The following is a 53,835-nucleotide window of genomic DNA, read 5'->3' as shown; positions in this document are numbered from 1 at the left end:
AGGCGATGGATTTCATCGATGAAGAGCACATCGCGCTCTTCGAGATTGGTGAGAAGCGCGGCAAGATCGCCGGCCTTGGCTATGACGGGACCGGAGGTCGAGCGGAAGTTGACGCCGAGTTCCTTGGCCATGATCTGCGCCAGCGTCGTCTTGCCGAGACCGGGCGGGCCGACGAACAGCACATGGTCCAGCGCCTCGCCACGTCCCTTGGCAGCTTCGATGAAGACCTTCAGATTGGCACGAGCCTCCGCCTGGCCGGTGAACTCATCCAGCGACTGCGGCCGGAGCGTCACATCCAGATCTTCGCCCCGCTTTTCCGGCGATATCAGGCGCGCGGCTTCACTCATGTCAGACGTTCCATTCCCGGTATGCGTTTCACGGTTTTGCTATCGAGGATCACGACGACGACGCCATGGTCTGCCCCTCCGTGATCATCGTTCTGCGGAAGAGCAGCACGAGTCGATCCCCTTACTTTGAGACAATAGTAAGGAATGGGAAAAGGTGCAAAGAATCACCGCGACAGTTCCTTCAAACCCAGACGGATCAGCTTGGCGCTATCGGCCTCGTCTCCGGCCACCTTCATCGCTGCCGCGATGGCATTCGCAGCCTGATCGCGGGAATAGCCGAGATTGGTGAGCGCCGAGACCGCATCGGATACTGGCGCCGGGGCAACGCCCTCGCCCAATTCCTGCTTGAAGCCGATGTTCGTCGCCTCGCCGGCAAAGGCGGGCACCTTGTTCTTGAGTTCGGTGACAATCCGCATCGCTACCTTCGGCCCGACGCCCGGTGCCCGCGATACGGCAGTGCGATCCTGCAGCGCGATAGCGTTGGCAAGTTCGGATGGCGTCAGCGTCGACAGCAAAGCCAGCGCCACCTTGGCGCCAACGCCCTGCACGGTCTGCAGAAGGTTGAACCATTCCCGCTCCAGCACCGCCATGAAGCCAAAAAGCCGGATTTGGTCCTCGCGGACATAGGTCTCGATGAAGAGAATACAGGCCTCGCCGACCGAGCCGAGCCTCGACAGGGTCCGCGCCGAGCAATAGGCGACGTAGCAGACACCATGCACATCCACGAGCGCATAGTCCTCGCCGATCTCTTCGATAGTGCCTTTCAGCTTGCCGATCATGAATGATGTCCGTCAGGGGTGGGTTTCGGGAGTGATGAGGTCAAGCGAAGGAAAGTATGAGCGATACCCCTTTGGGTCTCGCGTCAGTATGGAATAACCGCGCACCGCAGCATGCGCGCCGATCAAAAAATCAGGAAGAATGCGCTCTCGCCCGCCGCCAGCCTGACGGTAAACCCTAAAAGCCGCAGCCGCTGCAAAAGCTGCCGACCAAGGCAGGCTCTCCCGGCGAAATTCGCTCTGCGGCAACAGTTCGTCCACACGATCCATGCTGCTGTAACGCACCGAAAATTCCGCATAGATGATGGGATTGATAACGACCGGCCCCTGCTTGAAAGCGGAGAAAACCTGACCACTGGACCAACCATGCCAGGCTGAGCCGGGTATGGCCAAATCAACCAGCACATTCGTGTCGACGATCGTGACCATGATTACCGGTCACGCGTCAGCGACATCAGCGCTTCGGCGTCGATATCCTGATCGCCGGTGCCTTCCAGGCGTTTAAGAGTGGCCATGAACCGATCAAGCCGCTGCCGATCCTCGATCTCTCGCTTGCCGTTCTTCGGCGAAACAACCAGCTTTCCGTCCTCGACGGAAAATATGACTTCGCTGTTGAGCTCTATGCCAGCCAACTCGCGCAAATCGCGGGGGATGGTCACCTGCCCTTTGGATGTCACACGCATTCTTGTTCTCCAGATCTCCGCGGTAAGAATTATCATTACCACGAGAACAAGTCAAGAACAAACTATCCCGCCAATGCCGCCTGCCGCAGCCGGTTGGCACCGCGATTGTGGGCGTGACAGATAGCGATGGCGAGCGCGTCGGCGGCGTCATTGCCTTTGAACTCCGCTTTCGGCATCAGGATCTTCAGCATCATGTGGATCTGCTGCTTCTCGCCGTGGCCGACACCGATCACCGCCTTTTTGACGGCATTCGGCGCATATTCGGCGACCGGCAAGCCGGCGCGTGCCGGCACCAGCATGGCGATACCGCGCGCCTGGCCGAGCTTCAGCGTCGCCACCGCATCCTTGTTGACGAAGGTTTGCTCGACCGCCGCCTCGTCCGGCTTATAGCTATGGACGATATCAGCAAGCCCGTCGTGAAGCTGGCAGAGGCGGGAAGCGAGATCCATATCGCCATCCGAGGTCACCGTTCCCGAGGCAACGAAGCGCAGCGAATTGCCCAGCGTGTCGATCACGCCCCAGCCGGTGCGGCGCAGGCCCGGATCGATGCCGATGATGCGAATCGTGTTTTGCATGGGGTCAACCTATCTTTCGAGGTTGAGATGTGCCAGCAAAATGTGAACAAAACAAAAACATCCCACAGCCGAGTGCCCAATTCCGGCACTTTCAAAGCACAGCGAGAAAATCGGCAAGGCGGGGGTTTGGAATGACGTGTCCGCGCTCCTACATGGGAAGCATCAAACCTCCCTTTCACCACGCAGGTCTCTTGCCATGGTCCCCTTTTCCATTCTCGATCTTTCGCCCGTTGCCGAAGGCAGCACCGTCAGCCAATCCTTTGAAGGCTCCAAGAGGATGGCGCAGAAGGCGGAGGAGCTTGGCTATAACAGGTTCTGGCTGGCGGAGCATCACGGCATGCCGGGCGTTGCCAGCGCCGCCACGGCGGTCGTCATCGGCCATGTCGGGGCTGCGACCTCGCGCATCCGCATCGGCTCGGGCGGCGTCATGCTGCCCAACCATGCGCCGCTGGTGATCGCCGAGCAGTTCGGCACGCTGGAAGCCCTGTTTCCCGGCCGCGTCGATCTCGGCCTCGGCCGGGCTCCGGGCACAGATATGCGAACCGCCCAGGCGCTGCGCCGCAATCTCGACGCCGGCGCGCAAAGCTTCCCCAACGATATCATCGAGCTGCAACATCTGTTCAGCCCGGCCGACGAGAACCAGTCGATCCTCGCCGTACCCGGCAATGGCGCGAAGGTGCCGATCTGGCTGCTCGGCTCGAGCCACTACAGCGCCCATCTCGCCGCCATGCTCGGCCTGCCCTATGCCTTCGCCTCACATTTCGCTCCGGAAGCCCTGCTCGACGCTGTCGCCATCTACCGCGACCGCTTCCAGCCCTCGGCAACCCTCGACAAGCCCTATGTCATGGTCGGCGTCATGGGCTCAATGGCGGATACGGACGAAGAGGCGCAATATCAGTTTACGTCGGCTGAGCAGCAATTCGTCAACCTGCGCCGCAACGTCCGCGGCCCCTTCCCGCGTCCGCGCAAGGACATGGACGACTTCTGGACGCCGATGGAAAAGCTGAACGTCGAGCATACGCTGCGCTACGCCGTCGTCGGCTCGCCCGCGACGGCGGAGGCAAAACTCTCGCAGTTCATCAAGGATACGGAAGCCGACGAGGTCATCATTTCGATGCCGATCCACGACATCGGGGCACGGCTCAAATCGGTGGAGCTGTTCGCCACACTGCCGAGCTTCAAGAAGGCAACTTAACCACCGCCCCTTTGAGGGAAAGGTCGCGTGGAACGTGCGGGTGGGGGTAACGCTCGGTATCCGCAGAAATCACCCCACCCCGGACCTTTGGTCCGACCCTCCCCATCAAGGGGAGGGTAGGTCAAGCCGAAAGCTTGGCCATGACCTCTTCGGAAACTTCGAAGTTCGAATAGACGTTCTGCACATCGTCATCGTCTTCCAGGCTGCCGATGAGCTTCATCAGCGACTGTGCCTTTTCTTCGTCGACCGGCACGTTGTTCTGCGCACGCCAGATCGCCTTCACGGTCTCGGCTTCGCCGAGCGTTGCTTCCAGCGCCTTGGCGACTTCGTTCATCGCCTCGAAGCCGCAGATGATGGTGTGGCCGTCTTCGTCGCTCTCGACATCATCAGCGCCGGCTTCGATTGCCGCTTCCATCACCTTATCGGCATCACCGACTGTCGGCTTGTAGGTGATCTCACCGACATGGTCGAAGGAGAAGGAGACGGAACCGGTTTCGCCGAGTGCGCCACCAGCCTTTGTAAAGATCGAGCGGACGTTCGAGGCGGTGCGGTTGCGGTTGTCGGTCAGCGCTTCGACGATGATCGCGGTGCCGCCGGGACCATAGCCCTCATAGCGGACTGCATCATAGTTTTCCCCGTCACTGCCGGCCGCCTTCTTGATGGCGCGGTCAATATTGTCCTTCGGCATCGACTGTGCCTTGGCGTTCTGGATCGCCAGGCGCAGGCTCGCGTTCATGGTCGGGTCGGGCAGGCCCGCCTTGGCGGCGACGGTGATTTCACGCGCCAGCTTGGAGAACATTTTCGAACGCACCGAGTCCTGACGACCCTTGCGGTGCATGATGTTTTTAAACTGTGAATGGCCAGCCATGGCACCCCTGTTCACGTCTTTTGTTGGGAATGGGCCGCCTTATAAGAGCGAAGCCGCTTTCATTCAAGCAAAAAGCCCGTAAAGACGGCTCGCCCGGCTGTGATCCTCCGCAAGCATGAGCCATGCCAATCGGCTCAAAGCCCCTTCAGCACATAGATCAGCGGCTTTCGCGGCAGCGTTTTCAACGACACCGTGGTCGTCGCGCCTGGCGCATAGCCGATGTCAAATTCTGGACCGAAAAGCGCCAGAAACTGATCGACCGGCGGTCCCCAGCGATGCATCGGCAAGATCAGCGAGGAACGCAGCCGCTTCACCACGCGGCTCATGCTGTCCGCGCCCATGGTCAGCCCGCCGTCGACCGGAACCATGACCACATCGAGCCGACCGATTTCGGCATATTGCTTGTCGTTGAGCTCGAAGTGCAGGTGCCCCAGATGACCGATGCAGAGACCGGCCACTTCGAAGATGAAGATGGAATTGCCGTTGGGCTCAATGCCACCGGACCACGAGCGGATGTCGGTCACCACGTTGCGGATCAGCGTATCGCCGACGGTCAGATGAACCTTCGCCGGCTCACCGGGCACCTCGCTCCAACCATGCAGCACGTATTTGATCGCCGGATCCGGCGTCAGCGTGTAGTGCGTCGGATGCGCCTTGTTCATGGTGACGGCGGTTGGCGTATAGGGCGGCGGATAAGTGCCGCTGAAATCCGTCGCGATCGAGACGCCGCCAGGTGTTTCGATGAAGAAGGTGGCGTGGCCGAGGAAGGTGATCTTCACATCACCGTTGACGGGATCCTTTGCAAGTGTCGGGCCGGGAGGCGAGAAGCTCGCAAAGGTCGCCTTTGGCAAAGACTGCGCAATCGCCTGGCATTGGCTGGGCTGCGGGCGAGAAGATTTCTCCTGCGCATCCGCGACACTCCAGCCCGCCAGAGCCAGCAGGAAGAACACGGCGAAGACCGGAAATCGCACCATCATGCCACCCCCTCAAGCCTTACGGAAGCGGGGAGGATGCGGCACGGTTGGAGGCAGGTCCAGCGGCAATCCGATGAGGATTGCTCACAATCGCGTCATTGCCACTGGGCGATGAATGATTGGGCAGCCGCTACCGCCAGAACTCCGGAATGGTCTCGGCCAGACGCGGCCCGAGTCGCAGCGGCGCGATCTTTTCCGCAAGCCCGGTCGCATCCGAAATCTCCACGCCGACACCGCAGATGGTGGCCGGGCCGGAGGCCGCCTCGAAACGGCCCTTCGGCATTTTCGAGATGAAGCGGTTAAGCGGCTCTTCCTTCTCCATGCCGAGCGAGGAATCGTAGTCGCCGCACATGCCGGCATCCGACATATAGGCGGTGCCGCCGTTCAGGATCTGCGCGTCGGCGGTCGGCACATGCGTATGCGTACCGACGACCAAGCTGGCGCGGCCATCGACGAAATGGCCGAAGCACTGCTTTTCGCTGGTCGCCTCCGCGTGGAAATCGAAGATGATGGCGTCCGCCTGTTCCTTCAGCGGGCAGGCATCGAGGATCGCTTCCGCCGCCTTGAAAGGATCGTCCAACTCCGGATGCATGAAGACGCGGCCCATGATGTTGGCGACGAGGACGCGGGCGCCGTTGCGGGCATAGTAGATGCTCGAACCACGGCCGGGCGTCCCGGCGGGATAATTGGCGGGGCGTAGGAACTGGTCGTGGCGCTCGCAGAACACCACCGCTTCCTTCTGGTCCCAGACGTGATTGCCCGTGGTCACCACATCGGCACCGGCATTGATGGTTTCGAGAAAGATATCCTCGGTGATGCCAAAGCCGCCGGCGGCGTTCTCGCCGTTGACGATGACGAAGTCGAGCTTCAGATCGGAAACCAAGCCCGGCAAGCGATCCCATACCGCAACCCGTCCGGTCTTTCCGACCATGTCACCCAGAAAAAGCAGCCGCATTCCCTATCCAATCTCCACGGAAACAAAATTGAGCCCGCTCTCGGTCAAAATAGCGTCCAGACGGACATCATGCGGCTCAGCCGGTACTGATGGCACTTCCTGGCAGTCGAATGCAATGCCGATCAGCCGCGGATTCAAGCCTTTTTGATGCAAACGATCGATGGCGCGGTCGTAATGGCCGGCGCCGTAGCCGATGCGATGGCCGGTGCTGTCGAAAGCCGAAAGCGGCACCAGCATGACCTCGGGGTCCAGAACGGCGGCATCAGGCCCGGGCCCCGCCGTGCCGAAACCGCTGGGGACCAACGGCGCACCGGGCACGAGTTCGCGAAAGACGATGGTGAGCTTGTCGAGAATGACCGGCACGCAGAGCCGCGCCCCTCGCTCCCGCAACCGCGCCATCAACGGCCGAATGTCCGCTTCCGACCGGATCGGCAGGAAGCCGGACACGATCGTCCCCGGCTCAACCTCGATCGCATCGCCAGCATGGGCAAGCATCGCCAGCCCCTTTTCGATGCGCTCATCGGGCGCAATCGCGTCGCGTGCCGCCAGACGCTCGTTGCGATATTGGGCTTTCAGCTCTTTGGGGGTCATCAGGCTTTCATACATTGGGACAATATCAGGAAAGCATAATGAGCCGGCGGCCTAATGCAATGCATGAAAGCGACATGATGGATCGCATGATGGTCGACGGGTGTCAGCCAGCCTTGCGGACCACCGAAAGGTGGCCGTCCCCATCGATATGCGCCCGAACATTCTCATAGTTGGGCAGCGTCGGATGACTGGTCTCGAGCAGATGGGAATGCGTCGCCGTGATCACCACGACGTCGGCACCGGCCGCCTCGCCCGCCTTGATCCCAGCCATCACATCCTCGAAAACCAGGCAATCGGAAGGCCGCAGTCCGAGGCGTTCGGCACCGAGAATATAGCATTGCGGATCGGGCTTGCCGACCTTGACGTCTTCGGCCGTGACGATAAAGCGCGGAACCGGAATGCCGGCTGCGGCAAGGCGCGCATGGGCAAGCCGGAGCGGCGAGGAGGTGACGATCGCCCAGCGCTCCGGCGGCAGCGAGGCCAGGAATTCGATGGCGCCCGGCAGCGGCACGACGCCTTCCAAATCGGTAATTTCCGCCTCCATGATCAGTGCCGATTCCGCGACCGGATCGACGCCGGGCAGGTTGAGCTTGCCGATCGTGTCGATGCCGCGCGCGCCATGCATGGTCGGCATGAACTTCTCGACATCAAGCCCTTTGCTTCGTGCCCAATCGCCCCAGACACGCTCGGCGGCGGCGATCGAGTTGATGATCGTGCCATCCATGTCGAACAGGAATCCGGAATAGCTTTTATCGAAGATGGAAGACGATATGGCGGACAAGGTTCAGTCCCCTCTCGGGTTGGCGGAATCGGGTGGGCGAGCCGGGATCGACTCGTGCCGTCTTTCTTCCGACTACCGGGAGCCACGCCAAGAAGCAAACGAATGCTGGGCGGCGGACATGGAAAACAGCGGAGCGTATGGCTGAATAGCTGTTGGAATGCGCGGCGGAACAAGCCGCCGCGCGATCAGTGCGTCACTCGCCGAGCCTGCTCTTCAGGCCGTTAATGATGTGATTGGCCAGAGCCTGGTAATCGTCGTCGAAATGATGGCCGCCATCCATGGCGATGACTTCGGCGCCCGTACCGGTCAAGACCGGGCAGGCGACATCCTCGTCATCATCCTTGCCGTAGATGCATTGCACCATCTTCGGATTGATCGACTTGAGGTCATTGGTGGGATCGCCACCCTTGCCTGCGCTTGTGGCGCCCAGCCAACCCATGACCGAGATCACATAGTCGACCTTGCGCGACAGCGACAGCAGAGAGATCTGCACGATCTTGTCCTTGTCGGCCTGTTTCAGACGATTATAGCTCGCCGGCAGCACGTCGGCGCCGAAGGAATAGCCGATCAGCACCACATGCTTCACCTTGAAGCGCTTGGTGTAGTATTGGATCATGCGACCGAGATCGTCGGCGGTCTGCTGTGGGTCGCGCTCCGTCCAGAAGTAATGCAGCGTATCGACGCCGACGACGGGGATGCCCTGGTCCTGCAGATAGCTGCCGACTTCCTTGTCGATATCGCGCCAGCCGCCGTCGCCGGAATAGACGATCGCCAGCGTGTCTTCCGTGGGCTTGGTGTCCATGACATCGACAGGCAGACCAAGCGGCGATTTTTCGCTGTCGATCGTCTTCATCAGGTCGGCTAGCCCGGTGCTGAGGGTGGTATAGGTGTCGTCATCATCGGAATCGGTAACCTGAACATCAGGGTGATCCTTCTGAATCTCCTCGACATGGTCGCGTCCGTCCTTGGGAGCGTTCGACGTGAATGTCGCGACGATCGGGTTCGGCAGAGCACCTTCCTGAAGACCGAAGGACACCATGTCGCCATCGCTCTTCTTCTCGGCGGGCGTGCAAAGCTCCTGCTTCAGCGCAATACCGGAGGTCGGATCGACGGCAAGCGTGCCGGCAACGGTGGCATCCGGGGTCTGCGCGGCAATCGTCAGCGCCATAGCGCCGCCCGCGCCGACACCGGCGATGATCGGCAGCTGATAGGTGCTGTCGGCAAAGGAGCGCTGCACCTGCTGGCTGAGCGATTCCAAGTCCGAGACCATGTAGATGCAGCCGTCATTCTGGCTGACGTCGTATTTGTTGAGCGACGCCAGGAAGGACGGATAATCGATGCCGATGACCAGCGTGCCGTTGGCGACGAGCTTGTCGGCGACGCCCTTCTCCTTGTCGCCCCAGCCGGCGACGTCGGAGATCAGGATGACCTCGCTGGTCACCTTGCCTTGCGGACGCAGGATATGCGGCGGCGAAATCATGCCAAGATCGTATTTGGTATCGTCCTCGTCCGCCCGCGCCGCGCCTGATACCAGCAGGCCCGCTGTCAGCAGCAATGCGGAAGCCAAGGATGTTGCGTATTTCAAGATCATTTCCTCACGACCCCCTTAAGTCCGCCCCCGATGAGGAATGTGGCATCCATCAACGCGATCATTGGACTGACACCTCCCGAAACGGCCAGATAGCGTGGCTGCCAATCGGGATGAAATTTGGATTTGAAGGCACGAAGCCCTTTGAAATTGTAATAGCGTTCGCCGTGTTCGAACACGGTTCCCCCGACCCTGTCCCAAACCGGCGCCGATTCCCGCCTCGACATGCCCGACAGCGGCGCCATGCCCAGATTGAAGCGCTGGAAACCCTGCTCCTTCAGATATTCGAGGATCTGCACGAACAGAAAATCCATCGATCCCTTCGGGGCATCCGGTGAAAAGCGCATCAGATCGACAGAGCCCTCCTCCTTGGTCTCCGTCATCAGGATATTAGCGAAAGCGACGATCTTACCATCCTTTTTCAGCACGCCAACCGATTGCGAGGCAACATAGTCGGGATCGAAGGCCCCCAGCGAGAAGCCTTTTTCCTTGGCGTTATGATCGGCAAGCCACGATTCCGAAACCTCGGCCAGCTGATCCATGATATCAGGCACATGCTGCGGCGCGATAACGGCAAATTCTAGTCCGTCGCGCACTGCGCGGCTCGCGGTCTGGCGAAGATTGGCCCATTTGCCGCCCTTCAGCTCGAAATTGGTGAGGTTGACCACCGCCAGCTCGCCGAGCTTGAAAGCGCGCAAACCGGCATCGGCGCAATAGGACAGAAGCGCCGGCGATATCTGATAGAAGACCGAGCGGCAGCCCGCCGCACGAGCGGTTTCGACAAAGCGCCAGACAAGCTCAGGCAGGGCGTGCTTGGGCCCGATCGGATCGAACAGCGCGATCCACGAGCGGCCCTGCTTGCCGTACATGATGAAGGCATCGCCCTTTTCCGAGAACATGATGCTCTTGTCGCCCATCCGCACCAGATTGGCGTCGGCGACGCCCTGGTTGCGGACGATCTCGACAGCCCGCTCCACGGCATCTTCGGAAACCGGGTCCAGTCGCGGCGTCGCCGGCCGCAACAGGCTGAAGATCGCGATCGCCGACGAGACGATGGAAATACCGAGCACGGCGCGCAGCCCACGCGGCGCCTCACCGGTAAATTCGAACTCCCACCAGAGCTGGTTGCTGTATTCGACGTCACGATAGACAAAGAACAGAATGACGATGGCGCCGATGCAGATCACCGCGATCGCCGTCAGCCAGCCGCCTGTCAGGGCCTGGTTCAGCAGCGATGCCGGCCGGGTGAAGAGCTGACGGCTGACGACGAGGCCGAAGATGAGGAAGCCGAGCAATCCGGCCTCGACAATGGCGATGGCCTTCAGCAGCGACAGCAGCAGCGCGAGGACCGCCGAGAAGATCGAGACCCACCAGGCGCCGTCGAGGCGCTGGCCAAGGCCGCGGGCGGCAACGATCATCGCAAGCCCAAGAAGGCTGGACAGGAAATGTGCTCCTTCGACGATCGGCAATGCCAGGTAGTCGCGGAGAAATTCGAGATTTTGGTCCGGTGTCGGCGTTACGCTCGAAAAGACCAGCATCATGCCGAGCAGCAGCGCGAAGGTCGACAGCAACTGCGGCATGAGGCGGCCGCCGATGCGGCGCATGCTGGAGGCGGCCGGATGATCGACGAAGCGACGCAGTTCGGCCACGGAGACGGCGAGGATCGCGATCGCCAGCGGAATGACGTTGTAGATGACGCGATAGAGAACCAGCGAGCCGAGGACCGCGTCGGCATTCACCGAGCTGCCGAGCCAGGCGATGATGATCGTCTCGAACACGCCGAAGCCGGCCGGAACGTGGCTCAGCACGCCGAGGCCGACGGCGATGGCATAGATGGCGAAGAAGCCCGGCCAGCCGATGGCCGTATCCGGCAGCAGCACATAGAGCACCGAGGCCGAGGCGGCGATATCGAAGGCCGTCACCAGGAATTGCCGCGACCAGGTGCGCGAATCCGGCAGGCGAACGGCGATCGGCCCGATCTGCACCTCGCGGCCGTTGCGGCCGATGACGATCACCACGGCGAGCGCGGCGAGAATGGCGCCGGCGATCAGGCGCAGCCACAGGCCATTAACATTGATCAGCGGGCCGATCTCGTCGGCGATGACCAGCAGCGCGATGGCACCGACGGCGGCAAGGCCAAGGCCGAAGGCCAGCGTGACGAAGGCAATGACGCGGGTGATGTCATCGGGCGACAGGCCCATCCTCGTATAGGCACGATAGCGGATGGCGCCGGCGCTGAGCGCACCGAAACCAGCCGTGTTGCCGACCGCATAGGCGCTGAAGGAGGTGAGTGCCACATGCGGAAACGGCAGGCGCTTGCCGATATAGTCCAGCGCGTTCTGGTCGTAGAAGATCAGCGAGGCGAAGCTGAGGCCGGTAAAGAACAGGGCCAGCAGGATGGACGAGAGCTTGGTCGTCTCGAGCGCGTGCACGACATCGTCATAGCGGACTTCGTTCGTCAGATCGAAGATCGCATAGGCGGCGATACCGAAGACGGCGACGGTAAGGACGGCAACGATCAGCGTGCGGTTGCTGTTCAGGAACCCGCTTATCCCACCGCGTTCCTTCAGTTCCTCATCGGCTTTTTCCAGATCGATTGGGGTCGACATGCTCTACCTGTTTGAATTGGCTTTCGCCGGTCCCGTTTGCTAGGATGTGCAGTAACGCTAATATTGCATCTTTATGGTGTCGCCTGCACTTCTGTCCACGGGCTCTTTTTCCCGAGCGCTCCCATGTTTCTGAATTTGGGCAATTTTGGCGCAGGCCGCGTTCCTCTAACAAGGAATCCGTTATTATTAAAAGGAATTTGTCATTCACCAGGAATTTGAGCTTATCCACACAGAAAAGTGAACCGCGTCGCCCGCAAGCCACACAGTTCACTATCAGGACATTCCGACGGGATCATATTCTCTCGGCAAGTGCCTGCGGACGTATATCCTCGCCCGACCTTCTCAGCGATCCGGCGCCTCGGCGGGCACGCCGCGCATTTCGCTCAGAAAGAACCCTTCCCGCAGATTGATGCCATATTCGACGAAGGCCTTCATGCAGCAGAGCATCTGAGTCCAGCCTTCGCAATTGAGATAGGTGCTGCGACGGCCGGCCGTATCCTCACGCCAACCGGATTCCGCGATCGTCACCAGGGTACCACCGTCGTCGAGCGCTTCGAACGTCATCTCGACCTTGGTCCTGTAGCGCGCGCCCTCCTCATCGGCGCCGCCATCCCAATGAAAGACGATGCGGCGACCGGGCTCGATCTCACTGACCTCGACCGGCGCCTTCTCCCACCAGATGACCGTTGTCCCGGCCACCAGCGGCGCGCTGGCGCCGCCGACGGTGGTGAAATAGCTCGAAAGCTTCTGCGGATTGACGACAGCATCGAAGACCTCTTCCACCTTGCGGCCGATGCGGCCCGAAACACGGATATCCAGCGTCATGGCTTCTCCTCCTCTTTCCGATTGCAGCATTCTCTCCATTGCGATCGGTAGCATTATGTTATAAAAATATAACATGTCAAGCGAATCGGATAGCGACCTGATTTTCAAGGCCCTGGCGCATCGCCGCCGGCGCGAAATCCTCGACCTCCTGAAGGAGGCGCCGAGAACCACCGGCATGCTCTGTGAGACCTTCCCGGATATGGACCGGTGCACGGTGATGCAGCATCTGAAAGTGCTGGAGGAAGCCAGACTGGTGATTGCCAAAAAGGAGGGGCGCGAGCGCTGGAACCACCTGAACAGCCTGCCGATCAAACAGATTCACGATCGCTGGATCAGCGCCTATGCCGGCCACGCCCTATCCATTCTCGATAGGCTCAGGAGCGATCTCGAAGGCTGAGATGACGAGAATTCTCGACACCGCTGAACCGGACGCTATGCTGCGCGGCTCCGCCCCAGTAACACCCTGAGCTTCTCGCTAGTCCCATCCTCGTCGAGCGGCGTGTAAACCACCAGCTTCATGTCGGGCCGGTCGATGACGGCGAGCGCGGTATATTCGAAATTCATCAGCCCGCCCAAGGGATGGCGCAATCGCTTGTGGCCCGCCAGCGGCCGCAGCACGTCCTGTCTCGGCCACCAGGCGCGAAATTCCGGGCTTACCTGCGTCAATGTCGCGATCAGCCGCTCGAAGTCGGGATCGCCGGCATAGCGCGCGCTATCGGCGCGGAACATAGCGAGCGAGTTCGCCGCCACGATCTCCCAATCGACCAGGAGCTGCCGGTGCGCGGGATCGGTGAACACCCGATGGACAGTGTTGCGCGCATCGCCCTCAAGCAGGCCGTAATCGCCGAAAAGCGCGACGGACGCCGCATTCCAGGCGAGCACATCCCAGCGGCGGCCAAGGACATAGGCCGGTTGGCCGGTGAGGCTCGCCAGCATGCGCCGCAGCGCGTCCGGCACGTCCTCTGGCCCATGTATCGGAAGTTCCGTCGACGGCCGATCGCTCAAAGTGAAGAGATGCCGTCGTTCGGCCGGATCGAGCAGCAGGGCATCGGCCAGGGCCGACAGCACCTCCACCGAGGCGCGCACGTCCCGCCCCTGCTCCAGCCATGTGTACCATGTGGTTCCGACACCAGCGAGAAGCGCCACCTCCTCACGCCTGAGCCCCGGCGTCCGCCGGCGAAATCCGTCCGGAAGCCCGACGCTTGCCGGCGTCAGCTTCTCTCGCCGGGAACGCAGAAAAGCCCCGAATTCACGGCGCCGGGCGTCTAGAATGGTTTGGTTCTGGCTGATGGTCATAGCTTATCATAGCAGGATGAATACTAGGATAAAGTCAGAACTGTTTGCCGCTTTCGCAAACTGCCAAATATCACTCCAGAGACAAGATTGAGGCAATTGCGATGGATATGAGCAACAAGACGATACTGGTTACCGGCTCGACCGACGGCGTCGGCCGCCGGGTTGCCGAGAGGCTCGCGGCCGCGGGCGGAAAGGTGCTGGTGCATGGCCGCGACCAGGCGCGGGCTGAAAGCCTGCTTGCCGGCATTCACGACGCGGGTGGGAAAGCAGTCTTTTACCCAGCCGATCTTTCATCGCTGGACGAGGTTCGCGCACTCGCCGATGCGATCGAACGCGATCACGACCGCCTCGACATTCTGGTCAACAATGCCGGCATCGGCACCGGCGGTGGCAACGCAGGGCGTCAGGTGAGCCGCGACGGACACGAACTGCGCTTTGCGGTGAATTACCTTGCCGGCTTCCTGCTGACGCGCCGCCTGCTGCCGCTGTTAAAGGCGAGCGGCCCCGCCCGCATCGTCAATGTTTCCTCGGCCGGCCAGCAACCCATCGATTTCTCAGATGTTATGCTGACGCGTGGCTATAGCGGCGTACGCGCCTATTGCCAGAGCAAGCTAGCGCAGATCATGTTCACCTTCGATCTCGCTGAGGAACTGGCTGGCTCCAACATGATCGCCAACTGCCTGCATCCCGCGACCTACATGAACACCACCATGGTCCGCCAGGCCGGTGTCGCCCCGATGAGCACGGTCGATCAAGGTGCCGATGCCATCCTCAATCTGGCCGTGAGTGCCGATCTCGAGGGGCACTCCGGCCTTTACTACAACGGGCAGCACCCTTCCCGCGCCAATGCGCAGGCCTATGACACGACTGCGCGTCAACGCCTTCGCCTCCTCAGCCAGAACCTTGCCGGCCTGAGCTGAACACCTTCCACGACCCCATCATTATCCACCCAACAAGGAGACAGATCATGTCATCCCAACACGCCACCATTGTCGGTGGCTCCTCAGGCATCGGCCTTGCGACCGCCGCCCATCTTCTCGATAAAGGCTATCGGGTCACCATCACCGGCCGCGATGAGGCAAAGCTGAACGCGGCCGCGAAGAGCCTCGACGGTGATGTCACCACGATCGCCATCGATGCGGCCGATCTCAACAGCCTAGCTAAGGCCTTCGAAACGATCGGACCCCTCGATCATCTGGTTCTGGCTCTCGGCGGCGGCAATGGCGGCGGTCCCTTCGCCACCGTCGATCTGGCCGATCTCAGGAAGGGCTTCGAGCAAAAGACGATGGCGCATTTCGCCTGTGCCCAGGCCAGCCTCCCCTATCTCTCGAAAGACGGCAGCATTACCTTCGTCTCCGCCGTCTCGGCGCAGGCAGCCATGCCGGGAACGGCAGGCCTCGGCGCCATCAACGCGGCAATAGCCGCCCTCGCCCCAATCCTTGCGGTGGAACTGAAGCCGATAAGGGTGAACTGCGTTTCGCCCGGCGTCGTCGACACGCCCTGGTGGGATTTCCTCGGCGAGGATCAGAAAGCATCCGCCTTTGCAGGCTTTGCCGCACGCACTCCGGTCGGGCGCATCGGCCGACCGGAAGACATTGCGGATGCCATCGGCTTCCTGATCGGCAACGGCTTTATGAGTGGCCACACGCTGATCTGCGACGGCGGCATCCGGCTCGGCCAATAATCCGCAATACGCCATTGCCGGTCATCGCCGGCAGTGGCCTCTTCATTTGCCGCCAACGCCTGCCTGCAAATGCGTCAGGATATCGATCAACTCCGGCGCCATGTCCCGGATTTCCTGAAGGTGAATGGCGCTAAGTCTGCGAAGGACATCCTCGGATTTTTCCGCCAACTGCAGCGTCTGGCGGCGTTTGTCGACCGGATCGGGATGGCGGGTGACATAGCCGGCGTCGATCAGCCGGCCGACCAGCTCGGTCGCCGTGTGCGGCGCGATCAGCAGGCGTTCGGCCAGCATGCCGATGGTCATTGCCTCGCCGAGCGGATTGCCCTTGATCGCCAGCAGCGCCTGATGCTGCTGCGGCGGCAATCCCTCCTGATGGGCGGCAGAGGTGCTGAAATCCATGAACTTTCGGAGCGTATAGCGCAGCGTCGCCAGTGCTTCATAGTCCGCCTGCGACAGCGTCTCCCCCAAATTCTGCGTCACGCTCATCGTCCTCATAAACACAGTTTGTTTTCTGTCGTTGATTTATATCGCATTACGATATAATTGCCATGGCAACGCAATTCCAGCCACTTTGCCGCCGCGCTTTAGCACAGAAAGCATCCCATGCAGGATATCAACGCACATCATCGGCCCGCCCATGATTTTTCGGGCGGGGCCTCTCGCAAAGACAATGGCGACTTCACAACGGACAGGCGCGTTCTGGTTCTGGCAGTCATGGCGCTGGTCGTCGGCACCGGCGGCGCCTTGTCCGCCTGGGTGCTGATCAACCTCATCGCGCTCGTCACCAACGCCGTCTGGCTGTTCAAGATCAGTGTCGAACCGCTGTCATTAGGCACTATCGCACGCTCGCCGTGGATGGTGGCCGCGCCCATTATCGGCGGCATCGTCATTGGCCTGATGGCCCGCTTTGGCTCGGAAAAAATCCGCGGCCATGGCATTCCCGAAGCAATTGAGGCGATCCTGATCGGCGGCAGCCGCATGTCGCCGAAGGTGGCGATCCTGAAACCGCTCTCCTCCGCCATCTCGATCGGCACCGGCGGCCCCTTCGGCGCCGAAGGGCCGATCATCATGACCGGTGGCGCCATCGGTTCCCTCTTCGCACAATTCTTCCACATGAGCGCCGCCGAACGCAAAACCCTGCTGGTCGCGGGCGCCGCCGCCGGCATGACCGCGATCTTCGGTTCGCCCATCGCCGCCGTCATGCTTGCGGTCGAACTGCTGCTGTTCGAATGGAAGCCGCGTAGCTTTATTCCGGTGGTAATCGCATCCTGCATCTCCATCGCCTGGCGACCCCTGCTGATCGGCAGTGGCCCTCTCTTTCCGGCCCATTTCGATATGCAGATGGGCTGGTGGGGCATCCCGCTCGCCGCCTGTCTTGGCATCCTATCCGGCCTGCAATCCGGCCTGCTGACGACGCTGCTCTACCGCATCGAAGACGCCTTCGAGAAGCTGCCTATTCACTGGATGTGGTGGCCAGCACTTGGTGGCCTCGTCGTCGGTCTCGGCGGGCTGATCGAGCCACGCGCGCTTGGCGTCGGCTACGACATCATCTCCGATCTGCTGAACGACCATATCGTCGCGAGCGCCGTGCTCGCCATCCTCCTGGTCAAGGCTGGCATATGGCTGGTGGCCCTGTCGTCGGGAACCTCGGGCGGCGTGCTTGCGCCGCTACTCATCCTCGGCGGCGCACTCGGCTGGCTGGTCGGCTTCGTCCTGCCCGGCGATCCCGGATTCTGGGCGCTGCTCGGCATGGCCGCGATGATGGGCGGCACGATGCGCGCGCCGCTGACCGGCACCTTCTTTGCCATCGAGCTCACCGGCGACATGCAGGCGCTGGTGCCGCTGCTTGCCGCTACCGTTGCGGCCTATGCCGTCACCGTGTTGCTGTTGAAGCGATCGATCCTGACCGAAAAGATCGCCCGCCGCGGCCAGCACATCACCCGCGAATACGGCATCGACCCGTTCGAACTGACCCGCGTGGCCGACATCATGATCGCCAAGGTGGACACGCTGCCCGCCACTATGCCAGCCGGCGAGGCATTGGCGCAATTGACCGAGAAGATGGATGCCCATCGCTTCTATCCGATTGTCGAAGCTGACGGCCGTCTGGTCGGCATGATCTCGCGGGCCGATGCGCTGCGCTGGCAACATGGGACCGACCTCGCCGGCCAGACGCTCTACGACCTGATCTCGGATACGTCCATTCCGGTTGCCCATCCGCAAGACACGGTCGGCCGCGTCGCCGACATCATGATCCAGGCCGATACCGGCCGCGTTCCCGTCGTCGACGAGCGGACCGGCGTTCTCATTGGGCTCATTGCCCGCAAGGACCTGCTGCGCCTGCGCAGCGCCGCCAACCGCTCGGAATTCGAGCGCGGCGCCTATCTCGGAGCAAAACGTTAAGGGGAGGAGGAGCGGCGTCAGCGGGGCAACAATAATCCCGCGACGCTGTCTTTCTTTACTCAGCCGGAAAAGAAAGAGCGATCCACGACGACCGATGGATGTTTACGATCCTGGGTGCCTACAAACGTAGGTGGGCGCCATATGTCCAAGCCCACGGGCCTGGCCAGGGACAGCTCCCTTTGGATCGAGTATGGCCCCAGGGATTGTGGTTCCTGTCGGGAAGCGCAGACCGCACCTCTATATAAAGAGAATTTTCGCCTTGTACCAGTGGCTGCGGTGCCCAGTCCGAGAAATAAACGAAAGTCTCAGGTCGGCTCAGTGCCCGGACGAGCCGTTAGCTTTTCGGTGATGCCGCGAATGCGGGTCGCCACCTCGTCGATCACGGTCGCTAGCGTCTCCTCATTGCGGGTATTGGCCGCAAGCACGGTGTCACGATTGCTGCGCAGGGTTTCGAGTTCTGCCTCCAGCGCCGAGACACGCCGCGTCAATTCCGACACTTCGTCCATGATCATGATGCCCGCCATCACGGTGACGCGCAGATCGCCGATCTCGCCGAACTGGCTCTTCAGATGCATGACATAGCGGTCGAAGCGGGTGGCGAGATCCGTCAGATGCGCTTCCTGGCCCTCTTCGCAGGCCATCCGGTAGGCTTTGCCGTCGATCGTTACCGTTACCTGCGCCATTCGACTTTCCGATCATTGCCGCTGAACGCGACGGCTGGATCCCCAAGGGATCAGCGGTCGAGCACGGCTCTTATGGTTTCCATCGCCGTCACAAGCCGGCGCGACACTTCGCGATTGACTTCTTCGAGCCGGTTCGCTCGAAACTCCGCCTGGTCGAGTTCCTGGGCCAGCCGCGAGCGATCAGCATGCACCCGGCGAACTTCGCCTTCGACATCGCTTTGCGCGCGCTCGCGTTCAAACCGTCCATCGACGGCACTCTCCAAAGTCGAAAGCGCCTGGCGCAAATGAGTGAGCGCCGCATCCACCGTTTTGCCTGAGGGCTCCATGCCTTTCGAGTCTCCGCGCAAGGACCGAATCAGAATATCCGGCCACTTGTCTGATTTCCCAACAATATTCAACTCAGCAACTGAACGTCAATAAAGGCGGCCATGCGGCAGGTGGCCTAATCTGTGGATGACGGTCACCTTTGCGGCTTACACAGGCTTTGTCTTACCATTGTCGTCTTTTGTCAAAGTCGACAGGCAAATGTCAAAAAAATGCCAAACCACCCCCGGATCGGCCTGTGGATTTATTGACTTGCGCGCCCTAACTGCTATGTCTCAGCCGCCTGAGGCAGCGCTGAAAGTGGAGTTGGCAGAAGCTTCTCCGCTGCAGCCGCCTTTCAACCGGTGACCCTGCTTTTCAAGCGTGTGGCCATCCCCCGAACCCGGAACACTGCGGAAAAACCATGATCTCTCGCGAACAACACGACCGGATGGCGAATGCGATCCGTTTCCTTGCCATGGATGCTGTCGAGAAGGCCAACTCCGGTCATCCCGGTCTGCCGATGGGGATGGCTGATGTCGCCACGGTTCTCTTTAGCAAATATCTGCGTTTCGATCCGAAGAACCCGCGCTGGCCGGACCGCGACCGCTTCGTGCTGTCGGCTGGCCATGGCTCCATGCTGCTCTATTCGGTTCTGTATCTGACCGGCTATCCGGATATGACGGTCGAGGAACTCTCGCGCTTCCGACAGCTCGGCTCCAAGACCGCCGGCCATCCGGAATATGGTCACGCCACCGGCATCGAAACCACCACCGGCCCGCTCGGCCAGGGCATTGCCAATGCCGTCGGCATGGCGATCGCCGAGCGCAAGCTGCGCGAGGAGTTCGGCTCCGAACTGCAGGATCACTACACCTATGCCATGTGCGGTGACGGCTGCCTGATGGAAGGCATCAGCCACGAAGCCATCGCGCTCGCCGGCCACCTGAAGCTCAACAAGCTCATCCTCTTCTGGGACAACAACTCGATCACCATCGACGGCGCTGTTTCGCTCTCGGATTCGACCGACCAGGTCGCCCGCTTCAAGGCCGTTCACTGGAACACGATCGAAGTCGACGGCCACGACCAGGCTGCGATCGCCGCCGCCATCGAAGCTGCCCACAAATCCGACCGCCCGACGATGATCGCCTGCAAGACGATCATCGGCTTCGGCGCTCCGAACAAGCAGGGCACCCACAAGGTCCACGGCTCGCCGCTCGGCGCCGAGGAAATCGCCGCGACCCGCGTCGCACTGAACTGGCCCTACGAGCCCTTCGTCATTCCGAACGACGTTCTTGCCGATTGGCGCGCCGCCGGCGAACGCTCGGTCGGCACGCGCGAAGCATGGGAAGGACGCCTTGCCGCAGCGGAAGCCGGTAAGAAGGGTGAATTCACCCGCCGCTTCGCCGGCGAATTGCCTGCCGGCTTCGACGCCGCCATCAGCGACTACAAGAAGAAGCTCGCCGAAACCAAGCCGACGCTTGCAACCCGCAAGGCATCGGAAGACGCGCTTGAAATCATCAACGGCTTTATTCCGGAAACCATTGGCGGCTCGGCCGACCTGACGCCTTCGAACAACACCAAGACAAGCCAGATGAAGTCGATCACCCCGACCGACTTCTCCGGACGCTACATGCACTGGGGCATTCGCGAGCACGGCATGGCAGCAGCCATGAACGGTATCACGCTGCATGGCGGCCTGATCCCCTATTCCGGCGGCTTCATGATCTTCTCGGATTATTGCCGTCCGCCGCTGCGTCTGGCTGCCCTGATGGGCATCCGTGCCATCCACGTTCTGACGCACGACTCGATCGGCGTCGGCGAAGACGGCCCGACGCATCAGCCCGTCGAGCAGGTCGCCAGCCTGCGCGCCATCCCGAACTTCATGCTGTTCCGTCCGGCTGACGCTACTGAGACGGCGGAATGCTGGCAGATCGCAGTCAAGACGGCCAATCGTCCGTCAGGTCTCGCGCTTACCCGCCAGAACTTGCTCGCAGCGCGTACCGAATACAGCGAGAAGAACCTCTGCGAACTAGGCGCCTACACGCTGGCCGGCAATGCCGACGCCAAGGTGACGATCTTCGCTTCGGGCTCGGAAGTCGAACTCGCCGTTGCCGCCCGCACGGACCTCGAAGCCAAGGGCGTTTCCACCCGCGTGGTTTCCGTTCCCTGCACTGAGCTGTTCTTCGAGCAGCCGGACGCCTACCGCAAGGAAGTGCTCGGCAACTCGCCGGTCAAGATTGCCGTCGAAGCCGGCGTTCGCGAAGGCTGGGATGCCTTCATCGGTCCGGAAGGCGCCTTCATCGGCATGAAGAGCTTCGGCGCTTCTGCACCGTACAAGGATGTCTACAATCATTTCGGCATCACCAAGGAAGCGGTTGTCGCCGCCGCCGAGGCAAAGCTTTCCTGAGGGCGCTGACAAGCGCTCTCATTTCCGCTAGATAACCGCCCTGAGTGAACGGGAGTGAATTTCAATGACTGTAAAAGTAGCAATCAACGGCTTCGGCCGTATTGGCCGTAACGTTCTGCGCGCCATCGTCGAATCCGGCCGCACCGACATCGAAATCGTTGCCATCAACGACCTCGGCCCGGTCGAGACCAATGCCCATCTTCTGCGTTACGACTCGATCCACGGCAAGTTTCCGGCCGAAGTGAAGGTCGAAGGCGACACGATCATCGTTGGCGGTGGCAAGCCGATCAAGGTCACGGCGATCAAGGATCCGGCAACGCTGCCGCATCGCGATCTCGGCGTTGACATCGCGATGGAATGCACCGGCATCTTCACGTCTCGCGACAAGGCTGCCGCACACCTGACGGCCGGCGCCAAGCGCGTCATCATTTCGGCTCCTGCTGACGGCGCCGACCTGACCGTCGTTTTCGGCGTCAACCACGACCAGCTCACCAAGGAGCACCTGGTCATCTCCAACGCGTCCTGCACCACGAACTGCCTGGTGCCGGTCGTTAAGGTTCTCGACGACGCCGTCGGTATCGACCATGGCTTCATGACGACCATCCACTCCTACACCGGCGACCAGCCGACGCTCGACACCATGCACAAGGATCTGTACCGCGCCCGCGCCGCAGCCCTGTCCATGATCCCGACTTCGACGGGCGCTGCAAAGGCCGTTGGTCTCGTTCTGCCGCACCTGAAGGGCAAGCTCGACGGCACGTCGATCCGCGTTCCGACCCCGAACGTCTCGGTTGTCGACTTCAAGTTCGTGGCCAAGAAGGCAACGACGGTCGGAGAAATCAACGAAGCCATCAAGGCTGCATCGAACGGCAAGCTGAAGGGCATCCTCGGCTACACCGACGAGCCGCTGGTTTCTCGCGACTTCAACCATGACAGCCACTCGTCGATCTTCGCGACCGACCAGACCAAGGTCATGGAAGGCAACTTCGTGCGTATCCTCACTTGGTACGACAACGAATGGGGCTTCTCCAGCCGCATGTCCGACACGGCCGTCGCGTTTGCCAAGCTGATCTGATCATGGCCTTCCGCCCTCTCCTTCCGACGACAGTCCGCTGGCGTCCGCTGGAAGGAGACGGGCTGGAGCATCTGACGATCGCTCCTATCAATACTGCCGCCGGCGCAGCCATTCGCGCCTGTGGCACCATTATCGGCGGCCGTGGCGGCTCGCCCTACGGCGTCTTCTACCGCATCGACTGCACGGCCGACTGGACCGTCCTCTCCTTCGCGGTCGAAACCACCGACGGCCGGCGTCTTGCCCTCTTCTCGGACGGCAAGGGCCATTGGCAAACCGAAGACGGTCTTGCCCTGCCGCAATTCGACGGCTGCATCGACATCGATCTCTATGGTTCGCCCTTCACCAACAGCCTGCCGATCCGCCGGCTCGAGATGACGCCGGAAGACGGGACCGTGAAGCTCTCGATGCTCTACATCCCCTTCGACAGCTTCGAGCCCGTGCGCGACGGCCAGCGCTACACTTGCATCACCCCGGAAAAGCTCTATCGCTACGCCGCCGAAGACAGGGTTTTCACCGTCGATCTGCCGGTCGATGCGGACGGCCTGGTGATCGACTATCCGATCTATTTCAGACGCGTGGATCTTTGAGCCTCTGCGGATATCGCAGGTAGCGGCGCATGGCCCGCATTATTCCTCCGATCCGCCCAAATCTTTCCTTCTCCTGCCCTGCTATGGTCCAGATTTACCTATAAATTTTTGATAGGAATTCTCCCTAGGCATTCCGGAATCGATTCGTCGTTCTGGCGAAGCGCATCACACCATGAAGTCGCAGTCATCGGAGCGGGTTTCGATCCTAGCGCCCTCCCCGACAATATTTGTTTTACTAATTTCAAACTGCGCGACAGCATACTGGATGGTGGGGGGAGAATTGCGATCGATCCGGGCTTTCAGCCCGAGCAGGGGTGTACGGGAAAGGGGAAGACCGAGTGGAGGCATTTTACGTCATCGTGCTGGTGTGCACGGTTCTGATCCTGATCGCGGCCTTCTCGAGCCTGCTTGCCTTCCGTTTCGGCGCGCCGTTGCTGCTGCTCTTCCTGGTGATTGGCCTCCTGGCCGGCACGGACGGGCTCGGCATCGAATTCTCCAACAACTATCTCGCCTATATTCTCGGCTCCCTCGCCCTTGCCGTCATCCTCTTCGATTCCGGTTATGGCACACCGATCCAGGCCTTCAAACTCGCGGCTGCCCCGGCATTGACCATAGCCTCCCTCGGCGTTCTCGTGACGGCGGCGCTGTTCGGCCTCGCGGCCACCTGGCTTCTCGGCTTCACCTGGCTACAGGGTCTGCTGCTGGGCTCGATCGTCGCCTCGACGGATGCCGCCGCCGTCTTCTTCCTGCTGCGCATCGGCGGCATCAACATCCGCGACAAGGTGCGCTCCACGCTGGAGGTCGAATCCGGCACCAACGATCCGATGGCGATCTTCCTGACGCTGGCGCTCGTCGAAGTGCTCGCAAACGGCGAAGGCTATGGCGGCATCAACCTCACCATGCTTGCCACCTTCATCCAGCAGATGGGCCTGGGCGTCATCCTCGGCCTGCTCGGCGGCATGATGATCGTGCTGATCGTCGGTAATCTGGAGACCGATCGCGGCCTGACGCCGATCTTCGTGCTGGCGCTCGCCCTCCTCGTCTTCTCCTTCACGGGTGCTGTCGGCGGCAGCGGCTTTCTCGCGGTCTATGTCGCCGGCATCTATGCCGGCAATCGCAAGATGCCGGCCTCGGCCTCGATCAAGCGCTTCCAGGACGGCATGACCTGGCTGGCGCAGATCATCATGTTCCTCGTTCTCGGCCTGCTCGCCACGCCGTCGCAGTTTCCGGCGATCGCCATTCCTGCCGTTGCGCTGGCCCTGTTCCTGATCTTCGTCGCCCGCCCGATCGCCGTCTGGCTCTGCCTGCTGCCCTTCGACTACACACAGCGCGAGACCGGCTTCGTCGCCTGGGTCGGCTTGCGCGGCGCCGTTTCCATCCTCCTTGCCATCATGCCGATCCTCGGCAATCTCGACGCCGGCCAGACCTATTTCAACGTCGCCTTCATCGTCGTTCTAGTGTCGCTGCTCCTCCAGGGCTGGACGATCAAACCGATGGCGCGCCGGCTCGGCCTCATCGTGCCGCCGCGCATGGGCGCGGTCGACAAGGTTGAGGTCGACCTGCCAGGTGCGGCCAATCATGAGCTGCTCTCCTACCGCGTCGTCAAGGATAGCCCGGTCCTGCGTGGCGAGCGCATTCCGCGCTGGGCCATGCCGTCGCTCGTCGTGCGCGACGGCAAGTCGATGCGCTATCAATATGCCGGCCGCCTGCGCGAAAACGATCTCGTCTATCTCTTCGTTACCCCCAGCTATTCCCGCCTTCTCGACCGTCTCTTTGCCAGCCGCGCGCCGGTCGATCCGGAAGACACCGATTTCTTCGGCGCCTTCTCAATCTCGCCGCTGCGCCCCGCCGCCGACCTCGACGCCGCCTACGGGCCGGGGCTTCTGAGCGAGCAGGAAAAGGGTCTGACGATCGCGGAACTGATGCGCCAGCGCCTCGGCGGCAAGGCCGACTATGCCGACCGCGTCCGCCTCGGCCAGATCATCCTGATCGTCCGCGATCTCGACGAAAACGACCATATCCAGTCCGTCGGCATGTCGCTGGAGGCGCTGGAACCGGCGACGGCACTGCCGATTTTCGTCAACCTGCACGACATCCTGGACGGTATTCGCGGCTTCCTGCGCAAGCGCCGGGAGCGCACCGAAGGGGCCGGCAAAAACGACGCCTGACCGCCTTGCGTCTCCGATCATCCGTAGTATGGTCGGCGCACTTTACGCCACCAACAACATTGGATTCCTACCCATGGCAGCCTTCAAAACCCTCGACGATCTCACCGACATCACCGGCAAGCGCGTGCTCGTGCGCGTCGACCTCAATGTGCCGGTCAAGGACGGCAAGGTCACCGACGTAACCCGTATCGAACGCGTGGCTCCGACGATCCTCGAATTGTCCGGCAAGGGCGCCAAGGTCATCCTGCTCGCCCATTTCGGACGCCCGAAGGATGGCCCCTCGCCGGATCTGTCGCTGTCCCTGATCATCCCGGCGGTCGAGGAAGTGCTCGATCACGCCGTTCTCTTCGCCTCCGATTGCGTCGGCGCGCCGGCAGCCGAAGCCGTCGCCAAGATGGGCAACGGCGATATTTTGCTGCTCGAAAACACCCGCTTCCACAAGGAAGAAGAAAAGAACGACGCGGCCTTCACCAAGGCGCTGGCCGCCAATGGCGATATCTACGTCAACGACGCCTTCTCGGCTGCCCACCGCGCACACGCCTCGACCGAGGGTCTCGCTCACCTCCTGCCCGCCTATGCCGGCCGCACCATGCAGGGTGAACTCACGGCGCTGGAAAAAGGCCTCGGCAATCCGGTCCGCCCGGTCGTCGCCATCGTCGGCGGCGCCAAGGTCTCCTCCAAGATCGACCTCCTGAAGAACCTTGTGCATAAGGTCGATGCGCTGGTGATCGGCGGCGGCATGGCCAACACCTTCCTCGCCGCCAACGGCATTGATGTCGGCAAGTCGCTCTGCGAGCATGATCTCGCCGAAACCGCCAAGCAGATCATCGCTGAAGCCAAGGCCTCGAATTGCCAGATCGTCTTGCCGACGGACGGCGTTGTCGCCCGCGAGTTCAAGGCAGGTGCCGCCAACGAGGTGGTCGCGATCGACGCCATTCCGGCCGACGCCATGGTGCTCGATGTCGGCCCGAAGTCGGTTGAAGCCGTGAAGAAAATCATCGAAGGGTCCACGACGCTGGTCTGGAACGGCCCGCTTGGCGCCTTCGAAATCACCCCCTTCGACACCGCCACTGTTGCAGCTGCCCAATATGCGGCCGAACGCACCAAGGCCGGCAAACTGACATCCGTCGCCGGCGGCGGCGATACCGTCTCCGCGCTGAACCATGCCGGCGTTGCCGACGATTTTACCTATGTTTCGACGGCGGGCGGCGCCTTCCTCGAATGGATGGAAGGCAAGGTTCTGCCCGGCGTGGCCGTTCTTCAAGCCTCTAAGTAAGCGACAGCATTTGACGACGGGAGGAGCCGCGAAAGCCAAAACTTTCGCGGCTTTCCACAAGATGGTAGGATCAACATACAAACTTTCAAACGTTTGAAATCAATTCAATCGTTTCAATAGCTTAGCTGAGCATTTCCCTCCTTATATACTTCTGTTATCGCCGACCTATATTGATCTCGTCGCCGACAGAAAACGCCTTGGAGAACGAAAAATGAGCGAAAGACTTGAAGACATTGCCGTAAAGATGGTTGCCGATGGCAAGGGCCTGTTGGCGGCTGACGAATCCACCGCCACGAACAAGAAGCGCTTCGACACGATCGGTCTCGTTTCCACCGAGGAGAGCCGCCGCGACTACCGCGAAATGCTGTTCCGCTCCGACGACGCGATGAAGAAATACATCTCCGGCGTCATCCTCTATGAGGAAACCCTCTTCCAGAAGGCTGCGAACGGCACGCCCTTCGTCGACATCATCAAGGCCGCCGGCGGCATTCCCGGCATCAAGGTCGATACCGGCGCCAAGCCGCTGGCCGCCTTCCCGGGTGAAACAGTCACCGAGGGCCTCGATGGCCTAGCCGACCGCCTGGCGAAATATTATGACGCCGGCGCCCGCTTCGCCAAATGGCGCGGCGTGATCTCCATTTCCGACACGCTGCCGACCTACGGCGCGATCAAGGCCAACGCCCATGCGCTCGCCCGCTACGCCGCTCTTTGCCAGCAGGCGAAGATCGTGCCGATCGTCGAGCCGGAAGTCCTGATGGACGGCGTTCCCGGCACCCACGATCTCGACCGCAGCGAGGAAGTCACCCGCTGGACACTGCAGATCGTCTTCCAGGAACTCGCCGAAGCCCGCATCAGCCTCGAGGGTATGATCCTGAAGCCGAGCATGGTCATCGACGGCAAGAAGCTGCGCAAGGCATCGGTCGAGCAGGTTGCCGAGCGCACCGTCAAGGTGCTGAAGGAAACCGTTCCTTCCGCCGTTCCGGGCATCGCCTTCCTCTCCGGCGGTCAGACGTCGGAAGAAGCCACCGCGCATCTCTCCGCCATCAACGGCTACGACCTGCCTTGGGACGTCACCTTCTCCTACGGCCGCGCCCTGCAGGACGCAGCACTGAAGGCCTGGGACGGCAAGCCGGAAAACGTCGCTGCCGGCCAACGCGCCTTCACCCACCGCGCCGAGATGAACTACCTCGCCGCCAAGGGCAGCTGGACCAAGAACAGCGAAAAGGCTGCTTGATTTCAGCAAATAGCCTGAATTGATTGAGAGCCCCGATCGCGATGCGGTTGGGGCTTTTTTTGTTTATGGAATAATCCCAAGAGGGCGACAATGAAGATTGTCACCCGCACAAGTTCCAGCTTCCAGCCGCAAACATCCTGCGGCTAAATCCTGCAAACCTATCCAAACTCGCAGGAGCCACCCATGAACACCGTCGCTTACGTCACCACCGACGTCTTTACCTCCGAGCGTTTCGCCGGCAATCCGCTGGCCGTCATTCCCGATGCGCGCGGCCTGAGCGATGAGGCGATGCAGAAGATCGCGACGGAGTTCAACTATTCCGAAGTGACTTTCGTGCTGCCGCCGGAAAATCCGGAGAACACGGCACGCGTCCGCATTTTTACCCCGACCGCGGAAATCCCCTTCGCCGGCCATCCGAATGTCGGCACGGCCTTCGTGCTTGGTCAGCAAGCGAAGATCTTCGGAAAAATACCAGGCGACGGGTTGATCTTCGAGGAGAAGGCCGGGCTGGTAAATGTGCAACTTCTTCGCACTGGCGACCACGTCAGCGGCGCGAAAATACGGGCGCCGGGCAAGTTGCAAGTGGGAGCCACCGTCGCTGGCGACCTCATCGCCCGCTGCATCCAGCTCGATCCCGCATCCATTCGACACGCGACACACGCCCCGACCTTCGCCTCCGTCGGTTTGCCATTTGCCTTCGCAGAATTGGATAGTCTCGAAACACTCGGCAAGGCACGCCCGAACGCCGCCATCTTCGCCGAAGCGGCAGTCCTTCATAAGGAAGACAAGACCGGCTTCTCGCTCTTTGTCTACACCCGCTCGGCCGATAACCCCTGGCATATCCGCGCCCGCATGTTCGCGCCGCTGGACAATGTCATCGAGGATCCGGCAACGGGCAGCGCCTCGGCTGCGCTGGGAGCTTATCTCACCTCGCTGCTGCCCGAACACACCGTCGAGAACCAGATCACCATCGAACAGGGCGTGGAAATGGGCCGGCGCAGCCTTATTGGGCTCGATGTCAGGAAATCCGACGGCATTGTTACGGACGTCTTCATTTCCGGCCAGTGCGTCAGCGTCATGCGTGGCGAAGTCGCATTTTGACCTGCGGATAGACCTTTGCTAAAGCCGATGCCGGCTTTCGGGATGGTGCGCTAAAACGTCTCATTGATGATCAGCGCGATGGTCCAGACCGCGAAGGCGATAATGGCGATCTTCCAGAAATCAACACGCCGCTTGAGGCCGGGCAGCCCGAGCGGCTTGATGATCTGCACCGCCATGGCCAGCATCAGCAGCACCGCGATCACTTTTGTCACGGTATTTTTCCCCGTTTGCGCAAGAGTGAGCAGGACCCCTTCAAAAACCACTGCGCAGTTTTCGCGATCATGCTCTATTCGTCATAGGACGGACATCTTTCCGCGCCAACAGACTGTTTCTACACGCCGATAGCGGCAATCCGGGGCACAATCAATAGCGAAAACTGGCGGGAACCCATTCCTGCCTTATCGGTTCTTTAAGCGGAGCCGCATGAAAGTAGGGACATGAAAAGAAATATTCTGCCCGTTCTCGCCCTGCTTTTCGGCACGCTCTTCCTGTTTACGGGAAATGGCCTGCACGGCCTGTTGCTGCCGGTGCGCGGCACCGCCGAAGGCTATGCCACGACGACGCTCGGCCTTTTGGGCACGACCTGGGCCACCGGCTTCGTTCTCGGCTGCCTGACGGCGCCGAAGCTCGTCCGGCGCATCGGCCATGTTCGCGCCTTCTCCGGCTTCGTCTCCGTCATCGCCATCATCGCGCTTCTGACCGGCATCATCGTCGATCCCGTCTGGTGGGTGGCCTTGCGCGCCGTTACCGGTTTCTGCACGGCCGGCACCTCGATGATCATCGAAAGCTGGCTCAACGAGCGCGCGACCAACGAAAGCCGAGGGGCGATCTTCTCGCTCTATATCGGCATTACCCTCATCGGCGCCGTCGCCGGCCAGATGATGGTCCCCTTCGCCGACATTCACACGCCCATTCTCTTCATGGTCTGCGGCATCTGCTATTGCGTTGCCATGCTGCCGACGACGCTGTCGACCGCCGCATCGCCGCAGCCGCTGAAAACCGTCAGCCTCGACCTGAAGGCTCTCTATCGCAATTCGCCAGTCGCCTCCCTCGGCATCCTGCTGGTCGGCATCGCCAACGGTGCCTATGGCACGCTCGGCGCCGTCTTCGGCGCCAATGCCGGTCTCTCCGATAGCAATATCGCCTTGATGATGAGCTCGACCATCTTTGCCGGCGCCGTGATGCAGTTTCCGGCCGGACGCCTCTCCGACCGCATCGACCGCCGCTACGTGCTGGCCGGTATGGCCGCCGTCGCCGCGCTCGACGGCCTGCTGCTCTTCCTGGTGAAGCCGGGCAACCCGCATTTCCTGATTGCCATGGTGATAATCTATGGCGCCGTCGCCAACACGCTCTATCCGATCGCCGTTGCCCACGCCAACGACTTCGCCGCGCCGGAGGAATACGTCAAGGTCTCGGGCGGCCTGCTGCTGCTCTATGGCATCGGCACGATCATCGGCCCGACGCTCGGCGGCCCGGTCATGTCGACCATCGGCCCCTACGCACTGTTCTTCGTCACCGCTGTCGCGCATGTGCTGATCACGGCCTATGCGGTCTTCCGCAGCCGACAGCGCGCGGCAAAGCCGGCGGGTGACCGCGACGCCTACACAACCATGCCGTCGGCGAATGCGCAGATGATCACGCCGGAGAGCATGTCGCTTGCACGCAGCGAGGCTTCAAAAAAGGATGATAACACTGTAAATTACGGCACCTGAGCCCAAAGACAGGGCAAGGAGGAGCCGAAATGAGCATTTTCGACGACGACCAACCGAAGCAGCCGTCCGCCCACGAGATCGGCAGTGATCTTTCGCTGCTCTCCGTCGATGAGCTCAAGTATCGCGTGACGTTGCTGCAAGCGGAGATCGCTCGCCTCGAAGACGAGATCACCGCCAAGGCATCCGGCAGGAAGGCTGCTGAAAACCTCTTCCGCTTCTAGAGCAATTCCAGGAAAAGCACGCAGCGGTTTTTCGTCCGGAATTGTGCAAGAACAATCGCTCGCCATCGGCGCAGAACCTGCACGCTTGAGACAGGCGGACGGGTATGCTCAACGGAATATTAAGCTTTACGACATATTACTATGATCATCCAGATTTGCTCTGGACTCAGACAGTTCCTCCACTTGTCGAATTGGTCTGATTTTTCTCCCTGTTTTACCTTGAGAGCCGCTTTTGCGGCTCTTCTTTTTCCCTGTCCCGCGGGGCTTTCGACGAAACTGTGGAGATTAACCCTTTCTTAAGAATCGTCTTGCGGATTTCAGTTAAAATCATCATCTTGAAGTCATAAGAACGGATGCCGAGAGTCCTTCTGGACTTGCCCGGTCTTTCCTGAACAAAAGTGTTGCGTGAAGCAGGGATTTCTTCGATGTCAGAACTTGGGTTGAACACGATCAGCTTTGCTGGCCATGCAGCGTCGTCGGCACAGTTCAGGATGCTGTATTCCGAAGGCATGTCGCTGGTCGAGGAAACCGCCGGCTATCTCGATGGCCAGGGCCGCACCGCCTCCAAAGTTCTACCGCGAATGGCCTCTGTGCTCTACGCCGCCGAATCCATGCGGCTTACCACCCGTCTGATGCAGATGGCCTCCTGGCTGCTCCTGCAGCGCGCCGTCAACAATGGCGAAATGTCGCGCGATCAGGTGCTGGCCGAAAAGAACAAGGTTCGCCTCGACGGCTTCAACGTCGACCGCAACGCGCCCGGCTGGAACGACTTGCCGGAAGCCTTCCGTGACCTCGTCGAACGCTCGCTGCGCCTGCAGAACCGCGTCGCCCTGCTCGACCGCGAAATCTACCGCCCGACCGAACCCCAGATCGTTCCGGACAACCAGAACAGCGTCAAAGCGCAGCTCAGCCTGCTGCAGACAGCTTTCGGGGAATAACCGAGAAGCATCATTTTGCGGACGAATTGAACCGGTCGTGCCCTGTGCGGCCGGTTTTGTTTTGCCGGGAAAAGCGATACCGTGGCGACGGCATCCTAGCGAGGTGATCATGCGTCCCGATGACGTTCTGAAGCTCTACGAGAGCAAGATCAAATCACAGCGTTTCGATGAATTGGTGCCGCTCATAGCCGACGACGCCGTATTTTGGTTCTCGGATGGCTCCCATTGCGGCCTCGAAGAGATCCGGGCCGCGTTCGAAAAACCTGGGAGAAAGCTCAGGAAGAAGTCTATTGGCTTGAGGATCTCAGGTGGATCGCTGTCGGTAGCGACGCCGCAAGCTGCATCTACACTTTTCACTGGAAAGGATTGTGGGACGGCAAAGCCTTCGAAGGCAAAGGCCGGGGCACCACGGTTCTCCAGAAGAGATCCGGCGAATGGAAAATCACCCACGAGCATCTGAGTCATTTCCCGCGTTAGCAGACAACAAAAAAGCCCGGTAAAAACCGGGCTCTTGTCAAAACGTCGGATCGCGAAGCGATTAAACGCCGAGGCTGCCGAAGCGCTTGTTGAACTTGGAAACGCGGCCGCCGCGGTCCATGAGCTGCTGATTGCCGCCCGTCCAAGCCGGATGCGACTTGCTGTCGATTTCGAGATTCATGGTGGCGCCTTCAGAACCCCAGGTCGAGCGGGTTTCATATTCGGTACCGTCAGTCATGACTACCTTGATGGTGTGGTAGTCGGGATGGATGTTGGCCTTCATAACAATCTTCCTGTCATGCCAGGGTCCATTTGTCGCAAGCCATTGCGGCAACCGAACCGATTGAATAAATGAAGCCGCAGTCCGATTAGGCTACGGCTTCCAATTAAGATGGCGTGCCTATACATGAAGGCGGCAAGGATAACAAGGGGCGAAAAAGCGAAGTCCCTTGCTGATATGGGGATTGGAGACGACTTGTCAGAGACTGGCCAGACAGACGACAAAAAACGCGGATCCATCCGCCCCCTCGGGCGGCTGACGCCCTATCTCAAGCGCTATCGCGGCATGGTGGCTGGCGCCCTCATTGCCCTGATCGCTGCCGCCGTCACCTCGCTCGCCCTGCCGCTTGCCGTCAGGCGCATGATCGACCATGGCTTCGATCAGGCCGACCGTGGTCTCATCGACAGCTATTTCGTCGCGATGATGCTCATGGCCGTCGTCCTCGCTGTGGCAAGCGCGATGCGCTACTATTTCGTCATCACCATCGGCGAGCGCATCATCTCGGACATGCGCCGCGAGGTCTTCGACCATGTGACGCGGCTGTCGCCTTCCTTCTTCGACGTCAACCAGTCCGGCGAGATCGTCTCGCGGCTAACGGCCGACACGACGCAGATCAAGTCCGCCGTCGGCGCGACCGCCTCCGTGGCATTGCGCAATCTCATCCTCTGTCTCGGTGCTGTGGGGATGATGATCGTCACCAGCCCGAAACTGTCGAGCATCGTGCTCATCGCCATCCCGATCATCGTGCTGCCGCTCGTCAGCTTTGGCCGCTCGGTGCGCAAGCGCTCGCGCGCAGCGCAGGATACGCTCGCCCAAGCATCGGCCTATGCCAACGAGACCATCGCTGCCAGCCGCACCATTCAGGCCTTCAACGGCGAGACAGCCGCCGCAGAGCGCTATGGCGCATCGGTCGAAGATGCCTATCAGGCAGCACGCGCCGCGATCAAATCCCGCTCGCTGCTCACCGGCTTTGCCATCACCATGATCTTCGGCAGCATCGTCGCCGTGCTCTGGGTCGGCGCCGAGAACGTGCTGGCCGGCACGATGACGGCCGGAACGCTCGGCCAGTTCCTGCTCTATTCCGTCATCGCCGGCACATCGCTTGGCTCCCTGTCCGAGGTCTGGGGCGAACTGTCGCAAGCAGCTGGCGCTGCCGACCGCCTGGGCGAGCTTCTGGCGGAGGTATCGCCGATCGCCGCCCCCTCCGATCCGCTCCCCCTACCCCAACCACCGCAGGGTCGGGTCGACTTCACGGACGTGCATTTCTCCTATCCGTCGCGGCCGGGCAGATCGGCGCTGCATGGCCTGTCGCTGTCCGTCAAGCCGGGCGAGACGGTCGCGATCGTCGGCCCCTCGGGCGCCGGCAAGAGCACGATCTTCTCGCTGCTCCTGCGCTTTTATGATCCGCAACAGGGCAGCATAGCCGTCGACGGCATCGACGCCCGCCGTGTCTCCCCGGACGATCTGCGCGACCGCATCGCCATCGTGCCGCAGGACACGACGATCTTCGCCGCCTCGATCCATGACAATATCGCCTTCGGCCGACCCGGCGCGTCGCGCGACGAAGTGCGCGCCGCGGCAATCGCCGCCCAGGCGGATGAGTTCATTCTGCGCCTGGATCAAGGTTACGACACGCAAGTGGGCGAACGCGGCATTACCCTTTCCGGCGGCCAGCGCCAACGCGTTGCCATTGCCCGCGCCATCCTAAAGAATGCGCCGATCCTGCTGCTCGACGAAGCGACATCGGCGCTCGACGCCGAAAGCGAGACGCTGGTGCAGAAGGCGCTCGACGGCCTGATGGAAACGCGCACCACCCTCGTGATTGCCCATCGCCTGGCGACCGTGCTCAAGGCCGACCGCATTCTGGTGCTCGATCAGGGCCGCATTGTCGAGGAGGGCACGCACCAGAGCCTCATCCATCACGGCGGCATCTACGCCAAGCTGGCGCGGCTGCAATTCGATGCCGGCGTCGAAGATCGCATGCTCGTTGTGAAATAACGACAGATTGATCAAGTCATTACGAATGCAACAGGTGGAAATGGCTTTGAAGTTGCGCTAGATTTCCGGTGTTATCTCGCACTGATGCGATTCTAGGAGACGGGAACGATGTATAAATTTGAAGTCTACAAGGATAAGGCTGGCGAATTCCGATTCCGGTTCAAGGCCTCGAACGGCGAAACCATGTTTGGCTCCGAAGGCTACAAGGCGAAGGCTTCGGCCCTGCACGCCATTGAATCCATCAAGGCCCATGTTGGCGCCGCCGTCATCGACGACCAGACCACCGCCACCGCTTAAGACTTCACGTCGAGCGTCTGCTACAACAGCCTTCTACGGCCGGCCGCCTTTGGGTGCGCCGGCCGTTTTTGTTTGACCGCCGGAAAACTTCGAAAGTTTCGTTGCACTCTGTCGAAATCGGCCCGGCTCGCGGCTCATTGTATCGGAGCGGCCTGCAGCCGCTTCACCGGCGACGTTGCGCATTTTGAGATTTGCTTCTTAGATGCGGCATCCGGCCCGGAAAACCGTCAACACAGCGAGCAGGAGTTTCCCATGCAATACGCCTTGATCATCCGTGAATCGGCCGAGGACTTTAAGCGGCGCGAGGATCCCACCTACAAAAACGGCTGGATCGCCTATACGCAGGCGCTCGTCCAGGCCGGCATCATGACCGGTGGCGCCGGACTGACCGCGCCGGAAACAGCAACGATCGTCCGACTCCGTGGTGACGATCACCATGTCCAGGACGGCCCCTTTCCGGACGGCAAGGAGCAGCTCGGCGGCTTCTACCTGATCGACGTGCCGGATCTCGATGCTGCCCTGGAATGGGCCATGCGCGTGCCGGTTTCCCCGCAGGGCTCCGTCGAGATACGGCCGCGCCTATTGGTATGAGACAGCAATGAGTCTCGAGGCCGGGCGCGCTGCCGAGCAGGTGGCGCGCCAATCCTACGGCAAGCTGATCGCTTTTCTCGCGGCACGCTCAGGTGATGTGCCGTCGGCGGAGGATGCGCTCTCCGAGGCTCTAACTGCCGCGCTGAACAGTTGGCCGGAGCGGGGTATCCCGGATAATCCCGAAGCCTGGCTGCTGGTCGCCGCGCGGCGTCACCTTTATCGCGCGGCAAGGCATGCGAAAGTCAAAGTTGCCGCTCGCGATACGATCGCCGCAGCATTCGAGGAGGCGGAGGAACGCATGAATGCGGATGGCCCAACCTTCCCCGACGAGCGGCTGAAGCTGTTGTTCACCTGCACCCACCCCGCCATCGACCGCTTGGCGCACACCCCGCTAATGCTGCAGACAGTCCTCGGCATCGACGCCAAAACCATCGCGCGGGCCTTTATCGTCTCACCCGAAACCATGAGCCAGCGGCTGGTGCGGGCAAAGGCCAAGATCCGCGAAGCGCACATTCCTTTCAGCGTTCCCGATCGCTCCATGCTGCCGGGACGACTGGCGGGTGTGCTCTCGGCGATCTATGCCGCTTACGGCCTCGGCTGGGACGGGCTTGACGGCGAAGACGGCAAGCGTAGCTCGCTGGCGGACGAAGCCATCTGGCTCGGCCGAGCCCTGCTCACCATCCTGCCGGAGGAGCCGGAAGCAGCCGGCCTGCTGTCCCTGATGCTCTATTGTGAAGCCCGCCGCAGCGCTCGCCGCGATGCCGAAGGCTGCTATGTACCGCTCGACGAACAGGACACCACACGCTGGAACGCCATCATGGTCGCCGAAGCCGACAATCTGCTGCGGCAGGCAGGCGCTGTCGACCGTTTCGGCCCGTTCCAGTGCCAGGCGGCAATCCAGTCCGTCCACGCCCAACGCCGCCGCTCCGGCGTTACCGACTGGGCGGCGCTCGCAATGCTTTACGACGCGCTCGTTCAGATGACGCCAACCGCCGGCGCCCACGTCAGCCGAGCCGCCGTCATCGGCCGGGCACAAGGCGCAACCGCGGGATTGCATCATCTGAACCAGATGGTCGATCGCGATATCACCAGCTACCAACCCTATTGGGCCGTCCGCGCACATCTGTTGGCAGAGGCGGGGGATACGGAAGGTGCCGCCACGGCCTATCGGACAGCGATCGGTCTCAGCGACAGCGAAGCTGTTCGCGAGTTTCTTTCAAAGCGGCTGGTTGCACTCGAGACATAATGACGTTGAGCGTGCGCCATCTCCATGCCCCCGGCAGGAGCCCCTCACTTCTCCGTCAGCTTCAGCTCAATACGCCGGTTGGTGGCGCGAGCCTCCGGCGTGTCGCCGGGGGCGATCGGCTGGAACTCGCCGAAGCCGGCGGCAACGAGCCGGTCTGCGGGGACGCCCTGCGCAATCAGGAACTTGACGACGGCGATGGCGCGGGCAGACGACAGCGCCCAGTTATCGGGATAGCGGCCACTACCCGAGAGCGGCACATTGTCCGTATGCCCGTCGACGCGCAGCACCCAGTTGATCTCCGGCGGAATTTCCTTGGAAAGGTCGATCAGCGCGGCGGCGAGCTTGGCCATCTCCGTCTGGCCGGCCGGATTGAGATCAGCGGCCCCCGAGGGGAACAAGACTTCGGACTGGAAGACGAAACGGTCGCCGACGATACGGATATTGTCGCGGTCCGAGAGGATTTCTCGCAGACGCCCGAAGAAGTCGGAGCGATAGCGATTGAGTTCCTGCACACGCTGCGCCAGCGCCACATTCAGCCGCCGGCCAAGGTCGGCGATCTTCACCTGCGACGACTGATCCTTGCTCTCCGACGCCTGCAGAGCGGCCTCGACAGCGGCAATCTGGCTGCGAAGGGCGGCAATCTGCTGATTGAGGAGTTCGACCTGGCTGAGCGCCCGAGCGCTTGCCTGCTTCTGTTCGTCAAGCTCCTGCGTCAGCGTACCGACCTGCTGCTGCGCGGCTTGCCCATTGCCCGAACCGGCGGTGAGCAAGGCCTGCAGGCGCGAACGTTCATTCTCCGCCATCGACAGCGACGCTTGCAGATTGGCGACAGAATCCTCAAGATCCTGCTTGCCGTTCTTCTCCAGCGCCAGTTGCTCCACCAGATCGTTGATGCGGCTGTTGAGGCGATTGAGAGCCTCGTCCCGGCCGGTAATCTCACGGCTCAGAATGAACTGGCCGAGGACAAACACCGTCAGCAGGAACATGATCGCCATCAACAGCGTGGACAACGCATCGACGAAGCCTGGCCAATAATCGACCGTTCGCTGATGGCGGCGGTTTCGCGCGAGCGCCATGGCTTACTTGCTCCCGGTCTTCTCGGTATGGCTGATGCGGTCTGCGAGGCGATCGAGCGTCCGACGCATCGACTTCGCCTCCTCCTGCTGCGCCTCGATCCAGTCGCGCAGCATCTGCTGCTCGTTGCGCATATTCTTGACCAGGCCCTGAATGCCTTCTGCGAGGTTCGCCATCGCCGTCACCGAACGCTGGCCGCCACCCTCGTCGGCGATCTTGCGCAGGTAGTCCGACAGCGCACGCACATCCTCCGACGATGCACCACTGGTGCCGTCGATGACCGGACCGAGATCGGAACCGACATCCGTCACCGAGGAAAGCCAGTTTTCCAGCTCCGTATAAAAACGGTTCTGCGCACGGCCAGCCTGCAGGTCGAGAAACCCGAGGATCAGCGAGCCGGAAAGACCGAGAAGCGATGAGGAGAACGCCGTGCCCATGCCGACCAGCGGACCGGAAAGGCCGGATTTCAGCGACCCGAGAATGTCGCTGCTGTCGCCCGAACCGACATCGAGGCTCTGGATAACGTCGTTGATCGAGCCGATCGTGCCGATCAGGCCCCAGAAAGTGCCGAGCAGGCCGAGGAAGACCAGCAAGCCGATGAGATAGCGCGAGGTGTCGCGCGACTCGTCGAGGCGGGTGGCGATGGAATCGAGGATCGAGCGCAGCGTCGCCGTCGAAAGCTGCATGCCGCGGCGGTTGCCGATCAGCGCCCGCATCGGCGCCAGGAGCCGGGGATTGCGGCCGACCTTGTCGGCGGCATTGCCGACGGCGCGGAAATGATTGAACCAGCGAACTTCCGGCCGCAGCATCAGCACATGGTTGAAGACCAGCAGGATGCCGACGGCGAGAACGCCGAGGATCAGCCCGTTGAGGCCGGGATTGTGCATGAAGGCGACTTGAGCCTGGCGAAACAGGATCGCCACGATAAAGCCGACGATGACCAGGAAGAGGATCATCGTCCAGAAGAAGGCCATTGGGCTGGAGAGCTTGTACGTATATCCGCCCGACGCATTGTCGGTCGACCCCAGATCCCCCAGGTTCACATTTTCCATCGCACGCTCAGCCTCCGGAGTTTCCGCAGGCGGAGACTAGAGCAACATTGAGCCGAATTGAAGAGACGGACATCACAAAACGACCTGTTGGCAACAGGCAGTTTTGCCACAGGCGATTGGGCTAGGGTCGACCTTATTTCGTTGGGATCGGCCGCTTGACGACCTCGGCGAGCGCCTTGTGAATATGCTCGTTGCCGCAGATGATCGAGCTGGTGGCGAGCATGTCGTTGCCACCGTCGAAATCCGACACGAAACCACCAGCTTCTCGTACCAGCAGAATGCCGGCTGCCATGTCCCAGGGCGACAGGCCCACTTCCCAGAAACCGTCGAAACGGCCGGCGGCGACATAGGCGAGATCGAGGGCTGCCGAGCCGACGCGGCGAACGCCAGCGACTTCGCCCATGACATGGCGCAGCTCGACGAGGAACTTGCCGTGATTGCCACGGCCAAGATGCGGAACGCCGCAGCCGATGACGCAATCCGACAGCACGCGGCGCGAAGCGACGCGCAGGCGGCGGTCATTGAGGAAGGCGCCACCGCCGCGCTCGGCGGTGTAGAGCTCGTCGGTTGCCGGATTGAAGACGACACCGCCGACGATCTCGCCGTTGCGCTCGAGCGCGATCGATACGGAGAACATCGGAATGCCGTGCAGGAAGTTGGTCGTGCCGTCGAGCGGATCGACGATCCAGCGATGCGCGCCGTCGGTGCCCTTGATCTCCTCATCAGCTTCTTCGCCGAGGAAGCCATAGGTGGGGCGGGCCTTCAGCAGCTCGTCGCGGATGATCTTCTGCGCTTTCAGATCGGCCTGGCTGACGAAATCGCCCGGTCCCTTCACCGAAACCTGCAGGTTCTGCACTTCGCCGAAATCGCGGCTGAGCGACTTGCCTGCCTTGAGGGCAGCCTGAACCATGACATTGAGAAGAGCAGAACGGGCCATCGGTTTTCCTTGGGTAATATAGAAGGCACTGACCGGACCCGAAGAAGGCCCCGGCGGAGCGGGATCGGCAGCGCAATAAAGATTGGCGGCCTCAAGACCACAAAATCGGGGGAATTTCAAGTGCTGAAGCGTGGCAGGGCGCGCGCTGGTGGTTCGAGGCTTCGCCCTATGAGCTGCGCACCTCACCATGAGGGCGGGTGGTGAGGCACGAAATCCGGGCGGATATCACCAAGCCAGCGCGCGCTTGCCGACAAAGGCGCCTAAGCCCATTACGATCACGATCGCGACGCTGTACCAGACCGCCACGAACAGCCCACCGTCATTCTTGCAGACGAAAGCATAGGCAGCTGCCCCGAGGGCACCCGCAAGAATACCGGTCGCAGCACCGGCCATCGCCGGCCGGGTGGTAACGCCCGTCCGCAGCGCCGCGATGAGCAGCGCAAGCGGCGCAAGCGAAAGCAGGACCATGGCGGTCAGGCAGCTCGGAACGGAGACGCCGGACCGTCCCATCAGCGGGAAGCCCGAAGCATCCGAGGCGGCACCGAACAGCAACAGCGCCAGTCCCGGCAACAGCATGGCAAGCGAGAATGCTGCGGAGCCCGGCTTGCCGGCATGACGCACGGCCAGAATGCCACCGGCGGCCAGCATCAGCATGCTGATGATCTTGTGATGGAATGGCGCGCTCCGCAACGTCGCCTGGAGTTCGGGCTGAAAGCCGAAAGTGGCGAAGACCAGGACAATCGCGCAGGCAAGCGAAAGGATCGTTGCAAGCAGCAAAGTGCGTTCAAAGGAAAGAGTGGAGCGCCGCTGCCCTGCCCCGGCCTCGCCCGCCAGATTTCGGATCATGAGGTCCGTATCACCCGCCGTCTTCATATCTTGCCCTTGCTTGGTTTGGGTGGAGCAACGCCGGCTACCGAGGCCAGGCGTTGCAATGCCCGGTGCAGCGTCACTCGCACAGCACCTTCGCTGGTCTGGAGCTTCTCGGCCGTCTCACGCACCGATGCGCCCTCGATCGTCAGTGCCTGCACGACAGTGCGTTGACCGAGGGAAAGGCCGTTCAAATGACGATCGAGATCGACGAGCGCCCGGTCGGCATCTTCGCGTGGCGCTTCGACCACATTGGACCATTCCTCCAGCGTCAGGTCGCTGCGATACCGCGCCTCGCGGCGACGGCGGCGCATCGCGTCGGAGAGCTTGTAACGCGCAATGGCGTAGAACCACGGTAGAAAGGCACGATCCGCGTCCCATCGATGCCGCATCGTATGCAGGCCGATCAATATTTCCTGAACGATATCTTCCGTCTCATGCGCGCTCATGCCGAGCCGCGACAACCGTCCACGGACCAATATGCGCAGCGATTTCGCGACGTCGCCCAGCAGCCATTCATAGGCAGCAGCGTCGCCCCGCCGCTCGGCCTGCATGGCATTGGCCCAAATTTGTTCGCGCGATTCCATAACCACCTATTCGCCGCGAAAGCGCGTTTGTTACAGCTCAACTCGGATTTTTTATCGCGACATACCAAACGCCAACACGTTTCCGTGATGATGTTGCGCCGCACCCGAGCCGGGCGAATTGAGTTTCAGGAGCGTGACGCATCCTCCCCAGACTCAACCAAGGAAATCGATCAATGAAAACGATACAAAGACTTGCCATTGCCGCAGCCGCATTATTGGCTGCCTTCGCAGCGCAACCGACCTTCGCCGCAACCACGCCGACACTCAAGGCACACAATGTTGTCCTCGTCCATGGCGCCTATGCGGATGGATCGAGCTGGTCCGAGGTGATCCCGATCCTCCAGCGCGCCGGCCTGCATGTCACTTCGGTGCAGAACCCGCTGACGTCCTTCGCCGATGATGTTGCCGCCACCAATCGGGTTCTGGCGCTGCAGGACGGACCGACCGTGCTCGTCGGCCATTCCTATGCAGGCATGGTCATCAGCGAGACCGGCGTCGACCCGAAGGTCAGCGCCCTCGTCTATGTTGCCGCCCGCGCACCGGACGCCGGCGAAGACTATGCCGCCCTCGCCGCCAAATTCCCTGCTCCGCCCGCAAGCAAGGGGCTCGTCCATTCCGGCGGCTTCGCTCAACTCAACGAGGACGCTTTCGTCCATGACTTCGCCGGCGACCTGAAACCCGCCAAGGCTCGAGCACTCTATGCGGTACAGGGACGGATTTCGGACACGCTGTTCGCCTCGCGCACCACACAGGCCGCCTGGAAGACCAAGCCGAGCTGGTACGCCATCTCCAAGAACGACCGCACGACATCGCCCGAGCTGGAACGCTTTCTCGCCAAGCGCATGAATGCGACCACCGTCGAACTCAACTCCAGCCACGTCTCATTGATTTCCCACCCGCGTGAAATCGCCAACATGATTCTTGCCGCCGCAGGCTACCCCGTGGGGAAATAGCCGGCGCCGATCATCGGATGCATTTTCGAGATGGATTGGGCGATTTGTTTCGGAAAACCGCAACACGCCGGGCGTATTACCGCGCCCGGCGGAACTTGTTGGCCGCGTCGATCGCGGCCTTCTGCTGATAATCCTCGATGCCCTGGTAAAAATCCTCGAGCTCCGGATCCTTCAGGCCGGCGCGGCGGGAGATGACATACCAGGTGGCAGCCGCCACCGGATCCTGCTTCGTGCCGAGCGCATTGATATAGAGATGCGCCAGCTTGTTCTGGGCGACGACATTGCCGCGATAGGCGGCAACCCGCATCCAGTTGAAACCGTTTTCCAGGTCCTGCTTGCCACCGGTGCCGTTGATCAGCCAGACGCCCATGTCGAGCTGCGCGGTGTCAAAGCCGGCATTGGCGGCACGCGACAGCCATTCTCGCGCGCGTGCTTTCTTTTCCGGAGGCAGGTCGGGCATGTTGAGATAGAGCTGTGAGATGGCATATTGCGCGTCGGCAATGCCTTGCTCGGCGGCCTTCTCATAATAGGGAAGAGCCATTTGCAGGCCCTTGAGACCGGGATTTTCGGCCGTCAGCAGCTGCCCCAAGTTGAATTCGGCGGATGCCTGGCCGGCATCGGCCGCCTTCCTCATCCATTCGTCCGCCTTCTTCCGGTCGCGCGGTACGTCACGCCCTTCTATCAGGACGAGAGCATATTTGAACATTGCGGTGGCGTCACCGCCCTCGGCTGCCTTGCCATACCAGAAGGCGGCATCCTTGGTGTCGCGCTTGACGCCGAGACCTTGGCTCATCAGTTCGGCAAGCAGCGTCTGCGCGGCTGGATCGCCGAGCTGCGCCCGCGGCAGGGCTTTCTGGAACGCGGTCAGATAGTAGCCGCGCTGGAATGCACCATAGGCTTCGTCGACCTTGCCCTTGAAGGGCTTTTCCTTTGGCAGGTCGGGCAGATTCGCGCCCATGCGCTCGAAGACCCCGACACCTTCGGACGGCTTGACATTATCGGCCTTCGGCTCCGCGCCAGGCTGGATCTTCTCGGTCTTGAAGGTGTTCGTGCCCGCATCCAAAGGACGCGTCACGACGCTTTCGCCGCGCGTCGAGGCATCGTCCGGCGGCACGTCGGTATCGTCGGCAAGCCCGCCTTCGGCAGGTTTGGCATTCTGGTCCGGGTTATCCGGCTGCGCGGTGATGCCGGGCAGCGCCGTATCGCCCTTGCTCGACTGCGCCACCGCCAGCAACGGCAATGCCGTCAGCCCGACGGCGAGAGCGGCAAGAAAGGAACGGTGACTGAATCGAGGCGTAAACGACATGGTTTGCTATCAATCTTCAAACCGTGGCGCTTTTTCGTCGAGAAGTGCATTCACTTCCGCGACGATGGAAGCGGCAGCCGCGGGATCGGCAAAAACTGCCGTGCGCAGCGCCACGAATTCGGCGCCCGACAAAGCCACCTCCAGCGCCGATTTCGGATCGGTGCCACCCATGACGATGCAGGGGATAGCGATCATCGAGGCCCACCATTCGCCAAGCGCCACATTTTTCGGATGTGCCTCCGGCTTGATATCGCCGTCGAGCTTCCCGAAGAAAATATAGTCGGGCCGCAATTCGCCGATCTCCAGCGCATGGTGCCTGTCGGTGGCATTGCCGCCACCGACGATCAGCTTCGGCACATGTTTTTCCACCGCCTCGGTGAATTCGGCAAGATTGCCGGTGATGTGCAAGCCGTCGGCCTTGGCGCGGCCGGCCACGCGGCTGTCGCCGGCGATCAGTGCTGCGGCACCCGCCTCCTGCACCAGAGGCACCAGCTTTTCCGCGTGCTTCTGGAAAGTGCTGTCGTCGAGCCCGTATTGCGGGATAATGACCGAGGCCACGTCCCCGCCCCTCAACGCATCGGCCACCACCTTCGCCTGCTCATCGACATCGGCAATATCGGGAACGATGAGAACGAGGCGGCAGCGATCTTCGGGCACGGTCATTGTGAATTTCCATATTTACGGGTTCATTCGTCAGGGATGGCGCACCCGTTCGATGTTTGTGAGTAAATCCGTTAGGACGGTCTGACAAGGGGCAACACATAACCGGCCTGCGCATTCGCCGCCAGACGTGAACTGCGAGCCAAATACTGGCAAGAATGCAACCGGAGGATTGATGTAGACGGCAGTACGAAGGTAAAACCGAAAAACCGAGGCAAGCAAGAGGATACCGTATGAGACTGCATCGCATCGCATTGGCATTTGGGTTGTCTATTGCTCTCCACGCACCAACCTTCGCTGATGCCGATGAAGCCGCTGCCGCGTATCGAAAATTGGATTACGCAACCGCCTTCAAACTTTATCAGGAAAGAGCGCTCAAGGGCGACGCGAGTGCGCAAGGTATGCTTGGTAGCCTCTATGCCTACGGACGAGGTGTGAAGCAGGATGACACTCAAGCGGTATTCTGGTTTCGAAAAGTGGCTGAGCTGGGCATGGCCAAGGGACAGTTCGCGCTCGGTGGAATGTATGCTCAGGGCCGAGGCGTAGCCCAGGACTATAAGGAGGCGGCTCAGTGGTTCCATAAAGCAGCGGAACAAGGTGAGCCATTCTCCGCACTATGGCTTAGCGCCATGTACGAACAAGGACAGGGTGTTCCCAAAGACCCGGCGCAGGCTGCATATTGGAAGAAAAAGTCCGACGAAACCATGCCGGACTTTTCCAACGTTTTGCCATCGCAGTTACAAAAGTAGGTCACAGCAAGAGCAACGCATCATTGCATCGCACAATTGACTTGCCGCCCCCCTAGGTTTGACGTAGCTTTTTGCCATGTCGACCATGGACCCCTTCGCTGCCATCGCGGATCCGAACCGGCGCTATCTGCTGGAAGAGCTGCGGCGCGCTCCGAAAACGGTCAATGAGCTGGCGCGGGGTCTACCCATCAGCCGCCCCGCCGTGTCGCAACATCTCAAGGCGCTGCTCGACAGCAATCTCGTTTCCGTCACATCCGAAGGCACGAAACGCATCTACGCGGTCAACGGCCCCGGTTTCGACAAGCTCAATTTGTGGCTGGATCAGTTCTGGGCCTGAGAGCGGCCCTTGGCGCCTTGTGGCGAATTCCCGGTATTTCACAGAAAAATTGCGCCAGCTTCCACTCGTAACGTGTTGAAGCCGGCGCATCGATTTTAGCTGGAATGGTCACCACCTGCGACCGGGGAACTCTCCCCGGGGCCTTTTGGCCGGCCTGTCCTCCCAGGCCGTAATCGGTGGTTTTGTCCCTTATAAAGAACGTCGCGTCAGTGAACTGACGATTTCAGACGGTGAATTTCATCCTTGAGGCGCAACTTCCGGCGCTTGATGTCGGCTATTTCGGTATCATTGATAGAGGGAGATGTCAGTGCAGAATGCAGCGCCTCCTCGAGAGCGACATGTTTCTTTTCGAGCGATTCAAGATGTGCTTGAACAGTCATATGACCCTTCCTTCCTCTTACGATCCCCGGCTATCCGTCGCCAGAGCTCTAGGTGTCAACCCTACCACTGTGACATAATATTGAACCCTTGTCGAAGGCGAAAACGTGGCCTTTGGGCGACAAATTCATGATGATGGATAACTTCCCGTCCCCGCCATTTGGTGATAGGAGCTTGCGGAATTCATGAGGCGGGACGAACGCGATTCCGCAAGCATTGGGGAAATAAGCATGGCCGATCAGGAACAGGCGGAAATCAGGCTGATCGTGGCGCGGTTGCGTCAGGAACACGAGGATTACGACGCCGCGATCAATGCCATGATCCAGACGGGCTGCGAGGCTCTGCGCATTCAGCGCATGAAAAAGAAGAAGCTCGTCATCAAGGACAGGCTGACCAAACTGGAAGACCAGATCATCCCCGACATTATCGCCTGAGGAGCAAGACGCGACGATGATGACAGAAAGACCGCCCGTTGCCATTATCATGGGCAGCCAGTCCGACTGGGAAACCATGAAGAACGCCGCAGATACGCTGGAAGCGCTGGAGATCACCTATGATGCGCGCATCATTTCCGCGCACCGCACCCCGGACCGGCTGATGAGCTTCGCCAAGGGCGCGCGCGACGAGGGCTTCAAGGTCATCATCGCCGGTGCGGGTGGTGCTGCCCACCTTCCGGGCATGGCAGCCTCGATGACGCCGCTGCCGGTCTTCGGCGTGCCGGTGCAATCGCGCGCGCTGTCTGGACAGGACAGTCTTCTTTCCATCGTCCAGATGCCGGCCGGCATTCCCGTCGGCACATTGGCGATCGGCAAGGCCGGCGCGATCAATGCCGCGCTTCTGGCCGCCGCCGTCCTCGCGCTCAGCGACGAAGAGATCGCCGACCGGCTCGACGAATGGCGCGCCCGGCAGAGCGCCGCGGTTGCCGAATATCCAATGGACGACCTATGACCGCGAAAACGATCGGCATCATCGGCGGCGGCCAGCTCGGCCGCATGCTGGCCATGGCCGCAGCCCGGCTGAATTTTCAGACCCTGATCCTGGAGCCGCAGGCCGATTGTCCGGCAGCGCAGCTGGCAAACGAACAGATCGTCGCTGCCTATGACGATCCCTCCGCCCTTGCCGAACTGGCGAAGCGCTGCGACGTCGTCACATATGAATTCGAAAACGTGCCGGTCGTTGCCGCCGAAAGGCTGGCTCAGGCTGTCGCCGTCTATCCGCCGCCAAAGGCGCTGGAAATGGCGCAGGACAGGCTGACCGAAAAGCGCTTCATCAACGATTGCGGCATCCCGACCGCTCGCTTCCACGCCGTCGACAGCCAGGCCGATCTCGAAGCCGCCCTTGCCGATTTCGGCGGACAGGGCGTGCTGAAGACCCGTCGCCTCGGCTATGACGGCAAGGGCCAGCGTGTCTACCGCTCGCCCGCCGACAGCGCCGAAGGCGGTTATGCGGCCCTCGGCAGCGTGCCGCTGATTCTCGAAAGCTTCGTGTCCTTCGAGCGGGAGATTTCCATCATCGCCGCCCGCGGCCTGGACGGCGCAATCGCCTGCTATGATCCGGCGGAAAATATCCACCGCGACGGCATCCTCCACACCTCTACCCTGCCCGCGAGCATTTCAGACGAGACAGCGGCAGCAGCCCGCGAGGCTGCGGAGAAGATCCTGGCCGCGCTCGGCTATGTCGGCGTCATCGGCATCGAGTTCTTCGCGCTTGCCGACGGCAGCCTGATCGCCAATGAAATGGCGCCGCGCGTGCACAACTCCGGACACTGGACGGAGGCTGCCTGCATCGTCTCGCAGTTCGAGCAGCATATCCGCGCCGTCGCCGGCCTGCCGCTCGGCAATCCCGTCCGCCATTCCGACTGCGTGATGCAGAATCTGATCGGCGACGACATCCTTTCTGTTCCCGATTGGCTGCGCCGTGACGATGTGCTAGTGCATCTCTACGGCAAGACGGAGTCCCGCCCCGGCCGCAAAATGGGCCATGTCACGCAGCTTCGCCGCTAACAGTACAGGGAAAAAGCCCTGACGTGGTTGACAGGGCCCAGGCGACGAGGTATTTGCTCCCCACCCTAAAGAGCGCGCCCTGAGCGCGCTTTTGATTGTTAAAAGATACGGGCGAATGTGACATTCCCCCTCAGAGATCGCGGATCAGAAAAATGAAGATCAAGAATTCGCTCAAGTCGCTCAAGGCGCGTCACCGTGACAACCGTCTGGTTCGCCGCAAGGGCCGCATGTACATCATCAACAAGCTGAACCCGCGCTTTAAGGCTCGTCAGGGCTGATTTTGCGTGGAGCCCGGTTTGCGAACCGGGCCGGCCGTCTAACGGCCGGATTATGATCTCGCATCATAATCGTTCGGGATGATCACATCAAAATTGTTTTGATCTTCGACATTGGCGGGCTACTATGCCCGCCATGCGCGTTTTTGCTTTGTCATATCCGGCCCTGCCGATTCTCCTTGCCCTGACCGTCGTCGCACCGCATGTCGCGATGGCAGATGATTCCGGTATCGTTGAGAAAAAAGACCCCGGCACCGCTGCCGCGAGCCTGTCGCCGAAGCAGCAGGTCGACAATCTCTTCACAGCTCTGAAGCGCCAGCGCGATCCCGATCAGGCAAACCTGATTGCCGACCAGATCCGCACGGAATTGAGTGATTCCGGCAGCGCCACCATCAATCTCCTGATGCAATGGGCCGACAAGGCCATCCAGGAAAAGCGCAATGCGGCGGCCATGGATTTTCTCGATCAGGTCATCTCGCTGAAGCCGGACTATGTCGAGGGCTGGAATCGGCGCGCAACGCTGAACTACGCCATCGGCGACTATCGCAAGTCGATGGAGGACATCAATCAGGTCTTGCGGATAGAGCCGCGCCATTTCGGCGCGCTCGGCGGCATGGCCGCAATCCTGAGCGAGACCGGCAAGGACGAAATGGCGCTGAAGGCCTGGGAACGCTTCCTTGAGGTCTATCCCGCGAATCGCGCCGCTCAGGAGCAAGTGAACACGCTCTCGGAAAAAATCGCCGGGAGCCGTACTTGAGATTTATCAACAACGGGCAAGCCTGCGACGGACGAGAGGTCATAAACGTCGGATAGGCTGACGGCCCCAATAGCTGCATCATACCGCAATGATCAATGTGCTGTTTTACGCCCTTGTTTTCATTTTGATCGCCGCCGCCGGTTTCTCGGCCTTCAAGACGCGCGCCATAGAGCAAGCCCATCCCAATATCGGCGAGTTGACCGATATCGGCGATCTCCGCATCAATGCCCTGCATCTACCGCGCCCGGCCACAGCCGACCTGCCGCCCCTGATCTTCATCCATGGTGCCAGCGGCAATCTGCGCGACCAGTTCGAAGCCTTTGCCGGCCCGCTTGCAGGCCGTGCCGAAATGCTGTTCGTCGACCGCCCCGGCCATGGCTATTCCGAACGCGGCGGCCCGGAAAACGCCCTGCCTTCCGGTCAGGCCGACGCGATCGCCAGACTGATGGAGAAGCGCGGCATCGAAAAAGCCATCATCATCGGCCATTCCTTCGGCGGTGCGATCGCCGCCTCCTTCGGCGTTCGCCACCCCGACAAAACTGCCGGCCTGCTCTTCCTCGCACCGGCGACGCATCCCTGGCCCGGCGGCATCGACTGGTACTATACGCTTGCCGCCATGCCGGTCCTCGGCTGGCTCTTCTCGCATCTGCTGGTGATACCGATGGGTCTGCGGCGGGTGGAAAGCGGCACGCGCAATATCTTCCGCCCCAACGAACGCCCGACCGACTATGTCGAAAAGACAGCGCCAGCGCTTGTTTTGCGGCCAAAGACCTTCCGTAATAACGCGGCCGATGTCGTCAACCTCTTCGCCTATGTTTCGGCGCAAGCGCCCCGCTATCGCGAGATCAAGGCGCCGACTGTCATCATCACCGGAGATAGCGACGATATCGTTCTGGAGGAACTGCATTCGCGCGGCCTGGCGCGCGACATTCCCGGCGCGGAACTCATCACCATCCACAATCTCGGCCACAAGCCGGATTATGTGGCGACCGATGTCGCCATCGCCGCGATGGAACGCCTGGCGGGCGCATCACGCGATCTCCAGTCACTCGCCCGACAGGCGGAAGCGCGCATCGCCAACCTGAAGCCGCAGCCGTCGACCGAAATCGCCGCACCGTCTCAGGCGGTCTCAACCTCGTAATCCGGCTTGTCGGCAAAGACCCGCCCCTGCGGCATGGCCTCTACCGTCTGCCGCACCGCCTGCAGCATGATCGACGCCAACCGTTCCGTCGCCACACTGGTCTCCGCCTCGGCGCGATGCAGCACCAGATCGAGCTTCGGCAACGGCGGCAGGCCGGCTTCTCCCGCCATCAGCGGCCGCACCTTGTTCGGCAGGCCCAGCGGCGTACGCACAGTCACGCCTAGGCCCGCCGCCGTCGCGGCCCAGAGACCGCCAAGGCTCGGGCTGACAAAGGAAATCCGCCAGCCGATGCCGGCGCGATCCAGCACCTTCGTCGCAATCGACCGCAGCAGGCAAGGCGCCTCCAGCGATGCCAGCGGCAGCGGCTCGCCACCAGTGGCACGCCAGTGGATAGGCCCCTCGGCCGGGCCGACCCAGCACATCGGCACCTCGGCGATCCGCTCGCTGTGAGCGGTGCGAAATCCGTCGCTCCAGGCAAGTGCAAGATCGAGCTTGCCGGACGTCACCCGCTCGACCAGCTCCGCATTGCGAACCACGCGTGCCTCGATGCGTACCTTCGGATGGGCACGGGCAAAGCGCCCCAGCACCTCCGGCAGCAGCGTCTCGCCAAAATCCTCCTGCAGGCCGAGCCGCACCCAGCCCTCGAGATCCCCGCCATGAATCGCGGTCGCCGCCTCGTCGTTGAGATCCAGCAACCGCCGCGCATAGGCGAGCATCGTCTCACCGGCCTCGGTCAACGCCAGCCCGCGCCCGGCCTTGCGGAAGATCGGCGTGCCCGCCTGCTCCTCCAGCTTCTTCAGCTGCGCGCTGACAGCCGATGTCGAACGCCCCAGCCGGTCGGCCGCCTTGGCGAAGCTGCCGAGCTCCATACCGGTGACGAAACTACGCAGCACGTCGAGATCGAAGATGATTTTCCGCACAGCCAATCGTCCATATTTTCGGGACTATAAGTCCAATATTTTCTGATTTTCAGCATGATTATCCCGTGACATGGTGAACTCGTCAAGTGGACAGAGAACAGGAGCACATCATGCCCTTCACCAACATTTCCCTTCTTCGAGGCAAGTCGCCAGAATATCTGAAGGCACTCTCGGATAATTTCCACCGCGCCATGGTCGAGACCTTCGACGTGCCGCCGACCGATCGTTTCCAGGCGATTCACCAGTTGGAACCGAACGAGCTGATCTTCGACCGCACCTATCTCGGCGGCCCGCGCTCGGACGATTACGTCTTCTTCCACATCACCATCGGCAAGCCGCGCTCGACCGAGGTCAAGAAGGCCTTCTACCGCCGTCTCGTCACCTTGCTTGCCGACGCGCCGGGCGTGCGACCCGAGGATATCATGATCAACATCATCACCACCACGCGCGAGGACTGGTCCTTTGCGGACGGCATCGCGCAGATGATCGAGCAGGATTGACCACGATGAGCCAGAAAACCGCTCGGCAGTCACCCCCGATCCATCGCGCTGGCGCGAATACCCAACGTTCGCCCGAAGGCATCGCCAGCGCACCCTTCTGGGTGGAGATGCTGGTCGAAAGCAGGGAGGACGGCGACCTGACCGCCATGCGCTGCTCTCTCGAACCCGGCACCATGACGCAGTGGCACACCCATCCGTACGGCCAGATCCTCTACGTGCTCTCGGGCGTCGGGCTGGCCGAACGCGATGGCGAAGCAGCCGAGGAGTTGCGCGCCGGCGACTGCGTCACTTTTGCGCCTGATGAGCGCCATCGCCATGGTGCTACACTGCATAGCACCTTCGCCTATATCAGCATCCAGGCTGTCCTAGGTGGCAGCGCCGTGACCTGGCTCGAGGATTGAACCATGATCGCCATGCAATACATCTTCACCCCACCCGCCGACTACGACATGACGATCATCGATCGTCGCATCTGTGAGAAAGGCCCCTTGCTCGACAATTTGCCCGGCCTGAAATTCAAGGCCTATCTCACCGCCCGGAAAGGCGATGCGATAACCGGCAGCCGGGACAATTTCTACGCCCCCTTCTATGTCTGGAACAAGGACGAGGGCCTGAGTGATTTCCTCTGCGGTCCCGGCTTTGCCGGAGTGACCGAGAGCTTTGGCTGGCCACAGGTAAAGACGTGGGTGGTCTGGCGCCCCGACGTCTCGCCGGATATCCGCAAGGCCCGCTTCGCCACAAGGGAGATCATCCAGACCGAACCCTACGCGCCACTTGCCGAGATTCGCCGGCAGGAGAGCGAGGAGGCCACCGCCGAAGTCGCCCGCGGCGAAGCGCTCGCCTCCGTCGCCGCCTTCGAGCCGACGAGCTGGACGCGGGTGCGTTTCCGGCTCTTCACCGATCTGCCGAAGGACGCGCTGCGGCCGGGCGTGCAGGCCTATAATGTCGGGCATCTTTCAGCGCCGGGCGTAAGCTGAAGTGTCACCGGGACAAAGTCGTTGTTTTAAAGAGGACCACGGCGTTTTATGGATGGAGAGATTTTCCGCAGCAAAAGAGTGATCCCTCCATGGTCGATATTGCAATGATCGAAGCCGCCCGCGCGCGTATAGACGGTCGCGCGCGGCGTACACCCCTTCTTTCCTCTCCCTTCCTCGACGAAATCGCCGGGCGGCGGCTGTTCGTGAAGGCGGAGTGCCTGCAGCATACGGGATCGTTCAAGTTCCGAGGCGGCTGGTCGGCGGTGTCAGCGCTGGAAGCCTCGGTACGCGCCAGGGGCGTCATCGCCTTTTCCTCCGGCAACCATGCCCAGGGCGTGGCGCTGGCCGCGCAATTGCACGGTATTCCAGCCGTCATCATCATGCCGTCCGATGCACCGAAGCTGAAGATCGCCAACACTCGCGCATTGGGCGCCGAAGTCGTGCTTTACGACCGCGTGAAGGAAGACCGCGACGAGATCGGCGCACGGCTTTCCAGAGAGCGCGGCCTGACGCTGATCAAGCCTTTCGACGAACCGCAGGTCATTGCCGGCCAGGGAACGACCGGGCTGGAAATCGCCGAACAAGCGGCCGAAGAGGGCATCGATACCGCAACGGTGCTGGTCCCCTGCGGCGGCGGCGGCCTGACATCGGGCATCGCACTGGCGCTGGAAGCCCGCGCTCCCAGCTTCAAGGTCCGCCCCTGCGAGCCCAAGAATTTCGAGGATACCACTCGTTCGCTGGCCTCGGGCCAGATCGAGCGCAACGCCGCGCTGCAGGGCTCGATTTGCGACGCCATCATCACGCCGCAGCCCGGCAACATCACCTTCCCGATCCTGAAGCGCCTCTGCGGCCCCGGTCTGGTCGTGACCGATGAAGAAGCGCTGGACGCTATGGAACTCGCTTTCAAGCGCCTGAAGATCGTCGTCGAGCCCGGCGGCGCTGTGGCGCTGGCAGCGGCCCTCTTCCATGGCAAGGAGATCGACGGCGACACCGTGATCGCGGTCACCTCCGGCGGCAATGTCGATACGGACGTCTTTGAGGCGGCTCTGCGCCGCCATTAACTCTCAGTTTGCAGCGCGACGATAAAGCGCCAGCGAACCCGCCAATGCCAGGAGCGCGCCGCCACAGGCGCGTTCCAGCCATTTCGCACCTTCCGCCTTCAGGAACCGCACGGCTTGCGAGCCGAAAACGGCGTAGCCGAACATGATCGCGAAATCGAGCGCGGCGAAAACCAGCGCCAGGATGGCGTATTGCGCCATCAACGGCGCAGCCGGATCGATGAACTGCGGCAGGAAGGCCGAGAAGAACAGATATCCCTTGGGATTGGTCACAGCCACCATGAAGCTCTTCAGTCCGATGGGAAGCACGGTGCCCTTCCCCTGCTCGGCATTGGCCCTCAGCATGCCGTCGATCGTTCCCTTCGAGCGCAGCATCATGATCCCAAGGAAAGCGAGATAGGCCGCACCCGCCCATTTCAGCGCCGAGAACCAGAATTCCGAAGCCGCCAGCAGAGCGCCGAGACCAATCGCAACCGCGCCGATCAGCACAAAATCCGACAACACGGCGCCGACCATGCCGGCCAGCGCGCGACGCACGCCGAAGCGGGAACCGTTGGTCA

62 protein-coding genes and 1 other RNA gene (2 of these 63 only partly in view) are annotated in these 53,835 nt (G+C 61.3%); 33 read left to right on the top strand and 30 right to left on the bottom strand.

From position 1 onward, the window contains the following. The 5 genes from ruvB to ruvC all read right to left on the bottom strand — a co-directional run. On the bottom strand, positions 1-347 hold the beginning of the coding sequence (gene ruvB / locus PMI03_RS26930; RefSeq protein ID WP_007701367.1) for a Holliday junction branch migration DNA helicase RuvB. Its footprint begins 697 nt before the window's first position; the window shows 347 of its 1,044 coding nt (coding positions 1-347); it begins with the start codon at positions 345-347; its stop codon lies beyond the left edge, outside the window. A 164-nt stretch (positions 348-511) separates the two neighbouring features. Beyond that, complete coding sequence (gene ruvA, locus PMI03_RS26925) at positions 512-1,126, bottom strand: Holliday junction branch migration protein RuvA (protein ID WP_007701364.1); 615 nt, start codon at positions 1,124-1,126, stop codon at positions 512-514. Between the two features lie 12 nt (positions 1,127-1,138). Then, positions 1,139-1,552, bottom strand: a complete 414-nt coding sequence (locus PMI03_RS26920; RefSeq protein ID WP_007701360.1) for a type II toxin-antitoxin system VapC family toxin — start codon at positions 1,550-1,552, stop codon at positions 1,139-1,141. A 2-nt stretch (positions 1,553-1,554) separates the two neighbouring features. After that, positions 1,555-1,806, bottom strand: a complete 252-nt coding sequence (locus tag PMI03_RS26915; protein ID WP_007701353.1) for an AbrB/MazE/SpoVT family DNA-binding domain-containing protein — start codon at positions 1,804-1,806, stop codon at positions 1,555-1,557. Positions 1,807-1,868: 62 nt separating this feature from the next. Continuing rightward, the gene (ruvC, locus tag PMI03_RS26910; RefSeq protein ID WP_007701350.1) at positions 1,869-2,381 is read right to left on the bottom strand and encodes a crossover junction endodeoxyribonuclease RuvC; all 513 of its coding nucleotides are present in this window, start codon (positions 2,379-2,381) and stop codon (positions 1,869-1,871) included. Between the two features lie 196 nt (positions 2,382-2,577). Here ruvC and PMI03_RS26905 point away from each other — a divergent pair, with 196 nt between their 5' ends. Then, complete coding sequence (locus PMI03_RS26905; protein ID WP_007701346.1) at positions 2,578-3,576, top strand: LLM class flavin-dependent oxidoreductase; 999 nt, start codon at positions 2,578-2,580, stop codon at positions 3,574-3,576. Positions 3,577-3,697: 121 nt separating this feature from the next. Here PMI03_RS26905 and PMI03_RS26900 read toward each other — a convergent pair whose 3' ends face one another. The 8 genes from PMI03_RS26900 to PMI03_RS26865 form a co-directional block, all read right to left on the bottom strand. After that, on the bottom strand, positions 3,698-4,444 hold the full coding sequence (locus tag PMI03_RS26900; protein ID WP_007701343.1) for a YebC/PmpR family DNA-binding transcriptional regulator: 747 nt from the start codon (positions 4,442-4,444) through the stop codon (positions 3,698-3,700). A 134-nt stretch (positions 4,445-4,578) separates the two neighbouring features. Next, complete coding sequence (locus tag PMI03_RS26895) at positions 4,579-5,421, bottom strand: MBL fold metallo-hydrolase (RefSeq protein WP_007701340.1); 843 nt, start codon at positions 5,419-5,421, stop codon at positions 4,579-4,581. A gap of 127 nt (positions 5,422-5,548) precedes the next feature. Further along, on the bottom strand, positions 5,549-6,373 hold the full coding sequence (locus PMI03_RS26890; protein ID WP_007701336.1) for a TIGR00282 family metallophosphoesterase: 825 nt from the start codon (positions 6,371-6,373) through the stop codon (positions 5,549-5,551). Between the two features lie 3 nt (positions 6,374-6,376). After that, positions 6,377-6,964 (bottom strand): 5-formyltetrahydrofolate cyclo-ligase, encoded by a 588-nt coding sequence (locus PMI03_RS26885; RefSeq protein WP_039974761.1) that lies wholly within the window; start codon positions 6,962-6,964, stop codon positions 6,377-6,379. Between the two features lie 103 nt (positions 6,965-7,067). Next, complete coding sequence (locus tag PMI03_RS26880) at positions 7,068-7,745, bottom strand: HAD-IA family hydrolase (protein WP_007701330.1); 678 nt, start codon at positions 7,743-7,745, stop codon at positions 7,068-7,070. A gap of 193 nt (positions 7,746-7,938) precedes the next feature. After that, positions 7,939-9,336, bottom strand: a complete 1,398-nt coding sequence (locus PMI03_RS26875) for a virulence factor (RefSeq protein WP_007701327.1) — start codon at positions 9,334-9,336, stop codon at positions 7,939-7,941. Beyond that, positions 9,333-11,942 carry a bifunctional lysylphosphatidylglycerol flippase/synthetase MprF gene (gene mprF / locus PMI03_RS26870; protein WP_007701323.1) on the bottom strand — a complete coding sequence of 870 codons (2,610 nt, stop codon included), beginning with the start codon at positions 11,940-11,942 and terminating at the stop codon, positions 9,333-9,335. The genes PMI03_RS26875 and mprF overlap by 4 nt, the downstream gene beginning before the upstream one ends. Before the next feature lie 342 nt (positions 11,943-12,284). Continuing rightward, complete coding sequence (locus tag PMI03_RS26865) at positions 12,285-12,767, bottom strand: SRPBCC domain-containing protein (RefSeq protein ID WP_007701319.1); 483 nt, start codon at positions 12,765-12,767, stop codon at positions 12,285-12,287. A 73-nt stretch (positions 12,768-12,840) separates the two neighbouring features. Here PMI03_RS26865 and PMI03_RS26860 point away from each other — a divergent pair, with 73 nt between their 5' ends. Beyond that, positions 12,841-13,164 carry a helix-turn-helix transcriptional regulator gene (locus PMI03_RS26860; protein WP_007701316.1) on the top strand — a complete coding sequence of 108 codons (324 nt, stop codon included), beginning with the start codon at positions 12,841-12,843 and terminating at the stop codon, positions 13,162-13,164. 35 nt (positions 13,165-13,199) lie between these two features. Here PMI03_RS26860 and PMI03_RS26855 read toward each other — a convergent pair whose 3' ends face one another. Continuing rightward, positions 13,200-14,063, bottom strand: coding sequence for a helix-turn-helix transcriptional regulator (locus tag PMI03_RS26855; RefSeq protein WP_007701311.1), 864 nt, complete (start codon positions 14,061-14,063; stop codon positions 13,200-13,202). 101 nt (positions 14,064-14,164) lie between these two features. Here PMI03_RS26855 and PMI03_RS26850 point away from each other — a divergent pair, with 101 nt between their 5' ends. Together PMI03_RS26850 and PMI03_RS26845 are read left to right on the top strand one after the other, a co-directional pair. Beyond that, a complete protein-coding gene (locus tag PMI03_RS26850) occupies positions 14,165-14,983 on the top strand; it encodes an SDR family NAD(P)-dependent oxidoreductase (protein ID WP_007701308.1) in 819 nt (272 codons plus the stop codon). A gap of 47 nt (positions 14,984-15,030) precedes the next feature. Further along, complete coding sequence (locus PMI03_RS26845) at positions 15,031-15,747, top strand: SDR family oxidoreductase (RefSeq protein ID WP_007701304.1); 717 nt, start codon at positions 15,031-15,033, stop codon at positions 15,745-15,747. Between the two features lie 42 nt (positions 15,748-15,789). Here the strand turns inward: PMI03_RS26845 and PMI03_RS26840 are convergent, their stop codons facing one another. Beyond that, positions 15,790-16,233 (bottom strand): MarR family winged helix-turn-helix transcriptional regulator, encoded by a 444-nt coding sequence (locus PMI03_RS26840; RefSeq protein WP_039974735.1) that lies wholly within the window; start codon positions 16,231-16,233, stop codon positions 15,790-15,792. 117 nt (positions 16,234-16,350) lie between these two features. Between PMI03_RS26840 and PMI03_RS26835 the strand changes: the two genes are divergently transcribed. Then, positions 16,351-18,150, top strand: coding sequence for a chloride channel protein (locus PMI03_RS26835; RefSeq protein ID WP_007701298.1), 1,800 nt, complete (start codon positions 16,351-16,353; stop codon positions 18,148-18,150). A gap of 75 nt (positions 18,151-18,225) precedes the next feature. Here PMI03_RS26835 and ssrS read toward each other — a convergent pair. The 3 genes from ssrS to PMI03_RS26825 form a co-directional block, all read right to left on the bottom strand. After that, a non-coding RNA gene (ssrS, locus tag PMI03_RS31235) (6S RNA) lies at positions 18,226-18,384 on the bottom strand. A 71-nt stretch (positions 18,385-18,455) separates the two neighbouring features. Beyond that, positions 18,456-18,833 (bottom strand): cell division protein ZapA, encoded by a 378-nt coding sequence (locus tag PMI03_RS26830; RefSeq protein ID WP_007701295.1) that lies wholly within the window; start codon positions 18,831-18,833, stop codon positions 18,456-18,458. 50 nt (positions 18,834-18,883) lie between these two features. Beyond that, positions 18,884-19,159: a DUF4164 domain-containing protein gene (locus PMI03_RS26825; RefSeq protein WP_007701292.1), complete on the bottom strand. Its 276-nt coding sequence runs from the start codon at positions 19,157-19,159 to the stop codon at positions 18,884-18,886. 401 nt (positions 19,160-19,560) lie between these two features. Between PMI03_RS26825 and tkt the strand changes: the two genes are divergently transcribed. The 7 genes from tkt to PMI03_RS26785 all read left to right on the top strand — a co-directional run bounded on the left by tkt (position 19,561) and on the right by PMI03_RS26785 (position 28,984). Further along, positions 19,561-21,543: a transketolase gene (tkt, locus tag PMI03_RS26820; protein ID WP_007701289.1), complete on the top strand. Its 1,983-nt coding sequence runs from the start codon at positions 19,561-19,563 to the stop codon at positions 21,541-21,543. Between the two features lie 64 nt (positions 21,544-21,607). Further along, positions 21,608-22,618, top strand: coding sequence for a type I glyceraldehyde-3-phosphate dehydrogenase (gene gap / locus PMI03_RS26815; protein WP_007701286.1), 1,011 nt, complete (start codon positions 21,608-21,610; stop codon positions 22,616-22,618). A 2-nt stretch (positions 22,619-22,620) separates the two neighbouring features. After that, the gene (locus PMI03_RS26810; protein WP_007701285.1) at positions 22,621-23,205 is read left to right on the top strand and encodes a putative glycolipid-binding domain-containing protein; all 585 of its coding nucleotides are present in this window, start codon (positions 22,621-22,623) and stop codon (positions 23,203-23,205) included. A gap of 338 nt (positions 23,206-23,543) precedes the next feature. After that, on the top strand, positions 23,544-25,373 hold the full coding sequence (locus PMI03_RS26800; RefSeq protein WP_007701284.1) for a potassium/proton antiporter: 1,830 nt from the start codon (positions 23,544-23,546) through the stop codon (positions 25,371-25,373). A gap of 16 nt (positions 25,374-25,389) precedes the next feature. Beyond that, positions 25,390-26,649 (top strand): phosphoglycerate kinase, encoded by a 1,260-nt coding sequence (locus PMI03_RS26795; RefSeq protein ID WP_039974731.1) that lies wholly within the window; start codon positions 25,390-25,392, stop codon positions 26,647-26,649. A 211-nt stretch (positions 26,650-26,860) separates the two neighbouring features. After that, complete coding sequence (locus PMI03_RS26790) at positions 26,861-27,883, top strand: class I fructose-bisphosphate aldolase (protein WP_007701282.1); 1,023 nt, start codon at positions 26,861-26,863, stop codon at positions 27,881-27,883. Between the two features lie 183 nt (positions 27,884-28,066). Further along, a complete protein-coding gene (locus tag PMI03_RS26785; RefSeq protein ID WP_007701281.1) occupies positions 28,067-28,984 on the top strand; it encodes a PhzF family phenazine biosynthesis protein in 918 nt (305 codons plus the stop codon). Positions 28,985-29,034: 50 nt separating this feature from the next. On the opposite strand, the gene PMI03_RS31385 is transcribed toward PMI03_RS26785, so the two are convergent. After that, complete coding sequence (locus PMI03_RS31385; protein WP_007701280.1) at positions 29,035-29,196, bottom strand: hypothetical protein; 162 nt, start codon at positions 29,194-29,196, stop codon at positions 29,035-29,037. Positions 29,197-29,421: 225 nt separating this feature from the next. Here PMI03_RS31385 and PMI03_RS26780 point away from each other — a divergent pair, with 225 nt between their 5' ends. From PMI03_RS26780 to PMI03_RS26765, 4 genes are all read left to right on the top strand, one after another. Further along, positions 29,422-30,696, top strand: coding sequence for an MFS transporter (locus tag PMI03_RS26780; protein ID WP_007701277.1), 1,275 nt, complete (start codon positions 29,422-29,424; stop codon positions 30,694-30,696). A 29-nt stretch (positions 30,697-30,725) separates the two neighbouring features. Further along, positions 30,726-30,917 carry a DUF1192 domain-containing protein gene (locus PMI03_RS26775; protein WP_007701275.1) on the top strand — a complete coding sequence of 64 codons (192 nt, stop codon included), beginning with the start codon at positions 30,726-30,728 and terminating at the stop codon, positions 30,915-30,917. Between the two features lie 425 nt (positions 30,918-31,342). Next, positions 31,343-31,855 carry a DUF1465 family protein gene (locus PMI03_RS26770; RefSeq protein WP_007701272.1) on the top strand — a complete coding sequence of 171 codons (513 nt, stop codon included), beginning with the start codon at positions 31,343-31,345 and terminating at the stop codon, positions 31,853-31,855. Between the two features lie 204 nt (positions 31,856-32,059). Beyond that, positions 32,060-32,332, top strand: coding sequence for a nuclear transport factor 2 family protein (locus tag PMI03_RS26765; protein WP_309574485.1), 273 nt, complete (start codon positions 32,060-32,062; stop codon positions 32,330-32,332). A gap of 61 nt (positions 32,333-32,393) precedes the next feature. On the opposite strand, the gene rpmE is transcribed toward PMI03_RS26765, so the two are convergent. Next, complete coding sequence (gene rpmE, locus PMI03_RS26760; RefSeq protein WP_007701269.1) at positions 32,394-32,615, bottom strand: 50S ribosomal protein L31; 222 nt, start codon at positions 32,613-32,615, stop codon at positions 32,394-32,396. A 174-nt stretch (positions 32,616-32,789) separates the two neighbouring features. On the opposite strand from rpmE, the gene PMI03_RS26755 reads away from it, so the two are divergent. The 4 genes from PMI03_RS26755 (at position 32,790) to PMI03_RS26740 (ending at position 36,744) form a co-directional block, all read left to right on the top strand. Continuing rightward, a complete protein-coding gene (locus PMI03_RS26755) occupies positions 32,790-34,610 on the top strand; it encodes an ABC transporter transmembrane domain-containing protein (protein ID WP_409033808.1) in 1,821 nt (606 codons plus the stop codon). Positions 34,611-34,718: 108 nt separating this feature from the next. Then, the gene (locus PMI03_RS26750; protein WP_007701263.1) at positions 34,719-34,907 is read left to right on the top strand and encodes a YegP family protein; all 189 of its coding nucleotides are present in this window, start codon (positions 34,719-34,721) and stop codon (positions 34,905-34,907) included. A 252-nt stretch (positions 34,908-35,159) separates the two neighbouring features. Next, positions 35,160-35,498 carry a YciI family protein gene (locus tag PMI03_RS26745; protein WP_007701261.1) on the top strand — a complete coding sequence of 113 codons (339 nt, stop codon included), beginning with the start codon at positions 35,160-35,162 and terminating at the stop codon, positions 35,496-35,498. Positions 35,499-35,505: 7 nt separating this feature from the next. Beyond that, on the top strand, positions 35,506-36,744 hold the full coding sequence (locus PMI03_RS26740; protein ID WP_007701258.1) for an RNA polymerase sigma factor: 1,239 nt from the start codon (positions 35,506-35,508) through the stop codon (positions 36,742-36,744). Between the two features lie 44 nt (positions 36,745-36,788). Here PMI03_RS26740 and PMI03_RS26735 read toward each other — a convergent pair whose 3' ends face one another. The 5 genes from PMI03_RS26735 to PMI03_RS26715 form a co-directional block, all read right to left on the bottom strand. Next, positions 36,789-37,820 (bottom strand): peptidoglycan -binding protein, encoded by a 1,032-nt coding sequence (locus tag PMI03_RS26735; protein ID WP_007701255.1) that lies wholly within the window; start codon positions 37,818-37,820, stop codon positions 36,789-36,791. A gap of 3 nt (positions 37,821-37,823) precedes the next feature. Continuing rightward, positions 37,824-38,870, bottom strand: coding sequence for a hypothetical protein (locus PMI03_RS26730; RefSeq protein ID WP_007701252.1), 1,047 nt, complete (start codon positions 38,868-38,870; stop codon positions 37,824-37,826). Positions 38,871-39,003: 133 nt separating this feature from the next. After that, on the bottom strand, positions 39,004-39,807 hold the full coding sequence (locus PMI03_RS26725; RefSeq protein ID WP_007701243.1) for an inositol monophosphatase family protein: 804 nt from the start codon (positions 39,805-39,807) through the stop codon (positions 39,004-39,006). Positions 39,808-40,032: 225 nt separating this feature from the next. Further along, positions 40,033-40,680 (bottom strand): NrsF family protein, encoded by a 648-nt coding sequence (locus tag PMI03_RS26720; RefSeq protein WP_007701240.1) that lies wholly within the window; start codon positions 40,678-40,680, stop codon positions 40,033-40,035. Beyond that, positions 40,677-41,261 carry a sigma-70 family RNA polymerase sigma factor gene (locus PMI03_RS26715; protein ID WP_007701236.1) on the bottom strand — a complete coding sequence of 195 codons (585 nt, stop codon included), beginning with the start codon at positions 41,259-41,261 and terminating at the stop codon, positions 40,677-40,679. The genes PMI03_RS26720 and PMI03_RS26715 overlap by 4 nt, the downstream gene beginning before the upstream one ends. Positions 41,262-41,434: 173 nt before the next feature. Here PMI03_RS26715 and PMI03_RS26710 point away from each other — a divergent pair, with 173 nt between their 5' ends. Further along, positions 41,435-42,214 carry an alpha/beta fold hydrolase gene (locus tag PMI03_RS26710; protein ID WP_007701235.1) on the top strand — a complete coding sequence of 260 codons (780 nt, stop codon included), beginning with the start codon at positions 41,435-41,437 and terminating at the stop codon, positions 42,212-42,214. A 76-nt stretch (positions 42,215-42,290) separates the two neighbouring features. Here PMI03_RS26710 and PMI03_RS26705 read toward each other — a convergent pair whose 3' ends face one another. Further along, positions 42,291-43,520, bottom strand: coding sequence for a tetratricopeptide repeat protein (locus PMI03_RS26705; RefSeq protein ID WP_007701232.1), 1,230 nt, complete (start codon positions 43,518-43,520; stop codon positions 42,291-42,293). Positions 43,521-43,529: 9 nt separating this feature from the next. Beyond that, positions 43,530-44,183, bottom strand: a complete 654-nt coding sequence (locus PMI03_RS26700; protein ID WP_007701228.1) for a thiamine phosphate synthase — start codon at positions 44,181-44,183, stop codon at positions 43,530-43,532. Positions 44,184-44,413: 230 nt separating this feature from the next. Here PMI03_RS26700 and PMI03_RS26695 point away from each other — a divergent pair, with 230 nt between their 5' ends. After that, complete coding sequence (locus PMI03_RS26695; protein WP_007701224.1) at positions 44,414-44,929, top strand: tetratricopeptide repeat protein; 516 nt, start codon at positions 44,414-44,416, stop codon at positions 44,927-44,929. Positions 44,930-45,005: 76 nt separating this feature from the next. Next, a complete protein-coding gene (locus PMI03_RS26690; protein WP_007701221.1) occupies positions 45,006-45,266 on the top strand; it encodes a helix-turn-helix transcriptional regulator in 261 nt (86 codons plus the stop codon). 206 nt (positions 45,267-45,472) lie between these two features. Here the strand turns inward: PMI03_RS26690 and PMI03_RS31230 are convergent, their stop codons facing one another. Next, positions 45,473-45,646: a YdcH family protein gene (locus tag PMI03_RS31230; RefSeq protein WP_007701218.1), complete on the bottom strand. Its 174-nt coding sequence runs from the start codon at positions 45,644-45,646 to the stop codon at positions 45,473-45,475. 228 nt (positions 45,647-45,874) lie between these two features. On the opposite strand from PMI03_RS31230, the gene PMI03_RS26680 reads away from it, so the two are divergent. The 6 genes from PMI03_RS26680 to PMI03_RS26655 all read left to right on the top strand — a co-directional run bounded on the left by PMI03_RS26680 (position 45,875) and on the right by PMI03_RS26655 (position 49,820). Continuing rightward, complete coding sequence (locus PMI03_RS26680; RefSeq protein ID WP_012652299.1) at positions 45,875-46,078, top strand: YdcH family protein; 204 nt, start codon at positions 45,875-45,877, stop codon at positions 46,076-46,078. A 19-nt stretch (positions 46,079-46,097) separates the two neighbouring features. Then, positions 46,098-46,592 carry a 5-(carboxyamino)imidazole ribonucleotide mutase gene (gene purE, locus PMI03_RS26675; protein ID WP_039974757.1) on the top strand — a complete coding sequence of 165 codons (495 nt, stop codon included), beginning with the start codon at positions 46,098-46,100 and terminating at the stop codon, positions 46,590-46,592. Beyond that, the gene (locus tag PMI03_RS26670) at positions 46,589-47,647 is read left to right on the top strand and encodes a 5-(carboxyamino)imidazole ribonucleotide synthase (protein WP_007701209.1); all 1,059 of its coding nucleotides are present in this window, start codon (positions 46,589-46,591) and stop codon (positions 47,645-47,647) included. The genes purE and PMI03_RS26670 overlap by 4 nt, the downstream gene beginning before the upstream one ends. 152 nt (positions 47,648-47,799) lie before the next feature. Continuing rightward, positions 47,800-47,925, top strand: a complete 126-nt coding sequence (ykgO, locus tag PMI03_RS26665; protein WP_003542835.1) for a type B 50S ribosomal protein L36 — start codon at positions 47,800-47,802, stop codon at positions 47,923-47,925. 124 nt (positions 47,926-48,049) lie between these two features. Continuing rightward, positions 48,050-48,679, top strand: coding sequence for a hypothetical protein (locus PMI03_RS26660; RefSeq protein ID WP_007701197.1), 630 nt, complete (start codon positions 48,050-48,052; stop codon positions 48,677-48,679). 88 nt (positions 48,680-48,767) lie between these two features. Further along, positions 48,768-49,820, top strand: coding sequence for an alpha/beta fold hydrolase (locus PMI03_RS26655; RefSeq protein WP_007701194.1), 1,053 nt, complete (start codon positions 48,768-48,770; stop codon positions 49,818-49,820). Here PMI03_RS26655 and PMI03_RS26650 read toward each other — a convergent pair. Then, a complete protein-coding gene (locus tag PMI03_RS26650) occupies positions 49,799-50,740 on the bottom strand; it encodes a LysR substrate-binding domain-containing protein (protein ID WP_007701192.1) in 942 nt (313 codons plus the stop codon). The genes PMI03_RS26655 and PMI03_RS26650 overlap by 22 nt on opposite strands. 110 nt (positions 50,741-50,850) lie before the next feature. Here PMI03_RS26650 and PMI03_RS26645 point away from each other — a divergent pair, with 110 nt between their 5' ends. The 4 genes from PMI03_RS26645 (at position 50,851) to PMI03_RS26630 (ending at position 53,278) form a co-directional block, all read left to right on the top strand. Next, complete coding sequence (locus tag PMI03_RS26645) at positions 50,851-51,240, top strand: tautomerase family protein (RefSeq protein ID WP_007701189.1); 390 nt, start codon at positions 50,851-50,853, stop codon at positions 51,238-51,240. 5 nt (positions 51,241-51,245) lie between these two features. Continuing rightward, positions 51,246-51,641: a cupin domain-containing protein gene (locus tag PMI03_RS26640; protein WP_007701183.1), complete on the top strand. Its 396-nt coding sequence runs from the start codon at positions 51,246-51,248 to the stop codon at positions 51,639-51,641. A 3-nt stretch (positions 51,642-51,644) separates the two neighbouring features. Beyond that, a complete protein-coding gene (locus PMI03_RS26635) occupies positions 51,645-52,217 on the top strand; it encodes a DUF4865 family protein (protein ID WP_007701180.1) in 573 nt (190 codons plus the stop codon). A gap of 89 nt (positions 52,218-52,306) precedes the next feature. After that, positions 52,307-53,278 carry a threonine/serine dehydratase gene (locus PMI03_RS26630; protein ID WP_007701175.1) on the top strand — a complete coding sequence of 324 codons (972 nt, stop codon included), beginning with the start codon at positions 52,307-52,309 and terminating at the stop codon, positions 53,276-53,278. A gap of 3 nt (positions 53,279-53,281) precedes the next feature. Here the strand turns inward: PMI03_RS26630 and PMI03_RS26625 are convergent, their stop codons facing one another. Beyond that, positions 53,282-53,835, bottom strand: the 3' portion of a protein-coding gene (locus PMI03_RS26625; protein ID WP_007701172.1) for a LysE family translocator. It continues 82 nt past the right edge of the window; only the last 554 of its 636 coding nucleotides appear in the window; its start codon lies off the right edge, out of view; it ends in the stop codon at positions 53,282-53,284.

Origin of the sequence: Rhizobium sp. AP16 (assembly GCF_000281735.1) — a bacterium.
Taxonomy (GTDB): domain Bacteria; phylum Pseudomonadota; class Alphaproteobacteria; order Rhizobiales; family Rhizobiaceae; genus Rhizobium; species Rhizobium rhizogenes.
This window is presented reverse-complemented; position numbering and strand designations above follow the sequence as displayed.

Bases quoted from the DNA above. Each gene is read 5' to 3' on its own strand.
- ruvA (WP_007701364.1), bottom strand. From the start codon at position 1,126: ATGATCGGCAAGCTGAAAGGCACTATCGAAGAGATCGGCGAGGACTAT.
- PMI03_RS26920 (WP_007701360.1), bottom strand. From the start codon at position 1,552: ATGGTCACGATCGTCGACACGAATGTGCTGGTTGATTTGGCCATACCC.
- PMI03_RS26915 (WP_007701353.1), bottom strand. From the start codon at position 1,806: ATGCGTGTGACATCCAAAGGGCAGGTGACCATCCCCCGCGATTTGCGC.
- ruvC (WP_007701350.1), bottom strand. From the start codon at position 2,381: ATGCAAAACACGATTCGCATCATCGGCATCGATCCGGGCCTGCGCCGC.
- PMI03_RS26905 (WP_007701346.1), top strand. From the start codon at position 2,578: ATGGTCCCCTTTTCCATTCTCGATCTTTCGCCCGTTGCCGAAGGCAGC.
- PMI03_RS26900 (WP_007701343.1), bottom strand. From the start codon at position 4,444: ATGGCTGGCCATTCACAGTTTAAAAACATCATGCACCGCAAGGGTCGT.
- PMI03_RS26895 (WP_007701340.1), bottom strand. From the start codon at position 5,421: ATGATGGTGCGATTTCCGGTCTTCGCCGTGTTCTTCCTGCTGGCTCTG.
- PMI03_RS26890 (WP_007701336.1), bottom strand. From the start codon at position 6,373: ATGCGGCTGCTTTTTCTGGGTGACATGGTCGGAAAGACCGGACGGGTT.
- PMI03_RS26885 (WP_039974761.1), bottom strand. From the start codon at position 6,964: ATGACCCCCAAAGAGCTGAAAGCCCAATATCGCAACGAGCGTCTGGCG.
- PMI03_RS26875 (WP_007701327.1), bottom strand. From the start codon at position 9,336: ATGATCTTGAAATACGCAACATCCTTGGCTTCCGCATTGCTGCTGACA.
- mprF (WP_007701323.1), bottom strand. From the start codon at position 11,942: ATGTCGACCCCAATCGATCTGGAAAAAGCCGATGAGGAACTGAAGGAA.
- PMI03_RS26865 (WP_007701319.1), bottom strand. From the start codon at position 12,767: ATGACGCTGGATATCCGTGTTTCGGGCCGCATCGGCCGCAAGGTGGAA.
- PMI03_RS26860 (WP_007701316.1), top strand. From the start codon at position 12,841: ATGTCAAGCGAATCGGATAGCGACCTGATTTTCAAGGCCCTGGCGCAT.
- PMI03_RS26855 (WP_007701311.1), bottom strand. From the start codon at position 14,063: ATGACCATCAGCCAGAACCAAACCATTCTAGACGCCCGGCGCCGTGAA.
- PMI03_RS26850 (WP_007701308.1), top strand. From the start codon at position 14,165: ATGGATATGAGCAACAAGACGATACTGGTTACCGGCTCGACCGACGGC.
- PMI03_RS26845 (WP_007701304.1), top strand. From the start codon at position 15,031: ATGTCATCCCAACACGCCACCATTGTCGGTGGCTCCTCAGGCATCGGC.
- PMI03_RS26840 (WP_039974735.1), bottom strand. From the start codon at position 16,233: ATGAGCGTGACGCAGAATTTGGGGGAGACGCTGTCGCAGGCGGACTAT.
- PMI03_RS26835 (WP_007701298.1), top strand. From the start codon at position 16,351: ATGCAGGATATCAACGCACATCATCGGCCCGCCCATGATTTTTCGGGC.
- PMI03_RS26830 (WP_007701295.1), bottom strand. From the start codon at position 18,833: ATGGCGCAGGTAACGGTAACGATCGACGGCAAAGCCTACCGGATGGCC.
- PMI03_RS26825 (WP_007701292.1), bottom strand. From the start codon at position 19,159: ATGGAGCCCTCAGGCAAAACGGTGGATGCGGCGCTCACTCATTTGCGC.
- tkt (WP_007701289.1), top strand. From the start codon at position 19,561: ATGATCTCTCGCGAACAACACGACCGGATGGCGAATGCGATCCGTTTC.
- gap (WP_007701286.1), top strand. From the start codon at position 21,608: ATGACTGTAAAAGTAGCAATCAACGGCTTCGGCCGTATTGGCCGTAAC.
- PMI03_RS26810 (WP_007701285.1), top strand. From the start codon at position 22,621: ATGGCCTTCCGCCCTCTCCTTCCGACGACAGTCCGCTGGCGTCCGCTG.
- PMI03_RS26790 (WP_007701282.1), top strand. From the start codon at position 26,861: ATGAGCGAAAGACTTGAAGACATTGCCGTAAAGATGGTTGCCGATGGC.
- PMI03_RS26785 (WP_007701281.1), top strand. From the start codon at position 28,067: ATGAACACCGTCGCTTACGTCACCACCGACGTCTTTACCTCCGAGCGT.
- PMI03_RS26780 (WP_007701277.1), top strand. From the start codon at position 29,422: ATGAAAAGAAATATTCTGCCCGTTCTCGCCCTGCTTTTCGGCACGCTC.
- PMI03_RS26775 (WP_007701275.1), top strand. From the start codon at position 30,726: ATGAGCATTTTCGACGACGACCAACCGAAGCAGCCGTCCGCCCACGAG.
- PMI03_RS26770 (WP_007701272.1), top strand. From the start codon at position 31,343: ATGTCAGAACTTGGGTTGAACACGATCAGCTTTGCTGGCCATGCAGCG.
- rpmE (WP_007701269.1), bottom strand. From the start codon at position 32,615: ATGAAGGCCAACATCCATCCCGACTACCACACCATCAAGGTAGTCATG.
- PMI03_RS26755 (WP_409033808.1), top strand. From the start codon at position 32,790: ATGGGGATTGGAGACGACTTGTCAGAGACTGGCCAGACAGACGACAAA.
- PMI03_RS26750 (WP_007701263.1), top strand. From the start codon at position 34,719: ATGTATAAATTTGAAGTCTACAAGGATAAGGCTGGCGAATTCCGATTC.
- PMI03_RS26745 (WP_007701261.1), top strand. From the start codon at position 35,160: ATGCAATACGCCTTGATCATCCGTGAATCGGCCGAGGACTTTAAGCGG.
- PMI03_RS26740 (WP_007701258.1), top strand. From the start codon at position 35,506: ATGAGTCTCGAGGCCGGGCGCGCTGCCGAGCAGGTGGCGCGCCAATCC.
- PMI03_RS26735 (WP_007701255.1), bottom strand. From the start codon at position 37,820: ATGGCGCTCGCGCGAAACCGCCGCCATCAGCGAACGGTCGATTATTGG.
- PMI03_RS26730 (WP_007701252.1), bottom strand. From the start codon at position 38,870: ATGGAAAATGTGAACCTGGGGGATCTGGGGTCGACCGACAATGCGTCG.
- PMI03_RS26725 (WP_007701243.1), bottom strand. From the start codon at position 39,807: ATGGCCCGTTCTGCTCTTCTCAATGTCATGGTTCAGGCTGCCCTCAAG.
- PMI03_RS26720 (WP_007701240.1), bottom strand. From the start codon at position 40,680: ATGAAGACGGCGGGTGATACGGACCTCATGATCCGAAATCTGGCGGGC.
- PMI03_RS26715 (WP_007701236.1), bottom strand. From the start codon at position 41,261: ATGGAATCGCGCGAACAAATTTGGGCCAATGCCATGCAGGCCGAGCGG.
- PMI03_RS26710 (WP_007701235.1), top strand. From the start codon at position 41,435: ATGAAAACGATACAAAGACTTGCCATTGCCGCAGCCGCATTATTGGCT.
- PMI03_RS26705 (WP_007701232.1), bottom strand. From the start codon at position 43,520: ATGTCGTTTACGCCTCGATTCAGTCACCGTTCCTTTCTTGCCGCTCTC.
- PMI03_RS26700 (WP_007701228.1), bottom strand. From the start codon at position 44,183: ATGACCGTGCCCGAAGATCGCTGCCGCCTCGTTCTCATCGTTCCCGAT.
- PMI03_RS26695 (WP_007701224.1), top strand. From the start codon at position 44,414: ATGAGACTGCATCGCATCGCATTGGCATTTGGGTTGTCTATTGCTCTC.
- PMI03_RS26690 (WP_007701221.1), top strand. From the start codon at position 45,006: ATGTCGACCATGGACCCCTTCGCTGCCATCGCGGATCCGAACCGGCGC.
- PMI03_RS31230 (WP_007701218.1), bottom strand. From the start codon at position 45,646: ATGACTGTTCAAGCACATCTTGAATCGCTCGAAAAGAAACATGTCGCT.
- PMI03_RS26680 (WP_012652299.1), top strand. From the start codon at position 45,875: ATGGCCGATCAGGAACAGGCGGAAATCAGGCTGATCGTGGCGCGGTTG.
- purE (WP_039974757.1), top strand. From the start codon at position 46,098: ATGACAGAAAGACCGCCCGTTGCCATTATCATGGGCAGCCAGTCCGAC.
- PMI03_RS26670 (WP_007701209.1), top strand. From the start codon at position 46,589: ATGACCGCGAAAACGATCGGCATCATCGGCGGCGGCCAGCTCGGCCGC.
- ykgO (WP_003542835.1), top strand. From the start codon at position 47,800: ATGAAGATCAAGAATTCGCTCAAGTCGCTCAAGGCGCGTCACCGTGAC.
- PMI03_RS26660 (WP_007701197.1), top strand. From the start codon at position 48,050: ATGCCCGCCATGCGCGTTTTTGCTTTGTCATATCCGGCCCTGCCGATT.
- PMI03_RS26655 (WP_007701194.1), top strand. From the start codon at position 48,768: ATGATCAATGTGCTGTTTTACGCCCTTGTTTTCATTTTGATCGCCGCC.
- PMI03_RS26645 (WP_007701189.1), top strand. From the start codon at position 50,851: ATGCCCTTCACCAACATTTCCCTTCTTCGAGGCAAGTCGCCAGAATAT.
- PMI03_RS26640 (WP_007701183.1), top strand. From the start codon at position 51,246: ATGAGCCAGAAAACCGCTCGGCAGTCACCCCCGATCCATCGCGCTGGC.
- PMI03_RS26635 (WP_007701180.1), top strand. From the start codon at position 51,645: ATGATCGCCATGCAATACATCTTCACCCCACCCGCCGACTACGACATG.
- PMI03_RS26630 (WP_007701175.1), top strand. From the start codon at position 52,307: ATGGTCGATATTGCAATGATCGAAGCCGCCCGCGCGCGTATAGACGGT.